This is a genomic window from Pseudomonas fluorescens, from assembly GCF_000730425.1.
GTDB classification, from domain to species: Bacteria; Pseudomonadota; Gammaproteobacteria; order Pseudomonadales; family Pseudomonadaceae; genus Aquipseudomonas; species Aquipseudomonas fluorescens_X.
Map to the genome: position 1 here is coordinate 1946032 of NZ_CP008896.1, position 55462 is coordinate 2001493.

The 55462-nt window shown below is 60.1% G+C and carries 56 protein-coding genes and 1 pseudogene (2 of these 57 running past the window's edge); 21 read left to right on the forward strand and 36 right to left on the reverse strand.

Going from position 1 to position 55462, the window contains the following annotated elements:
- Positions 1-945, reverse strand: the 5' portion of a protein-coding gene (gene ppsA / locus HZ99_RS08350) for a phosphoenolpyruvate synthase (protein WP_038442318.1). The gene continues 1431 nt to the left of window position 1, outside the view; only the first 945 of its 2376 coding nucleotides appear in the window; its start codon is at positions 943-945; the stop codon falls past the left edge of the window.
- A 178-nt stretch (positions 946-1123) separates the two neighbouring features.
- On the opposite strand from ppsA, the gene HZ99_RS08355 reads away from it, so the two are divergent.
- Positions 1124-1942, forward strand: coding sequence for a pyruvate, water dikinase regulatory protein (locus HZ99_RS08355; RefSeq protein WP_038442320.1), 819 nt, complete (start codon positions 1124-1126; stop codon positions 1940-1942).
- A gap of 111 nt (positions 1943-2053) precedes the next feature.
- Here HZ99_RS08355 and HZ99_RS08360 read toward each other — a convergent pair whose 3' ends face one another.
- Complete coding sequence (locus HZ99_RS08360; RefSeq protein ID WP_038442322.1) at positions 2054-3478, reverse strand: PLP-dependent aminotransferase family protein; 1425 nt, start codon at positions 3476-3478, stop codon at positions 2054-2056.
- A 160-nt stretch (positions 3479-3638) separates the two neighbouring features.
- Between HZ99_RS08360 and HZ99_RS08365 the strand changes: the two genes are divergently transcribed.
- The 5 genes from HZ99_RS08365 to HZ99_RS08385 are packed head-to-tail and all read left to right on the forward strand — an operon-like array spanning position 3639 to position 9109.
- Positions 3639-4532, forward strand: a complete 894-nt coding sequence (locus HZ99_RS08365; RefSeq protein ID WP_162473196.1) for a DMT family transporter — start codon at positions 3639-3641, stop codon at positions 4530-4532.
- 26 nt (positions 4533-4558) lie between these two features.
- Positions 4559-6421 carry a molybdopterin-synthase adenylyltransferase MoeB gene (gene moeB, locus HZ99_RS08370; protein ID WP_038442324.1) on the forward strand — a complete coding sequence of 621 codons (1863 nt, stop codon included), beginning with the start codon at positions 4559-4561 and terminating at the stop codon, positions 6419-6421.
- A 26-nt stretch (positions 6422-6447) separates the two neighbouring features.
- Positions 6448-7362 (forward strand): PLP-dependent cysteine synthase family protein, encoded by a 915-nt coding sequence (locus HZ99_RS08375; RefSeq protein ID WP_038442326.1) that lies wholly within the window; start codon positions 6448-6450, stop codon positions 7360-7362.
- A gap of 23 nt (positions 7363-7385) precedes the next feature.
- Complete coding sequence (locus HZ99_RS08380; protein WP_038442328.1) at positions 7386-8378, forward strand: serine O-acetyltransferase; 993 nt, start codon at positions 7386-7388, stop codon at positions 8376-8378.
- Between the two features lie 2 nt (positions 8379-8380).
- On the forward strand, positions 8381-9109 hold the full coding sequence (locus HZ99_RS08385) for an alanyl-tRNA editing protein (RefSeq protein WP_038442330.1): 729 nt from the start codon (positions 8381-8383) through the stop codon (positions 9107-9109).
- A gap of 39 nt (positions 9110-9148) precedes the next feature.
- On the opposite strand, the gene HZ99_RS08390 is transcribed toward HZ99_RS08385, so the two are convergent.
- From HZ99_RS08390 to HZ99_RS08420, 7 genes are all read right to left on the reverse strand, one after another.
- Positions 9149-9904 (reverse strand): hypothetical protein, encoded by a 756-nt coding sequence (locus HZ99_RS08390; RefSeq protein WP_038442331.1) that lies wholly within the window; start codon positions 9902-9904, stop codon positions 9149-9151.
- 299 nt (positions 9905-10203) lie between these two features.
- A complete protein-coding gene (gene prpD / locus HZ99_RS08395; RefSeq protein WP_038442332.1) occupies positions 10204-11688 on the reverse strand; it encodes a 2-methylcitrate dehydratase in 1485 nt (494 codons plus the stop codon).
- Between the two features lie 239 nt (positions 11689-11927).
- A complete protein-coding gene (gene prpF / locus HZ99_RS08400; protein ID WP_038442334.1) occupies positions 11928-13118 on the reverse strand; it encodes a 2-methylaconitate cis-trans isomerase PrpF in 1191 nt (396 codons plus the stop codon).
- Between the two features lie 11 nt (positions 13119-13129).
- On the reverse strand, positions 13130-15724 hold the full coding sequence (gene acnD / locus HZ99_RS08405) for a Fe/S-dependent 2-methylisocitrate dehydratase AcnD (RefSeq protein ID WP_038442336.1): 2595 nt from the start codon (positions 15722-15724) through the stop codon (positions 13130-13132).
- 203 nt (positions 15725-15927) lie between these two features.
- Positions 15928-17055 carry a bifunctional 2-methylcitrate synthase/citrate synthase gene (gene prpC / locus HZ99_RS08410; RefSeq protein ID WP_038442337.1) on the reverse strand — a complete coding sequence of 376 codons (1128 nt, stop codon included), beginning with the start codon at positions 17053-17055 and terminating at the stop codon, positions 15928-15930.
- 95 nt (positions 17056-17150) lie between these two features.
- Entirely contained in the window at positions 17151-18044 is an 894-nt protein-coding gene (gene prpB / locus HZ99_RS08415; protein WP_029298299.1) for a methylisocitrate lyase, read from the reverse strand.
- Positions 18041-18751, reverse strand: a complete 711-nt coding sequence (locus HZ99_RS08420) for a GntR family transcriptional regulator (protein ID WP_038442339.1) — start codon at positions 18749-18751, stop codon at positions 18041-18043. Before HZ99_RS08420 ends, prpB begins: the two co-directional genes overlap by 4 nt.
- A 272-nt stretch (positions 18752-19023) precedes the next feature.
- Here HZ99_RS08420 and HZ99_RS08425 point away from each other — a divergent pair, with 272 nt between their 5' ends.
- The 4 genes from HZ99_RS08425 (at position 19024) to pabB (ending at position 23574) form a co-directional block, all read left to right on the forward strand.
- A complete protein-coding gene (locus HZ99_RS08425) occupies positions 19024-19560 on the forward strand; it encodes an ATP-dependent zinc protease (protein ID WP_038442340.1) in 537 nt (178 codons plus the stop codon).
- Between the two features lie 5 nt (positions 19561-19565).
- On the forward strand, positions 19566-21098 hold the full coding sequence (locus tag HZ99_RS08430) for an inactive transglutaminase family protein (protein ID WP_038442341.1): 1533 nt from the start codon (positions 19566-19568) through the stop codon (positions 21096-21098).
- On the forward strand, positions 21098-22084 hold the full coding sequence (locus HZ99_RS08435) for an alpha-L-glutamate ligase-like protein (RefSeq protein WP_038442342.1): 987 nt from the start codon (positions 21098-21100) through the stop codon (positions 22082-22084). Before HZ99_RS08430 ends, HZ99_RS08435 begins: the two co-directional genes overlap by 1 nt.
- Positions 22085-22230: 146 nt before the next feature.
- Positions 22231-23574: an aminodeoxychorismate synthase component I gene (pabB, locus tag HZ99_RS08440; RefSeq protein WP_038442344.1), complete on the forward strand. Its 1344-nt coding sequence runs from the start codon at positions 22231-22233 to the stop codon at positions 23572-23574.
- 61 nt (positions 23575-23635) lie between these two features.
- Here the strand turns inward: pabB and thrH are convergent, their stop codons facing one another.
- Positions 23636-24253, reverse strand: coding sequence for a bifunctional phosphoserine phosphatase/homoserine phosphotransferase ThrH (gene thrH / locus HZ99_RS08445; protein ID WP_038442346.1), 618 nt, complete (start codon positions 24251-24253; stop codon positions 23636-23638).
- 153 nt (positions 24254-24406) lie between these two features.
- Between thrH and HZ99_RS08450 the strand changes: the two genes are divergently transcribed.
- From HZ99_RS08450 to HZ99_RS08460, 3 genes are all read left to right on the forward strand, one after another.
- Positions 24407-25141, forward strand: coding sequence for a phosphoadenylyl-sulfate reductase (locus tag HZ99_RS08450; RefSeq protein WP_038442348.1), 735 nt, complete (start codon positions 24407-24409; stop codon positions 25139-25141).
- Positions 25142-25582: 441 nt separating this feature from the next.
- On the forward strand, positions 25583-27112 hold the full coding sequence (locus HZ99_RS08455; RefSeq protein ID WP_038442349.1) for an NCS1 family nucleobase:cation symporter-1: 1530 nt from the start codon (positions 25583-25585) through the stop codon (positions 27110-27112).
- A gap of 14 nt (positions 27113-27126) precedes the next feature.
- Positions 27127-27855, forward strand: a complete 729-nt coding sequence (locus HZ99_RS08460) for an aspartate/glutamate racemase family protein (RefSeq protein WP_038442351.1) — start codon at positions 27127-27129, stop codon at positions 27853-27855.
- Positions 27856-27875: 20 nt separating this feature from the next.
- On the opposite strand, the gene HZ99_RS08465 is transcribed toward HZ99_RS08460, so the two are convergent.
- Positions 27876-28799 (reverse strand): LysR family transcriptional regulator, encoded by a 924-nt coding sequence (locus HZ99_RS08465; RefSeq protein WP_038442353.1) that lies wholly within the window; start codon positions 28797-28799, stop codon positions 27876-27878.
- Between the two features lie 127 nt (positions 28800-28926).
- On the opposite strand from HZ99_RS08465, the gene HZ99_RS08470 reads away from it, so the two are divergent.
- Complete coding sequence (locus HZ99_RS08470) at positions 28927-29673, forward strand: 3-oxoacyl-ACP reductase family protein (RefSeq protein WP_038448007.1); 747 nt, start codon at positions 28927-28929, stop codon at positions 29671-29673.
- A gap of 69 nt (positions 29674-29742) precedes the next feature.
- Here the strand turns inward: HZ99_RS08470 and HZ99_RS08475 are convergent, their stop codons facing one another.
- Positions 29743-30432, reverse strand: a complete 690-nt coding sequence (locus HZ99_RS08475; RefSeq protein WP_038442354.1) for an HAD-IA family hydrolase — start codon at positions 30430-30432, stop codon at positions 29743-29745.
- Positions 30433-30547: 115 nt separating this feature from the next.
- Between HZ99_RS08475 and HZ99_RS08480 the strand changes: the two genes are divergently transcribed.
- The 4 genes and pseudogenes from HZ99_RS08480 to HZ99_RS08490 all read left to right on the forward strand — a co-directional run bounded on the left by HZ99_RS08480 (position 30548) and on the right by HZ99_RS08490 (position 33956).
- Entirely contained in the window at positions 30548-30904 is a 357-nt protein-coding gene (locus HZ99_RS08480; protein ID WP_038442355.1) for a DUF2784 domain-containing protein, read from the forward strand.
- Positions 30905-30999: 95 nt separating this feature from the next.
- Positions 31000-31215 (forward strand): annotated as a pseudogene (locus HZ99_RS08485) ((Fe-S)-binding protein); the annotation flags it as partial.
- A gap of 970 nt (positions 31216-32185) precedes the next feature.
- Entirely contained in the window at positions 32186-33079 is an 894-nt protein-coding gene (locus HZ99_RS27695) for a DUF4238 domain-containing protein (protein WP_080727690.1), read from the forward strand.
- A gap of 22 nt (positions 33080-33101) precedes the next feature.
- Positions 33102-33956 (forward strand): DUF2971 domain-containing protein, encoded by an 855-nt coding sequence (locus HZ99_RS08490; RefSeq protein WP_080727691.1) that lies wholly within the window; start codon positions 33102-33104, stop codon positions 33954-33956.
- A gap of 52 nt (positions 33957-34008) precedes the next feature.
- Here HZ99_RS08490 and HZ99_RS08495 read toward each other — a convergent pair whose 3' ends face one another.
- The 24 genes from HZ99_RS08495 to HZ99_RS08610 all read right to left on the reverse strand — a co-directional run bounded on the left by HZ99_RS08495 (position 34009) and on the right by HZ99_RS08610 (position 52241).
- Positions 34009-34980 carry a hypothetical protein gene (locus HZ99_RS08495; protein ID WP_038442360.1) on the reverse strand — a complete coding sequence of 324 codons (972 nt, stop codon included), beginning with the start codon at positions 34978-34980 and terminating at the stop codon, positions 34009-34011.
- Complete coding sequence (locus tag HZ99_RS08500) at positions 34953-35657, reverse strand: hypothetical protein (protein WP_038442361.1); 705 nt, start codon at positions 35655-35657, stop codon at positions 34953-34955. Before HZ99_RS08500 ends, HZ99_RS08495 begins: the two co-directional genes overlap by 28 nt.
- Complete coding sequence (locus HZ99_RS08505; RefSeq protein WP_038442363.1) at positions 35654-36205, reverse strand: hypothetical protein; 552 nt, start codon at positions 36203-36205, stop codon at positions 35654-35656. Before HZ99_RS08505 ends, HZ99_RS08500 begins: the two co-directional genes overlap by 4 nt.
- On the reverse strand, positions 36202-37125 hold the full coding sequence (locus HZ99_RS08510; RefSeq protein WP_038442364.1) for a hypothetical protein: 924 nt from the start codon (positions 37123-37125) through the stop codon (positions 36202-36204). The genes HZ99_RS08505 and HZ99_RS08510 overlap by 4 nt, the downstream gene beginning before the upstream one ends.
- Entirely contained in the window at positions 37122-37700 is a 579-nt protein-coding gene (locus HZ99_RS27385; protein WP_051903127.1) for a hypothetical protein, read from the reverse strand. Before HZ99_RS27385 ends, HZ99_RS08510 begins: the two co-directional genes overlap by 4 nt.
- An 11-nt stretch (positions 37701-37711) precedes the next feature.
- A complete protein-coding gene (locus HZ99_RS29190; RefSeq protein ID WP_051903129.1) occupies positions 37712-40060 on the reverse strand; it encodes a phage tail protein in 2349 nt (782 codons plus the stop codon).
- Between the two features lie 8 nt (positions 40061-40068).
- On the reverse strand, positions 40069-40593 hold the full coding sequence (locus HZ99_RS08525) for a phage tail protein (protein WP_038442366.1): 525 nt from the start codon (positions 40591-40593) through the stop codon (positions 40069-40071).
- Positions 40590-41762: a baseplate J/gp47 family protein gene (locus HZ99_RS08530; protein ID WP_038442367.1), complete on the reverse strand. Its 1173-nt coding sequence runs from the start codon at positions 41760-41762 to the stop codon at positions 40590-40592. The genes HZ99_RS08525 and HZ99_RS08530 overlap by 4 nt, the downstream gene beginning before the upstream one ends.
- On the reverse strand, positions 41759-42076 hold the full coding sequence (locus HZ99_RS08535; RefSeq protein WP_032863002.1) for a DUF2590 family protein: 318 nt from the start codon (positions 42074-42076) through the stop codon (positions 41759-41761). Before HZ99_RS08535 ends, HZ99_RS08530 begins: the two co-directional genes overlap by 4 nt.
- Complete coding sequence (locus HZ99_RS08540) at positions 42073-44304, reverse strand: phage tail tape measure protein (protein ID WP_038442370.1); 2232 nt, start codon at positions 44302-44304, stop codon at positions 42073-42075. The genes HZ99_RS08535 and HZ99_RS08540 overlap by 4 nt, the downstream gene beginning before the upstream one ends.
- A gap of 7 nt (positions 44305-44311) precedes the next feature.
- Entirely contained in the window at positions 44312-44455 is a 144-nt protein-coding gene (locus tag HZ99_RS29535) for a DUF6890 family protein (protein WP_032862709.1), read from the reverse strand.
- Between the two features lie 20 nt (positions 44456-44475).
- Positions 44476-44763 carry a putative phage tail assembly chaperone gene (locus tag HZ99_RS08550; RefSeq protein ID WP_038442372.1) on the reverse strand — a complete coding sequence of 96 codons (288 nt, stop codon included), beginning with the start codon at positions 44761-44763 and terminating at the stop codon, positions 44476-44478.
- Between the two features lie 33 nt (positions 44764-44796).
- On the reverse strand, positions 44797-45252 hold the full coding sequence (locus tag HZ99_RS08555) for a lysis system i-spanin subunit Rz (RefSeq protein ID WP_038442374.1): 456 nt from the start codon (positions 45250-45252) through the stop codon (positions 44797-44799).
- Positions 45252-45785 carry a lysozyme gene (locus tag HZ99_RS08560; protein ID WP_038442375.1) on the reverse strand — a complete coding sequence of 178 codons (534 nt, stop codon included), beginning with the start codon at positions 45783-45785 and terminating at the stop codon, positions 45252-45254. The genes HZ99_RS08555 and HZ99_RS08560 overlap by 1 nt, the downstream gene beginning before the upstream one ends.
- Positions 45782-46111, reverse strand: coding sequence for a hypothetical protein (locus HZ99_RS08565; RefSeq protein ID WP_235205576.1), 330 nt, complete (start codon positions 46109-46111; stop codon positions 45782-45784). The genes HZ99_RS08560 and HZ99_RS08565 overlap by 4 nt, the downstream gene beginning before the upstream one ends.
- Complete coding sequence (locus tag HZ99_RS08570) at positions 46108-46320, reverse strand: TraR/DksA C4-type zinc finger protein (protein WP_038442377.1); 213 nt, start codon at positions 46318-46320, stop codon at positions 46108-46110. Before HZ99_RS08570 ends, HZ99_RS08565 begins: the two co-directional genes overlap by 4 nt.
- Positions 46320-46769: a phage protein gene (locus HZ99_RS08575; RefSeq protein ID WP_038442379.1), complete on the reverse strand. Its 450-nt coding sequence runs from the start codon at positions 46767-46769 to the stop codon at positions 46320-46322. The genes HZ99_RS08570 and HZ99_RS08575 overlap by 1 nt, the downstream gene beginning before the upstream one ends.
- Positions 46770-46775: 6 nt before the next feature.
- A complete protein-coding gene (locus HZ99_RS08580; protein ID WP_038442380.1) occupies positions 46776-47891 on the reverse strand; it encodes a DUF2586 domain-containing protein in 1116 nt (371 codons plus the stop codon).
- Positions 47892-47902: 11 nt separating this feature from the next.
- Positions 47903-48583 carry a phage virion morphogenesis protein gene (locus tag HZ99_RS08585; protein WP_038442381.1) on the reverse strand — a complete coding sequence of 227 codons (681 nt, stop codon included), beginning with the start codon at positions 48581-48583 and terminating at the stop codon, positions 47903-47905.
- On the reverse strand, positions 48573-49019 hold the full coding sequence (locus HZ99_RS08590) for a phage tail protein (RefSeq protein WP_032862629.1): 447 nt from the start codon (positions 49017-49019) through the stop codon (positions 48573-48575). The genes HZ99_RS08585 and HZ99_RS08590 overlap by 11 nt, the downstream gene beginning before the upstream one ends.
- The gene (locus HZ99_RS08595; RefSeq protein WP_038442383.1) at positions 49016-49477 is read right to left on the reverse strand and encodes a head completion/stabilization protein; all 462 of its coding nucleotides are present in this window, start codon (positions 49475-49477) and stop codon (positions 49016-49018) included. Before HZ99_RS08595 ends, HZ99_RS08590 begins: the two co-directional genes overlap by 4 nt.
- Positions 49478-49574: 97 nt before the next feature.
- Positions 49575-50303: a phage terminase small subunit gene (gene gpM / locus HZ99_RS08600; RefSeq protein ID WP_038442385.1), complete on the reverse strand. Its 729-nt coding sequence runs from the start codon at positions 50301-50303 to the stop codon at positions 49575-49577.
- The gene (locus HZ99_RS08605) at positions 50300-51322 is read right to left on the reverse strand and encodes a phage major capsid protein, P2 family (RefSeq protein WP_038442392.1); all 1023 of its coding nucleotides are present in this window, start codon (positions 51320-51322) and stop codon (positions 50300-50302) included. Before HZ99_RS08605 ends, gpM begins: the two co-directional genes overlap by 4 nt.
- A 1-nt stretch (position 51323) precedes the next feature.
- On the reverse strand, positions 51324-52241 hold the full coding sequence (locus HZ99_RS08610; RefSeq protein ID WP_038442394.1) for a GPO family capsid scaffolding protein: 918 nt from the start codon (positions 52239-52241) through the stop codon (positions 51324-51326).
- A gap of 162 nt (positions 52242-52403) precedes the next feature.
- Between HZ99_RS08610 and HZ99_RS08615 the strand changes: the two genes are divergently transcribed.
- The 3 genes from HZ99_RS08615 to HZ99_RS27700 form a co-directional block, all read left to right on the forward strand.
- Entirely contained in the window at positions 52404-54455 is a 2052-nt protein-coding gene (locus HZ99_RS08615; RefSeq protein WP_038442396.1) for a terminase large subunit domain-containing protein, read from the forward strand.
- Complete coding sequence (locus HZ99_RS08620) at positions 54382-55245, forward strand: phage portal protein (RefSeq protein ID WP_235205577.1); 864 nt, start codon at positions 54382-54384, stop codon at positions 55243-55245. The genes HZ99_RS08615 and HZ99_RS08620 overlap by 74 nt, the downstream gene beginning before the upstream one ends.
- Before the next feature lie 65 nt (positions 55246-55310).
- A protein-coding gene (locus HZ99_RS27700; protein WP_080727692.1) for an ogr/Delta-like zinc finger family protein crosses the window boundary here: on the forward strand, positions 55311-55462 show its 5' portion. It continues 97 nt past the right edge of the window; the window shows 152 of its 249 coding nt (coding positions 1-152); its start codon is at positions 55311-55313; its stop codon lies off the right edge, out of view.

Genomic DNA, 55462 nt, shown 5'->3' on the forward strand with positions numbered 1-55462 from the left:
CTCGATGTCCATCGGGCACTTGTAGTGCTTCTCGATGATCATCGCCTGCTTGGCCAATTCGCTGACTTCAGCATCGCTGAGGCAGAAACGCGCACGTTCAGCCTTGTCTACATCAACGGTTTTCACCGAGCGACCAGCCTTGGCCTCATCGCCGTAGATCATCTTGATGGCCTTGCTGCCCAGGTTACGGCGCAGGATTGCCGGACGACCGGCTTCAAGGGTGTGCTTGTGTACGTAGAACTCGTCGGGGTTGACCGCGCCTTGTACGACGGTTTCACCCAGGCCGTAGGCGCCGGTGATAAACACCACGTCACGAAAGCCCGATTCAGTATCCAGGGTGAACATCACACCCGCAGTGCCAGTTTCCGAACGCACCATGCGCTGTACACCGGCAGACAGGGCCACCAGTTTGTGGTCAAAACCCTGGTGCACACGGTAGGAAATGGCGCGGTCGTTGAATAGCGAGGCGAATACTTCCTTGGCTGCACGGATGACATTCTCCACGCCACGGATGTTCAGGAAGGTTTCCTGCTGGCCGGCGAAGGAGGCGTCGGGCAGGTCTTCGGCCGTTGCCGAGGAGCGCACGGCGACCGCCATGTCCGGGTTGCCGGCCGACAGGGTGGCGAAGGCCGTGCGGATTTCTGCGTTGAGCTTCTCGGGGAACTCGGCTTCCATGATCCATTGACGGATCTGTGCGCCGGTCTTGGCCAGGGCGTTGACATCATCGACGTCCAGCACGTCCAGGGCAGCGTGGATCTGATCGTTGAGACCGCTCAGCTCGAGGAAATCGCGGTATGCCTGGGCCGTGGTGGCGAAACCACCGGGCACCGAGACACCTGCGCCCGCAAGATTACTGATCATCTCGCCGAGGGATGCGTTCTTGCCCCCCACATGCTCTACATCATGGACGCCGAGCTTATCGAGGGAAACTACGTACTCTACCAAGGTGATCTCTCCACTAACTGTGTTGGAAAAGCTCAGGGCGCCGGTGGCTCAGTAGGAGCAATTACCGGCGTTTGTGGCCTGGACCTGGAAAATAAGTGAGAATGCGGCCCACTGTGGGACGGCAAAATCGCGCCTATCATATCCAAGATTCGTCATCAGCTTAAGGCCCAAGGCTCAAATGAAACGATCTGCTTTCTTTATCTCCGATGGCACCGGCATTACCGCCGAAACCCTGGGTCAGAGCCTGCTGGCGCAGTTCGAAAGCATTACCTTCGCCAAATTCACCCGGCCTTACATCGATAACGTGGATAAAGCGCGGGCCATGGTACAACAAATCAATCTGGCCGCCGAAAAAGACGGGATGCGCCCGATCATTTTCGACACCATCGTCAATCAAGACATCCGTGAGATCCTCGCGACCTCCAATGGTTTCATGATCGACATCTTCTCGACCTTCCTTGCCCCCCTGGAACAAGAGCTGAGCGAACATTCCTCGTACTCCGTGGGCAAGTCCCATTCCATTGGCCATAACTCCAACTATATGGAGCGCATCGAGGCGGTGAACTTCGCCCTGGACAACGACGACGGTGCCCGTACCCACTACTACGACAAGGCCGACCTGATCCTGGTCGGCGTATCGCGCTGCGGCAAGACCCCGACCTGTCTGTACATGGCCATGCAGTTCGGCATCCGCGCGGCCAACTACCCGCTGACCGAGGACGACATGGAGCGCCTGCAACTGCCGGCGGTACTGCGCCCCCATCAGCACAAGCTGTTTGGCCTGACCATCGACCCGGATCGGCTGACGGCCATCCGCAACGAGCGCAAGCCCAACAGCCGCTATTCGAGCTATGCCCAGTGCGAGTTCGAGGTGCGGGAAGTGGAAAATCTATTCCGCCGGGAAAACATTGCGCATATCAATTCCACGCATTTTTCGGTGGAAGAGATTTCGGCGAAGATCCTGGTGGAAAAGGGGGTGGAGCGGCGCTTCAAGTAATCTCTGTTGCCTGGACTGACGCTATCGCAGGCAAGCCAGCGCCCACAGGGGAATGCAGTCCAAGTGTGGGCGCTGGCTTGCCTGCGAAGAACGATAACGCAGTAAGCCTGCTTACAACTGAAACCTCCCCCCACCCTGCCCCAGCGCCGTGGCCAGCGCATCAAACCCCGCCCGCAATAACAGGTCATCCCCAGATGTATTGCAGATGCTCGCCCGGATAAACTGCGGCACCGCCGTCTGCCCTACGGCAAAGGCTTCTGCCGTGGCGATCAGGTAATTGTTTTGCTTGAGCTCAGCCTCGATTTCCGACGCCCGCCAAGGCTCCGGGACTTCAATCCAGAAGTGCGGGCTGTTGGGGTGCGTACGGTATTGCAGGCCGGCCAGCAGGTCTGCGACCAACGCCTTGCGCCGGCTGATTTCATTGATCTGCTGATGCAACAGGTACTCTGCCGTGCCGTTTTCAATCCACTGCGTGGCCAGTTCCAGGGTCACCGGCGTGGCCATCCAGCAAGTTGAGCGCAGGGCCGCAGAAATACGGCTGACCAGCGCCGGTGGCGCATGCACATACCCCACCCGCAAGCCCGCCGACACGGCCTTGCTCAGGCTGCTGATCAGAATCGTGCGCTCCGGGGCAAAATGGCTCAGGGGCGGCGGACGATCTTCCACCAGCACCCCGTGAGCCTCGTCTTCCAGAATCAGTAGGTTGTGCTCGCGGCACACCTTCACCAGCGCCTCGCGGCGGGCCACCGACAACACGGCAGTCGTCGGATTCTGGATGGTTGGCGTGCAATACAAGGCCGACACCCGGTGATTACGACAGACCTCCTCCAAGGCCGTCGGCACCACGCCTTCCTCATCCATCTCCAGGCCGATCAGACGGATGCCGAGCATCCGTGCGGCGGTGATCAGCCCTGGATAGGTCAACTGCTCGGTGACCACCGTGTCGCCCGCACGCACCAACGCCATCAACGCGCACAGCAACCCATGCTGGCCGCCATTGACACAGATGACCTGCTCGGGAATCGGATGAAAGTCGCGTTGAACCAGCCATTGCGCGCCCGCCGCGCGGTAGCGGGGCAAGCCGGCATCCGGAGTATAGGCACTGATGTCCTGGAGAAACTTGGCGTTGGTCGACAGGGTTTGGAAGCTCTGGGCCAGGAAGGCCGTTTCCTGACCGGGGATATGCATATTGCGGCTCATATCGAAATATTGGCGCGGCTCCTCGCTGAAGTTGCGAAAGCCTTCGTCGCGCTGACGCTCCATCCCACGCTTGCGCACGAATGTACCGTCCCCTACCCGCGCCACTACCAATCCCAGGCGTTCCAGTTCACCGTAGGCACGACTGATGGTGCCAATGGTCACCCCCAGATTGTCGGAAAGTACCCGGTGAGGTGGCAGCTTGCGCCCCGGCTCGATCAAGCCTTCGAGAATGCCCCGCTCCATGACGTCGGACAGGCGCTTGTACTTCACGCCCTGCCCATTGGACAGGCCCTCCCGCATAATTGACACCATGTCAATATTTGTTTTGACAGCCATCTTTCGCCCTAATAGTGTGCTTTTACGGGTTCAATCACCGGGTTAAACCTCTAATTACAAGTCCAATATAGAGTTCAATTCCGGCTCAGGGAAGCAATAAACGATGCCAATGTCCGCCATTCTCGAAAATACCGAAAAAACCAAATCCCCCAAACAATGGTTGGCTGGCCTGATCACCAGTGTGATGTTCCTGATTGTCTGCCTGAGCTGGGGCACTACCTGGCTGGGGATCAAGATCGCAGTGGAAAGCGTGCCGCCACTGACGTCAGCGGGCCTGCGCTTTTTGATCGCCTTCCCACTGTTCCTGTGTTTTGCCTTCCTGCGTCGCGAGCCAATCCTGTTCCCCCGGGAAAGCCGTTGGTTCTTTGTGTTCGTGACCCTTTGCTATTTCAGCGTGCCCTACTACCTGCTCAACTACGGCGAGATGCACGTCTCGTCCGGGCTCACCGCCCTGCTGTTCAGTTGCATGCCCGTATTTATCCTGATCTTCTCCGCGCTGTTCCTGCGCGAGCGCATCTACTTTTCCCAGGTCGTCGGGATCGGCATCGGTTTCGGCAGCCTGTACATGATTATCCGCAGCCAGGGGCTGCACCTTGACCATGCCGAGTTCTTCGGCGTACTGGCCATTCTGACCGCCGCGATCATGCATGCCTTGTGCTATGTCATTACCAAGCAAAAAGGCAGCGCCATCAGCGTGATCACCTACAACACCCTGCCCATCGGAATTGCCGGGTTGATGCTGTTCGTCGCCGGCCTCTGGTTTGAATCGCCGACCTTCGGCGCCATTACCCTGCGTTCCTGGAGCGCCCTGTTCTACCTGGGCCTGGTCGCCTCGGTCGGTGGTTTTATCGTGTATTTCATGCTGCTCAAGCGCCTGAGCCCGATCATCCTGTCGTTCGTCTTCATTATCTTCCCGGTGTTCGCCGTGATCATCGGCGCCTGGTACGAGGGCCTGGAACTGTCCCGGGACTTGATGCTGTATTCGGCGATCCTGCTGGCCGGCTTTGCCATCACCAAGCTGCCGATCGAAAAACTGCTGGCGAAAGCCAATTGACCCTTTCCCAACCACGCGAGAGAAACATGGACGTCCTCCGCCAAACCACCCTGGAACAGATCTACGCCCACGCCAGCAGCACCTACCCCGAAGAGTGCTGCGGCTTCGTCTTCGCAGACGCCAGCGTGTACCTGGGCAGCAATATCCAGAACGAGTTGCATCGCAAGAACCCCGAGGCCTACCCCCGCAGCGCGGCCAACGGCTACACCTTCTCGGTGACCGACACGCTGCTGATGAACAAGGCCTTTGGCACGGATAACCCGGTAGTGGTGATCTACCACTCCCACCCGGATGTCGGTGCCTACTTCAGCGACGAGGATCAGGACAAGGCCCTCTACATGGGCGAGCCGATCTACCCCGTCAGCTACCTGGTAGTGGATGTCCGCCAGGGCAAGGCCCTTGGGTCGAAGCTGTTTGCCTGGGATGGCACGCACTTCGCCCCCAACCCCTTCAACGACCTGCAAACGGAGTTGTACATGAACGCTGTCTCTTTCCCCGACATCCTGGTCCGCGTGGCCAAGTTGCCAGAATCGACCCTTGAGGGGGCCGGATCGACATTGCGCGAAGTCATTGAAGATACCTGCACCCGCTACCCCCAACTGCGGGCGCACCTGTTCCACGAAAACAACGGCCAGCTCAAGGAACACTTCCTGTTCACCGCAGGAGAAGAGCTGGTCGGCCCCGACGATCCACTCCCCGAAAAGGCAAAAATCGAAGTGCTGCTGGCCACCTCCGGCGGCATGGACATCGAGTCCTTGAGCAACGAAGAAGTACAACGGTATGTACGCCACATCACCCTGCCCGGTGTTGGTCGCGAAGGGCAACGGAACCTGAAGAAAGCCAAGGTGCTGATCATCGGTACCGGTGGCCTGGGCTCGCCCATCAGCCTGTACCTGGCCGCTGCGGGCATCGGCACCCTGGGGCTGGTGGACTTCGATGTGGTGGAAAGCAGCAACCTGCAACGCCAGGTCGTGCACGGCAACAGCACCCTGGGCCTGCCCAAGGTCGAATCCGCCAGGCGCCGACTGCAGGACCTCAACGCCCATATCCGGATCAACACCTACGACACCGCGCTGAACGCCGATAATGCCCTGGAACTGGTCGGCGCCTACGACCTGGTGATCGATGGCACTGACAACTTCGAGACCCGCTATCGGGTCAACGATGCCTGCGTACAGTTGGGCAAGCCGCTGGTGTACGGCGCAATCTACCGTTTCGACGGCCAGATCAGCGTGTTCAATTATCAAGGTGGGCCTTGCTACCGCTGCCTTTACCCCTACGCGCCACCTGCGGAACTGGCACCCAATTGCAGCGCCGGCGGAGTCATCGGCGTACTGCCCGGCGTGGTCGGGATGATCCAGGCCACCGAGGCAATCAAGCTGTTGATCGGCCTGGGCGAATCCCTGTCCGGCCGGTTGATGCGCTTTGATGCCCTGGCCATGAAATTCAGTGAGATCCGCTTCAAGCGCCGTGCTGACTGCCCGTGCTGCTCCGAATTGCGTGAAGCGCACCAACCCGCAGCATTCGTGTGCGCCGATACTGTCCGCAGCACCCCAGGCCTGGCCGAAGAACACTACATAAAGCCCCAGGTGCTCAAGCGACTGCTGGAGCAGCGCAGCAGCACCGATATCCTGCTGGATGTACGCGATGCCAGCGAGCTGGAGGTATGCCAACTGCCCGGCGTGGTGCATATCCCCCTGGCTCAGCTCGACGATCATCTCGATACCCTCAGCCGCGACAACACCCATTACCTGATCTGCTACGCCGGCATCCGCGCCGAGCAAGCCGCCAGCACCTTGCTGGCCGCAGGCTTTGCCAACACCCGGGTGCTGGTAGGCGGCATGAAACGCTGGGTGCACGACGTCGAACCCGACATGCCTTTGTACTGATCACAGGCCTTGGGGGTACTTATCTGATGTTGCATAACTCTATACTCGACGCCATTGGCCACACGCCCATCGTGCGCCTGGAACAATTCTCCGAAGACCTGGGCATCGAGGTCTTCGCCAAGCTTGAATCCCTGAACCCGGGCGGCAGCCATAAGGCGCGGATCGCGCTGGGCATGATCCTCGACGCCGAGCGTCGCGGTATCCTGATTCGCGATTCGGGGCAAACCATCATCGAGCCCAGTGGCGGCAATACGGGCATCGGCCTGGTCATGGCCGGCAACGTGCTGGGCTACAAAGTAGTGCTGGTGATTCCCGACAACTACAGCCCCGAAAAGCAAAAGCTGCTGCGACTGTATGGGGCCAAGGTGGTGCTCTCGGACAGCCGCCTGGGCAACAATTCCCATGGCGAGAAGTGCATGGAACTGCAGTTGGAAAATCCCAGCTTCGTCATGCTCAACCAACAACGCAATGGCGCCAACCCTCAGACCCATCGCGACACCACCGCCCCGGAAATCATCCGAGCCTTTGGCGAACGCCAGGTCGACTATTTCGTCAGTGGCATCGGCACAGGGGGCCATATCACCGGTATCGGTGAAACCCTCAAGGCCACCTGGCCGCAAATCCGCGTGATGGGTGTGGAACCCGAGGAATGCGACCTGCTCAGCGACCGCCATGCGCCGCACCATATCCAGGGCCTGTCCATCGGCCTGATCCCGAGCATTCTCAACCTGAAAGTGCTGGACGGCATGCTCAAGGTTTCGCGCCTTGAATGCCTGGAAATGATGAAGCGCATCATGCGTACCGATGCCATCAGCCTGGGGCTGTCCTCAGCCGCCAATATGGTGGCCATCGCCAGGCTCGCCCCGGAACTGCCCACCGACACCGTCGTCCTGACCATGGTGTATGACAGCGCCGACAGTTATCTGCCCTGTTTCGAATAACGACCATTACGGGGGTGCCTTCCATGGGAGGCTTTATCGACATGCAACAGTTGCACGATGAGTTGCTGACCCACCTCATCAAGGCCCTGTCGCCGGCGCAGATGGCACAGTTGCAGCCACATCTGGCGGCGTTGATCCAGCCAGCGGCGCAGGAGGTGGCCGAGGACCTGATCGCCTATGCCTGGCGCGATCCGGCGTCCAGGGGCCGGGGCGAGTTGATCCTGGAGTCCTACGCCTCGTTCAAGGCCGTGCTGTTTTACCGGCTGGCGCACCGGGTATGGAATCTTCCCGACCAGCCCCACGGCCAGTCCTGCGCCATCGCGCTGACCTTGAGCAACCAGGGCAAGATCCTGTCCGGGGCCGAAATCCACCCGGCCGCCCAGATTGGCCGGCGTTTTGTCCTGGATCATGGCTTTGGCACGGTGATCGGCGAAACCTGCGAAATCGGCAATGACTGCTACATCCTGTGTGGCGTGACCCTGGGCGCCCGGGGCATCGCCAACAACCCGGACGGCAAGCGCCACCCACGCCTGGGCAACAATGTGGAAGTCGGCTCGGGCGCCAGGGTGCTCGGGTATGTGCTGATTGGCGACAACGTATTTATCAGCCCCTCCTGTGTGATTACCCAGGACGTACCCGCGGGCACCAAGGTCAAGGTGGTCAACCAGATCCAGTTGCAGAAAAACGACGAATCAGACGCCAGCACCTACCTCGGGGCGTTTGCCCTCGACGAGCGCCTGCATGTGGTCGGCGAAGTCAACACCAGCCACCGGGTCACGGTGCTGGATGCTGACTTCCATCCGCTGCCCGGCCTGGTGCTGGAACCCACGGTCAAGGAACGCCATCACCTGCAATTTCGCCTGCGCACGCTGCAGGCACCCACCCATCCACCGCGCCTGCCCCTGAACCTGAAGGTATGCGGGCCGAAGTTCGAGGTCACCCTGCTTTCCCCACCCGGGTTGAGCGCAATGGTGCGGCGTCTGCTGCAAACCAGCCCACTGATCGTTGGAGGTTGAACATGTCCGTGCACACAATGGAAACCCTGGCGCTGTTCGACAGCGCGCCTTACCAGAACGCCTTCAGCGCCCGTGTGATCGCCGTCAGTGAACAGGGCGTCGCCCTGGAACACACGCTGTTCTATCCCACAGGGGGTGGGCAACCAGGAGACACCGGTTATTTCACGCTGCCGGACGGCAGCCAGGTCAACGTGACCGGGACCGTGCGCGACCCAGTGCTGCGCTCGATCATCTGGCATCAAGTGGAACACAGCCCCGAATCATTGCGTGCTGGCGTGCAGGTCGACGCAGGCCTGGACTGGGAGCGGCGCTACCAGCACATGAAGATGCACACCTGCCTGCATCTGCTGTGCTCGATCATCGACGCACCGGTGACCGGTTGCAGCATCAGCGCCGACAAGGGCCGCCTGGATTTCGACCTGCCGGAAATGACCCTGGACAAAGAAAGCATCACCCGCGACCTGAATGCCTTGATCGAACAGGCCCATGAGGTCAAGTCGCTGTCGATGCCGGCGTCTGAGTATTCCACCCTGCTGCAGATCACCCGCACCCAAGCCGTCGCGCCACCGGTGATCCAGGGCGCGGTCCGGGTGATAGAGATTGCCGGCATCGATATCCAGCCGTGTGGCGGCACCCATGTGGTCAACACCGAGGAGATCGGTCGGGTGTTCTGCGAAAAAATCGAGAAAAAAAGCAAACACAACCGGCGGGTGATCCTGCGGTTCGAGTGAAGTCGCAGGCCGCCAATTGGGGGGGAGCTCAGCCTCCCCTTACTTCGCCTGGGCTTTGATCTGGGAGCTCAATTGCGCTATTTGCTGCTGCAGTTGGGCAATCGCTTGAGTGAATTCAGTCATCATTTGATCGATGCTCGCACGCAACTGCTCGTTCTCGTGTATGAGCTGGTCAACGCTGCGAGTCGCCGGAGCCGATGGGGTGTTGCCCTGGGTACTGGTCGCTTGCCCCGTCGGCGCGGTGTCCGACGGAACATTGCTATTGGCCTTCGGGTCCGAGGTGGCAGCAGGCGCCTGGTTCTCGGGGGCCGGCGCACTACCCACCTTCTGACTCAACGCCTGGATCTGCTCTTGCAGTTGGGTCACCACCCTCGTGAACTGGGTTTTCAGGCGCTCGATCGCATCGCGCAACTCATCGTTTTCAGCAGTCAATTGCCCAAGATTTCGCGGCGCTTCGCCTCCCGAAACCGTTGTATCTCCCACACGAACAGGTGTTTCAGGTGGGGTATTGTCCTGCTGCACCGCAGGGCTGTTACTCGCGCCCGGATTCGATGGGGACTCCGCTTTCCCCGGGCGTTGCATCGTATTGACTTGCTGAGCCAGGTCAGCCACTTGCCGTTGAAGCTCCATGATTATCGGCGTGAACTGAGCAACCAGCTGGTTAAGCTTGTCGCGCAGTTGATTGTTCTCCTGGGAAAGCTGTGCAAGCCGGGCCGGGTCAATATTTGTCGCAGATGACGGTGAATTGACCAGCCCCTTATGTGCAGAAAACTGCCCGCGCTGTTGAGCAGTCATTGGCGGTCGGGGTGACGCTGAGTCTGACGGGACTTGCCTGGGACTGTGTGTTGGACCTCTGTTTTCGCTCCCCCCAGACACTGGCTTGGGGTGTGTTTCATAAACGTAATTGGGTGCGTACTGCTGAGGACTAACGCTAGTCATGGAGGACCTCTCAGATTCATGTATTGGACTCATGAGACGGCCCGCGTAAACAGGCCATCTGGCTACCTGATTGGTGGTTATCTGAATATGGTTCCTACGATGCAGGGCGTACTAATAGCAAATGTGTCCACTTCACAAACGTTCGTCCGACGCTCTTACATCACCCACAGGTCCACAAACCGGCTCACGGACGTCGCTTCGAGCCGTGCCTGATCCTTGCACAAGGCAAAAATCTCGGCACTGCGCTGCGCGGTAAACCGGGTGGACAGGTTGGCCTTGAACTTATCTTCGAGCAACGGAATCCCATCGGCCCGGCGACGGCGATGGCCAATCGGATACTCCACTGCCACCTGCTCGGTGCTGGAGCCATCCTTGAAGAACACCTGCACCGCGTTGGCAATGGAACGCTTGTCCGCTTCCAGGTACTCGCGGCTGTAGCGCGGGTCTTCGACAATGACCATCTTCTCGCGCAATTGATCGAGGATCGGGTGCGCGGCATGGAACTCATCTTCGTACTGTTCGGCCACCAGGTTGCCGAACGCCAGGGGCACAGCCGTCATGTATTGCAGGCAGTGGTCGCGGTCGGCGGCATTGGCCAGTTGGCCGACCTTGGAAATGATGCGAATCGCCGACTCATGGGTGGTAATGACGATTCTGTCGATTTCATGCAACCGGTGCTTGACCTGCGGATGCAAACTCACCGCCGCTTCGCAGGCAGTTTGTGCGTGGAACTCGGCAGGGAAACTGATCTTGAACAGCACGTTTTCCATCACGTAGGTGCCATAGGGCTGGGGCAGGCTGAATGCACGCTTGTCTTCGGGCTTGAGGGCCAGGTCCTTGTTGGTATGGCTGAACAGCACGTCATAGAAGCCCCATTGCGGTGCGCTCAGCACGCCGGGAATCCCCATCTCGCCACGCATGGCGATGTCGGCCAGGCGCACGCCACGGCTTGACGCATCCCCCGCCGCCCAGGACTTGCGTGATCCGGCGTTCGGCGCGTGGCGATAAGTACGCAGGGCCTGCCCATCGACAAACGCCTGGGACAGCGCCGCCAGCAGTTGCTCGCGCTGGGCGCCCATCAACTTGGCGCACACTGCCGTGGAGGCGATTTTGACCAGCAGCACATGGTCAAGGCCGACGCGGTTGAAGGCGTTTTCCAGGGCAATCACACCCTGGATTTCGTGGGCCATGATCATCGCTTCCAACACCGCGCGCATGGTCAACTGCGCCTCGCCATTGGCCACGCGCTTTTGCGACAGGTGATCGGCAACGGCCAGGATGCCACCGAGGTTATCCGAAGGATGGCCCCATTCGGCGGCGAGCCAGGTGTCGTTGTAGTCAAGCCAACGTACGATGCAACCGATATCCCACGCGGCCTTGACCGGGTCCAGGCGATAGGACGTACCCGGCACCCGCGCACCGAACGGCACCACCGTACCCTCGACGATCGGCCCCAGGTGCTTGGTGCACTCAGGAAAACGCAGGGCCAGCAGGCCACAACCGAGGGTGTCCATCAGGCAATTGCGGGCGGTGTCCAGGGCATCCCGCGAATCGATACGGTAGTTGAGGACGTAATCGGCGATGTCCTGCAAAACCTGGTCGTAGTCGGGGCGGTTGTTCTGGTCGACGTTGGCGCTCATGGCAGTACTCCAAAATGGGTTGGGTGTGTTCCGTCCTCAGGCTCAGGGTTGGGTGTTTGTGGCAGGTCTGAGTGCCTGCTCTCGTACATAAATTCAGAAGCTACCGATAATCCCCAGTGGAAGCGGGTTTGTGTGGGAGCGGGCTTGCTCGCGAAAGCGGTGGATCAGTCAATACAAGTGCTGACTCAAATACCGCTTTCGCGAGCAAGCCCGCTCCCACATTGGGGCCGGTGCAAGGTTTAGAACGCGTCGCCGGGGACCCGCACGAAGCCTTCCATCAACACCCGCGCACTGCGGCTCATGATGGCTTTCTTCACCACCCATTCGCCGTTGACCTGGCTGGCTTCGGCGCCCACACGCAAGGTGCCCGACGGATGCCCAAACCGCACGGCATTGCGTTCCACGCCGCCCGCCGCGAGGTTGACCAGGGTCCCGGAAATCGCCGCTGCCGTGCCAATCGCCACCGCCGCCGTCCCCATCATCGCGTGGTGCAGCTTGCCCATGGACAGCGCCCGCACCAGCAGATCCACATCGCCTGCCTTGATCGCCTTGCCGCTGGAGGCCAGGTAATCCGCAGGCTTGGCCACAAACGCCAGCTTCGGCGTGTGCTGGCGCCGGGCGGCTTCGTCCAGGTGCTTGATCAAGCCCATGCGCAACGCGCCATGGGCCCGTACTGTCTCGAACATGGCCAAGGCTTTCGGGTCGCTATTGATCGCGCCTTGCAGCTCGGTGCCGGTGTAGCCGAGGTCTTGGGCATTGATAAAAATCGTCGGGATCCCTGCGTTGATCAGCGTCGCCTTGAAGGTGCCGACCCCAGGTACCTCCAGGTCGTCGATCAGGTTGCCGGTGGGGAACATCGAACCGCCGCCGCCCTCTTCTTCCGCTGCCGGGTCGAGGAACTCCAACTGCACTTCGGCCGCCGGGAAGGTCACGCCATCGAGCTCGAAGTCGCCGGTTTCCTGCACCGCACCGTTGGTGATGGGCACATGGGCGATGATGGTCTTGCCGATATTCGCCTGCCAGACCCGCACCACGGCTACGCCGTTATGAGGCACGCGGCCTGGGTCAACCAACCCGGTACTGATGGCGAACGAACCGACCGCCGCCGACAGGTTGCCGCAGTTGCCACTCCAGTCGACAAAGGGCTTGTCGATGGACACCTGCCCAAACAGGTAGTCCACGTCATGCCCGGCGCGGGTGCTCTTGGCCAGAATCACCGTCTTGCTGGTGCTGGACGTGGCGCCACCCATGCCATCGATCTGTTTGTCATAGGGGTCGGGGCTGCCGATCACCCGCAGCAGCAAGGCATCCCGCGCCGCCCCCGGGACCTGGGCCGATTCGGGCAGGTCCTTGAGGTTGAAAAACACGCCCTTGCTGGTGCCGCCACGCATGTAGGTGGCGGCGATCTTGATTTGCGCTACGTGTGTCATGGGTATCCTCTTCAGGCGGTCGCTGCCGATTCCAGGAAGTCCTGGGCAAAGCGTTGCAATACACCGCCCGCCTCGTAGATCGACACTTCTTCGGCGGTGTCCAGGCGGCAGGTCACCGGCACTTCGACACGCTCGCCATCCTTGCGGTTGATCACCAGGGTCAACTGCGCACGCGGGGTGCGCTGGCCGATCACGTCATAGGTTTCACTGCCATCGATCTGCAGGGTCTTGCGGTCGGTGCCCGGCAAGAACTCCAGGGGCAACACACCCATGCCCACCAGGTTGGTACGGTGGATACGCTCGAAGCCTTCGGCGGCGATCGCTTCCACACCGGCCAGACGCACACCCTTGGCTGCCCAGTCGCGGGACGAGCCCTGGCCGTAGTCGGCGCCGGCAATGATGATCAGCGGCTGCTTGCGTTCCATGTAGGTTTCGATGGCTTCCCACATGCGCGTGACCTTACCTTCAGGCTCGATCCGCGCCAGGGAACCCTGCTTGACCTTGCCGTTCTCCTGGACCATTTCATTGAACAGTTTCGGGTTGGCAAAGGTTGCACGCTGGGCGGTCAAGTGGTCGCCGCGGTGTGTGGCGTAGGAGTTGAAGTCGACCTCCGGCAAGCCCATTTTCGCCAGGTATTCACCGGCGGCGCTGTCGAGCATGATCGCGTTGGACGGCGACAGGTGATCGGTGGTGATGTTGTCCGGCAACACCGCCAGCGGGCGCATGCCCTTGAGCGGGCGCGCGCCGGCCAGGGCACCTTCCCAGTACGGCGGGCGACGGATGTAGGTGCTTTGCGGGCGCCAGTCGTACAGCGGCGCGACTTTCGGGCCGGTGTCTTCATGGATGGCAAACATCGGGATGTAGACCTGGCGGAACTGCTCCGGCTTGACCGAAGCCTTGACCACCGCGTCGATTTCTTCATCGCTCGGCCAGATGTCCTTCAGGCGGATTGCCTTGCCGCTCGCGTCCAGGCCCAGCACATCTTTTTCGATATCGAAACGGATGGTGCCGGCAATCGCATAGGCCACCACCAACGGTGGCGACGCCAGGAACGCTTGCTTGGCATACGGGTGGATGCGCCCGTCGAAGTTGCGGTTGCCCGAGAGCACGGCGGTGGCGTACAGGTCGCGGTCGATGATCTCTTGCTGGATCACCGGGTCGAGTGCACCGGACATACCGTTGCAGGTGGTGCAGGCGAAGGCGACGACGCCAAAGCCCAACTGCTCCAACTCACTGGTCAGCCCAGCTTCGTCGAGGTACATGGCCACCGTTTTCGAGCCCGGTGCCAGGGACGACTTGACCCACGGTTTGCGGGCCAGCCCGAGCTGGTTGGCATTGCGCGCCAGCAGGCCGGCGGCGATCACATTGCGCGGGTTGCTGGTGTTGGTGCAACTGGTGATGGCCGCGATGATCACTGCGCCATCGGGCATTTGCCCCGGTACATCGTCCCATTGCCCGGAGATGCCCTTGGCGGCCAGGTCGCGGGTAGCCACGCGGGCGTGCGGGTTGCTGGGGCCGGCCATATTGCGCACGACGCTGGACAGGTCAAAGCTCAGGCCACGCTCATAGTGCGCGCCCTTGAGGTCATCGGCCCACAGGCCGGTATGCCGGGCATACTGCTCGACCAGCGCGACCTGCTCATCTTCACGCCCGGTGAGCTTGAGGTAGGCAATGGTTTGCGCGTCGATGTAGAACATCGCCGCCGTGGCACCGTATTCCGGGGCCATGTTGGAGATGGTCGCGCGGTCGCCCAGGGTCAGGGCCGAGGCGCCCTCGCCGAAGAACTCCAGCCAGGCACCAACGACTTTCTGCTGGCGCAGGAATTCGGTCAGTGCCAGCACCATGTCGGTGGCGGTGATGCCCGGTTGCAGCTTGCCCGTCAGCTCGACACCAACGCTTTCCGGCAGGCGCATCCATGAGGCGCGGCCGAGCATCACGCTCTCGGCCTCCAGGCCGCCGACGCCAATGGCTATCACGCCCAGGGCATCCACGTGCGGGGTATGGCTGTCGGTGCCGACGCAGGTATCCGGGAAGGCCACGCCGTCACGCACCTGGATCACCGGGGACATTTTCTCCAGGTTGATCTGGTGCATGATGCCGTTGCCTGGCGGGATCACGTCGACATTCTTGAAGGCCTTCTTGGTCCACTCGATAAAGTGGAAGCGGTCTTCATTGCGGCGGTCTTCAATGGCGCGGTTTTTCTCGAAGGCGTCCGGGTCAAAACCACCGGCCTCGACAGCCAGGGAGTGGTCGACGATCAGTTGGGTCGGCACCACCGGGTTGACCTGGGCCGGGTCGCCGCCTTGCAGGGCGATGGCATCACGCAGGCCGGCGAGGTCCACCAGGGCGGTCTGGCCGAGGATGTCATGGCACACCACACGGGCCGGGAACCAGGGGAAGTCAAGGTCGCGCTTGCGCTCGATCAGTTGGCCCAGGGACGCGTTGAGGGTCGCCGGGTCGCAACGGCGCACCAGGTTCTCGGCGAGCACGCGGGAGGTGTAGGGCAAGGTGGCGTAGGCGCCAGGGGTGATTGCCTCGACAGCCCCACGGGCGTCGAAGTAGTCCAGGCGACTGCCGGGGAGCGGTTTGCGAAATTCAGTGTTCATCGTCAGGACTCGGTCACGGTAGTTACAAAAGGAAGATCTGCGCCGCCCCAGAATTGGAATGAGGTCAAAAATGTGGGAGTGGGCTTGCTCGCGAATGCGGTGTGTCATTCAACACATTCAGTGACAGTGATCCCGCGTTCGCGAGCAAGCCCGCTCCCACACTTTTGATTCGGTTACCCATTCGGGATTGTCGGTCTCCTCACTCAGCGACGTTCGATTGGCACGAACTTGCGCTGTTCGACGCCGATGTACTCGGCACTTGGACGGATGATGCGGTTGTTGGCACGCTGCTCAAACACATGCGCAGCCCAGCCGGTCAGGCGCGAACACACGAAGATCGGGGTGAACAGCTTGGTCGGGATCCCCATGAAGTGATACGCCGAGGCATGGTAGAAGTCGGCATTGGGGAACAGTTTTTTCTGTTCCCACATGGTCTTGTCGATGGCCTCGGAGACCGGGAACAACACCTTGTCGCCCACTTCATCGGCGAGTTTTTTCGACCAGCCCTTGATCACTTCATTGCGCGGGTCGTTGTCTTTGTAGATCGCATGGCCAAAGCCCATGATCTTGTCCTTGCGCTCCAGCATGCCGAGGGTGCCCTTCACGGCTTCTTCGGCCGAAGAGAAACGCTCGATCATTTCCATCGCCGCCTCATTGGCGCCGCCATGCAACGGGCCGCGCAGCGAGCCAATGGCCGCAGTGACGCAGGAATACAGGTCGGACAGGGTCGAGGCACACACCCGAGCGGTGAAGGTCGAGGCGTTGAATTCGTGCTCGGCATAAAGGATCAACGACACGTTCATGACTTTTTCATGCAGCTCGCTCGGCTTCTGGCCGTGCAGCAGGTGCAGGAAATGCCCGCCGATGCTCGGCTCGTCGGTCACGCAGTCGATACGCTTGCCGTCGTGGCTGAAGCGGTACCAGTAGCACATGATCGCCGGGAAGGCGGCCAGCAGACGGTCGGTGACATCGCGCTGCACGCTGAAGTCTTTTTCCGGCTCGATATTGCCGAGGAACGAGCAACCGGTGCGCATCACGTCCATCGGGTGGGCGTCGGCGGGGATGCGCTCCAGCACTTCTTTCAGCGCTTGCGGCAGATCGCGCAGCGTAGCCAGCCTGGCGGTATAGGCGGCCAGTTCAGCCTTGCTTGGCAGCTCGCCGTACAGCAACAGGTAGGCGACTTCTTCAAATTGCGCGTCGGCGGCCAGTTCGCGCACGTCGTAGCCGCGATAGGTCAGGCCGGCACCGGCCTGGCCCACGGTGGACAGTGCGGTCTGCCCGGCCACTTGGCCACGCAGGCCGGCGCCACTCAGTACTTTTGCTTCAGCCATGGTTCTTCTCCAATCTTGTATTTATAAGGAGGCCTTCGGTAATCGCGGCCCCGCAGGAGCCGGCTTGCCGGCTCCTGCGGTTGTTCGTAAGGCGTTTATTTCTTGGCAGCAAACAATGCGTCGAGCTTCTGCTCGAAGGTGTGATAGTCAATGCGATCGTAAAGCTCCATGCGGGTCTGCATGGTGTCGATCACATTCTGTTGGGTACCGTCGCGACGGATCGCGGTGTAGACGTTCTCGGCGGCCTTGTTCATGGCACGGAAAGCCGACAGCGGGTACAGGACGATGGAAACATCGGCAGATTTCAACTGTTCGGTGGTGTACAGCGGCGTCGCACCGAATTCAGTGATATTGGCCAGGATCGGGGCTTTCACACGCGAAGCGAACAGTTTGTACATCTCAAGCTCGGTAATGGCTTCCGGGAACACCATGTCGGCGCCGGCCTCTATGCACGCGGCGGCGCGCTCCAGGGCAGACTCCAGGCCTTCAACGGCCAGGGCGTCGGTGCGGGCCATGATCACAAAGCTGTCGTCGGTTCGGGCATCCACGGCGGCTTTGATGCGGTCGACCATTTCCTGCTGGGACACGATCTCTTTGTTCGGGCGATGGCCGCAGCGCTTGGCGCCCACCTGGTCCTCGATATGGATCGCGGCGGCGCCGAACTTGATCATCGACTTGACAGTGCGCGCCACGTTGAACGCCGAGGAACCAAACCCGGTGTCCACATCCACCAGCAGCGGCAGGTCGCATACGTCAGTGATGCGGCGCACATCGGTCAGCACGTCATCCAGGCCGGTGATGCCCAGGTCCGGCACACCCAGGGAGCCTGCGGCAACACCGCCACCGGACAGGTAGATGGCCTTGAAGCCGGCGCGTTTGGCCAGCAGAGCGTGGTTGGCGTTGATTGCGCCGACCACTTGCAGGGGGTGTTCGCTGGCGACTGCGTCACGGAAACGCTGGCCGGGGGTGCTGTTTTTATAGGAACTCATGACTCACCTCTCGAGGGGGCGCCGTCGGGGAAGTGACGGGCGATATTGCGTTTGGAGGCGCCGATATGGCGGCGCATCAACAGCTCGGCCAGCTCACCGTCGCGATCGGCAATCGCGTCAAGAATGCGGTGATGCTCGGCAAATGCCTGGCGTGGACGGTTGGGGGTGGCGGAGAACTGGATACGGTACATGCGCACCAACTGATACAGCTCGCCGCACAACATTTGGGTCAAGGTGCGATTGCGCGCGCCCTGAATGATCCGGTAGTGAAAGTCGAAGTCACCTTCCTGCTGGTAGTAGCCAACACCGGCCTGGAATGCGGCATCGCGCTCGTGGGTGTGCAGGACCTGGCGCAGTTCCTCGATTTCCTCGTCGGTCATGCGTTCGGCGGCCAGGCGGCAGGCCATGCCTTCGAGGGACTCGCGGATTTCGTAGAGTTCCACCAGTTCAGCCTGGCTCAGGGATACCACCCGCGCGCCGACATGGGGCACGCGTACCAGCAGGCGCTGGCCTTCCAGGCGGTGGATCGCCTCGCGCAGCGGGCCACGGCTGATACCGTAGGTGCGCGCCAGTTCCGGCTCCGAGATCTTGCTGCCGGGGGCTATCTCGCCCTTGACGATGGCGGCCTGGATACGGCGGAAGACATTCTCGGACATCGTCTGGGAGTCGTCCTGCCCTACTACCGGCATTTCCAGCTGATCCAGCATGATTGTCGACACCTTTAAAAGCAATGCCGCAAAAACTAGCCAATCAGCCCCTGATAGTCAAAGAATAAATACACATTGTCGACAATCGTCTAATAAGCCTTCTTGCACGCTGTCAGGCATGGCCGGCTGCCAGCGCTGGCGCCAGAAAACCTTCATGTTAGAATGCCCGCCGCATTTGCCTGACATCTATCGATGAAAAGGCGCACGAGGGAGCTTGCGCAGCAATGCCAGTCGCCTTGAATCAAACATCGCACTGCACCGCCTCAGGATCTATGAGACTCAAGCCCTTCCCCTTATTGTTCTGCCTATTGATGTTTCCGGGCCTTGGCATTGCTGCCGAGAAGACCGTTTATGGCCTCAATGAATACGCCAAGCTGGCGGGCATTGACCTGGAAGTTGCCGCCAAGCTCGACACCGGCGCCAAGACTGCATCCTTGAGTGCCCGGGATATCAAGCGCTTCAAGCGCAATGGTGAGTCCTGGGTGCGCTTCTACCTGGCCATCGATACCGCCCACTCGCACCCCATCGAGCGCCCCCTGGCCCGCGTCAGCAAGATCAAGCGCCGCGCCGGTGACTACGACCCCGATGAGGACAAGAACTACACCGCCCGTCCGGTGATTGCCCTGGACATCTGCATGGGCACCGCTTTACGCAGCATCGAAGTGAACTTGACTGACCGCAGCGCCTTCCAATACCCGCTGCTGATCGGCTCCGAAGCCTTGAAACGCTTTGATGCGCTGGTCGACCCCAGTCTTAAATATGCAGCGGGCAAACCTGCCTGCGCCACCGACGCTCATACCGCCGAGTAATTCCAATGCGCTCTCTTACTATGCACCTGAAGATTCTGATCGCCGTCCTGGTGGTACTGGGCATTTCGGTCACGGCCTATCAGATCCTGGTCCTCGGCATCCCGGTGACCGAAGACGCCACTGACGACCTGTGGAACATCGACGCCAAGGTCGAGTTCGTCGCCAATGCGAAGGACCCGGTAAAGGTCCAGATGTTCGTGCCGCCCCTGAGTCGCGACTTCGTCAGCCTCAATGAGAGCTTCATCTCCAATAACTACGGGGTGAGCGTCAACCGCATCGACGGCAACCGCAAGGTGACCTGGTCGGCCCGACGCGCCAAGGGCAACCAGACCCTCTACTACCGCCTGGTGCTGACCAAACGCTACAGCGGTGAAAAGGTCAAGGTCAAGGGCCCGACCTTCCGCGACAGCATCGCCGTGGAAGGCCCGGAAAAAATCGCCGCCGAGGCCCTGCTGGCGCCGATCCGCCAGCACTCGGCCGACGTCGAGACCTTTATCAGCGAAGCCATCAAGCGCACCAACAACCTCAACGACGACAACGTCAAACTGCTGCTGGCAGGCGATCCGTCGACGCCGCACAAGGCCAAGATCGTCGAGTTGCTGCTGTCCATCGCCCATGTGCCGGTGGAAAAGGTCCACACCATCCGCCTGGTGGCCGACCAGCCACAAACCCCGGAACTGTGGCTGCGCAGCTTCAATGGCAACGACTGGCTGTACTTCAACCCGGAAACCGGTGAGCAGGGCCTGCCCTCCGACCGCCTGCTGTGGTGGACCGGCGATGAAAACCTGATCACCGTCGATGGCGGCAAGAAAGCTGCCGTGACCTTCAGCCTGAACAACAGCGAAATGAACGCCATTCGCCTGGCCAAGCTGACGGACGAGAACACCGACGCCAACTTCCTCGAATACTCGCTCTATGGCCTGCCGCTGCAAACCCAGCAGACCTTCATGATCATGGTGATGATCCCGATTGGCGTGCTGGTGATCCTGATCCTGCGCAACCTGATCGGCCTGCAGACATTGGGTACGTTCACCCCGGTGCTGATCGCCCTGGCGTTCCGCGAGACACAGCTGGGCTTTGGCATCGTGTTGTTTACCGTGATTACCGCGCTCGGGCTGTCCCTGCGCTCGTACCTGGAGCACTTGAAGCTGCAGATGCTGCCGCGGTTGTCGGTGGTGCTGACCTTCGTCGTGGTGCTGATTGCGGCCATCAGCCTGTTCAGCCATAAGCTGGGCCTGGAGCGCGGCCTGTCGGTGGCGTTGTTCCCGATGGTGATCCTGACCATGACCATCGAACGCCTGTCCATTACCTGGGAAGAGCGCGGCGGCGGCCATGCGATGAAAGTCGCAATTGGCACCCTGTTCGCCGCGTCCCTGGCCCACCTCATCATGAGCGTGCCAGAGCTGATCTACTTCGTGTTCACCTTCCCGGCGATCCTGTTGATCCTGGTGGGTTTCATGCTGGCCATGGGGCGCTATCGCGGCTACCGCCTGACCGAGCTGGTGCGTTTCAAGGCTTTCCTCAAGGCTGACTCGTAATGTTCGGGTTCTGGAAGACCTGGAAGGCCCTGGAAGCGCGGGGCATCATGGGCATCAACCGGCGCAATGCCGACTACGTGCTCAAGTACAACAAGCGCAGCCTGTACCCGATCGTCGATGACAAGATCATCACCAAGGAGCGGGCGATCCAGGCCGGTATCCATGTGCCAGAGATGTACGGGATCATTTCCACCGAGAAAGAAATCGACAAGCTCGACGAAATCATCGGTGGCCGTAGCGACTTCGTGATCAAGCCGGCCCAGGGCGCCGGCGGCGACGGCATCCTGGTGATCGCCGACCGCTTTGAAGGGCGCTATCGCACGGTGTCCGGCAAGATCATCAGCCATGAGGAGATCGAGCATCAGATTTCCAGCATCCTCACCGGCCTGTACTCCCTGGGCGGCCACCGTGACCGTGCGCTGATCGAATACCGGGTGGTGCCCGACCAGATCTTCAAGAGCATCAGCTACGAAGGCGTGCCGGATATCCGCATCATCGTGTTGATGGGCTACCCGGTAATGGCCATGCTGCGCTTGCCGACCCGTCAATCCGGCGGCAAGGCCAACCTGCACCAGGGCGCGATTGGCGTGGGTGTGGACCTGGCCACCGGCCTGACCCTGCGGGGCACCTGGCTGAACAACATCATCACCAAACACCCCGACACCACCAACGCGGTGGACGGCGTGCAACTGCCCAACTGGGACGGTTTCATGAAACTTGCCGCCGGCTGCTACGAGCTGTGCGGGCTGGGTTACATCGGGGTCGACATGGTGCTGGACCAGGAAAAAGGCCCGCTGATCCTGGAACTCAATGCCCGGCCAGGGCTGAACATCCAGATCGCCAACGACTGCGGCCTGACCTTGCGCACCCATGCCGTAGAGGCGCGCCTCGAAGAGCTGAAAGCGGCCGGGGTAGCGGAAACGGCGGAAGAACGCGTGAAATTCGCCCAGGAAATGTTCGGACACATTCCCCCCGTGCAAGGCTGATCGCTTGGTAGGAGCCGGCTTGCCGGCGATAGCGCCCTAACAGACAACACCGCCCCCCACCCAACAATCCCCGACATCCCCTCTAGGAGCAAATCCTACAGGGGACTACAATCCCCTCCCCACGCCCATGGCTGATACACCCCCGCATGTCGACCTGCTCCGTACACCCGCTGCCCTACCATGCCAACCCCGCCGAGTATTTTGCGGCGATCCGCCATGCCCCCGGCGCCGTGCTGCTGGACAGTGGCCGACCGGCCGCCGAGCGTGGTCGCTATGACCTGCTCAGCGCTTGGCCGGAAGCAACCCTGGCGGTGTGGCCGGACGAAAGCGGTAGCGATTTCCTGCAACGACTTAGGGAAAACCTGACGCTGCTGGGTGATGCCAGCCTGCCCGCGCCTTATGAGCTGCCATTTGTCGGCGGCTTGATCGGCTACCTGAGCTACGACTTTGGTCGCCACCTGGAACAACTCCCGCGTCAGGCAATCGACGACATCGGCCTTCCCGATGCACGTTTTGGTCTTTATTCCTGGGCCTTGATCAGCGACCACCAGGCACACACCAGCCAATTGGTGTTCCACCCAAAACTGCTGGAAAGCGAACGGCAACGGCTGCTGGCCCTGTTCAGCCAACCTGTCGCCCATCCCCCGGCCAGCTTCAAGCTGCACACCCGGATGACGGCGGACTTGAGCGCCGAAACCTATAAGCAGGCCCTGGCCCGTATCCAGGACTATATCCAGGCGGGTGACTGCTATCAGGTCAACTTCGCCCAACGCTTTCGTGCGGCGTGCAACGGTGATCCCTGGGTCGCCTATTGCGCCCTGCGCGCAGCGTGCCCGACGCCGTTCTCGGGCTTTCAGAGCCTGCCGGATGACGGCGCAGTCGTGAGCCTGTCACCGGAACGTTTCGTGCGGATCAGCCAGCGCCAGGTGGAAACCCGCCCGATCAAGGGCACCCGCCCGCGAGGGCTGACCCCGCAAGAAGATGCAGCCAACGCCGCCGAACTCCTGGCCAGCCCCAAGGATCGCGCAGAGAACCTGATGATCGTCGATCTGCTGCGCAATGACCTGGGCCGCACCTGCCGCATCGGCTCGGTCAAGGTGCCGGAACTGTTCAGCCTGGAAAGCTACCCGAATGTGCATCACCTGGTCAGCAGCGTGACCGGTGAACTGGCCGCCGACAAGGACGCCCTGGACCTGATCGCCGGCAGCTTCCCCGGCGGCTCGATCACCGGCGCACCGAAAATCCGCGCCATGCAGATCATCGACGAACTGGAACCGACCCGGCGCGGGCTGTACTGCGGCTCGTTGCTGTACCTGGATGTGCGCGGCGAAATGGACAGCTCCATCGCCATTCGCAGCCTGCTGGTCAAGGATGGCCAGGTCTGTTGCTGGGGCGGTGGTGGGATCGTTGCCGATTCCCAGTGGCAAGAGGAGTATCAGGAATCGATGACCAAGGTGCGGGTGCTGCTGGAAACACTTGAGGATTTGTAGCGCCTTTGCCGGCCCCATCGCGAGCAAGCCCGCGATGAGGCAACCCGCCTCGCTAGATCACTTACAGGCTCAACGAACGATTCGACGCCTTGATGAACGCTTTCTTCAAGTCCTCAAAGGTATGCACCGCGGGGAATTGCGGGAACTCGCGAATCACGTTTTGCGGCGCATGGAACAGAATCCCGCAATCCGCTTCCCCCAGCATGGTGGTGTCGTTGTAGGAATCACCTGCTGCGATTACCCGGTAGTACAGAGTCTTGAAGGCCAGCACCGATTGGCGCTTGGGGTCTTTCTGACGCAGTTGATAGCTCACCACCCGGTCATTTTCATCGGTGATCAAGCGATGGCAAAGCAGGGTCGGGAAGCCCAGCTGACGCATCAACGGCTGGGAAAACTCATAGAAAGTGTCCGACAGGATCACCACCTGGAAGCGCTCACGCAACCAATCGACGAACTCGACGGCGCCCTCCAGCGGCGTGAGGGTGGCGATCACTTCCTGGATATCCGACAACTTCAAGCCGTGTTCGTCGAGAATCCGCAGGCGCTGCTTCATCAGCACGTCATAGTCGGGAATGTCCCGGGTGGTGGCCCGCAAGGATTCAATACCGGTTTTTTCAGCGAAGGCGATCCAGATTTCCGGAACCAGTACCCCTTCCAGGTCGAGACAGGCAATTTCCACAAGACACTCCCATTTGGATTTTTTTCAGTTGAGCGAGCAAAAGGACTGCCGAACTCTAGCGATTCACGCAGGCCACCGCAACGCAGTGCAGATTTTGTTAACATCCCCCTCGTATAGAGCGCCCAGCGCCATTGACCTGTAGGAACCGTCCTGATGAACCAAGCCTTCGATGTCGCTGAACTCGCCGCGACCTATGCCAACAAGTCCGCCCAGGACATCCTCAAGCTGGCATTCAGCCAGTTCGGCGATGACCTGTGGATTTCCTTCAGTGGTGCCGAGGACGTGGTACTGGTGGATATGGCCTGGAAGCTCAACAAGAACGTCAAAGTCTTCAGCCTCGACACCGGCCGCCTGCATCCGCAGACCTACCGGTTTATCGAGCAGGTGCGCGATTTCTACAAGATTGATATCGAGTTGATCTCCCCGGACCAGAGCAAGCTGGAGCCCTTCGTCAAGGAAAAGGGCCTGTTCAGCTTCTACAAGGACGGCCATGGCGAATGCTGCGGCGTGCGCAAGATCGAACCACTGCGCCGCAAGCTCTCCGGCGTCAGCGCCTGGGCCACCGGCCAGCGTCGCGACCAGAGCCCCGGCACCCGTAGCCAGGTGGCGGCCCTGGAAGTCGACAGCGCGTTCTCTACGCCCGAGCGCACGCTCTACAAGTTCAACCCGCTGGCACAAATGACCAGTGAAGAGATCTGGGGTTACATCCGCATGCTGGAGTTGCCGTACAACAGCCTGCACGAACGCGGTTTTATCAGCATCGGTTGTGAGCCTTGCACCCGCCCGGTGCTGCCAAACCAGCATGAACGCGAAGGCCGGTGGTGGTGGGAAGAGGCAACCCAGAAGGAATGCGGGTTACATGCGGGCAATATCATCAGCAAGGCCTGATCTGGCAACACATGAAAAATGTGGTGTGGGCTTGTGTGGGAGCGAGCAAGCCCGCTCCCATATTTGCTTACGGCGCATCATCATTGTGTACACATAAACGTAACCAACAGTGCCATTTTTGTGTGCACTTTAATAGTTACGCACCGAAAAGTTACACCCCTTTACAGCCAACTTCCTACATCTCCTATTCGCACATCCCTGCATAAAAATAAATACCTGTTCAAACGGTCAACTTATAGCTGTTTAAATTCAGCTATTTATTAATCAGACATGCAAAAACGAAATAAACAAAACTTTTGATAGATAAAAACCTGGCACACAAGTGGCTAAGGGAGTTGAAGTCTTTGTATACAACTTCAACAACAACCCTCATACACTTTGTGTCCGCATGCCAGGCGCGCCGAACCACGCGCCCGCTGCAGACGCCAGGAGCCTGCCGGAATGCGTACAAGTCTCTCCAACAACCTCGCACTGGATCTGCCCTCCTCTACGTCCCCCCCCACGACCGCCAACCCCGGCCCGCTGGTGCTCAGCCCGCGCCTGCACAACAAGGATCTGGCACCCACCAAGGTCGAAGGCCGGCGCTGGGGCGGCTATAGCATCTTTGCCCTGTGGACCAACGATGTGCACAACATCGCCAACTACTCCTTTGCCATCGGCTTGTACGCCCTGGGCCTGGGTGGCTGGCAGATTCTGTTGTCCCTGGGGATCGGCGCGGCGCTCGTGTATTTCTTTATGAACTTGTCGGGCTATATGGGCCAGAAAACCGGTGTGCCGTTTCCGGTGATCAGCCGGATAAGTTTCGGCATATATGGCGCACAAATTCCCGCGCTTATCAGGGCCGTGATTGCAATCGCCTGGTTCGGGATTCAAACCTACCTGGCATCAGTCGTGTTCCGCGTGCTGTTGGTGGCGATTCATCCAGGACTCTCCGACTACGACCACAACTCGATCCTCGGCCTCTCAACCTTGGGCTGGGCCTGCTTTGTGATGATCTGGTTTGTACAACTGGTGATTCTGGCGTACGGCATGGAAATGGTCCGACGCTACGAAGGCTTTGCCGGCCCGGTGATTCTGCTGACCGTTGCGGCACTGGCCGGCTGGATGTACTTCCAGGCCAGCGGCAACATCGCCTGGTCAATCCGCGAGCCCCTGAGCGGTGGCGAGATGTGGCGCAATATCTTTGCCGGCGGCGCCTTGTGGCTGGCGATCTACGGCACCCTGATCCTCAACTTCTGCGACTTCGCCCGTTCATCGCCCTGCCGCAAGACCATCCAGGTCGGTAACTTCTGGGGCCTGCCGGTGAACATCCTGCTGTTCGCAATCATCACCATACTGCTGTGCGGCGGGCAGTTCCAACTCAATGGCCAGGTGATCGAAAGCCCCACCCAGATCATCGCGGCCATTCCCAATACCTTCTTCCTGGTACTGGGATGCCTGGCCTTTCTGATCGTCACCGTGGCGGTGAACATCATGGCCAACTTCGTTGCCCCGGCCTTTGTATTGAGCAACCTGGCGCCCAAGTACCTGAACTTCCGCAGCGCCGGGCTGATCAGTGCGTTCCTCGCCGTGCTCATCCTGCCCTGGAACCTCTACAACAGCCCGCTGGTGATTGTGTACTTCCTCTCCGGCCTCGGTGCCCTGCTGGGCCCACTGTATGGCGTGATCATGGTGGACTACTGGCTGATCCGTAAGGGCCAGATCAACGTGCCGCAGCTGTACAGCGAAGACCCTGACGGCGCGTATTACTACAGCCGCGGGGTCAACCTGCGGGCGGTGGCTGCGTTTGTCCCGGCGGCGATGATTGCCATTGCCCTGGCGCTGTTGCCGGGCTTTGCCAGCGTCTCGCCGTTCTCCTGGCTGTTTGGGGCCGGCATTGCCGGGGTGCTGTACCGGCTGATCGCCAAGCGCCAACCGTTCTATGCCGATATCAGCGGCGAGAGCATCGCTGTCGACAACGCCAGCCATTGAACAGGGAGCCTTCCATGCGCATTCTCGTCGTCAACGTCAACACCACCGAATCCATCACCGAGGCCATCGCCCAGCAGGCCCGCAGCGTTGCGGCGCCAGGCACCGAAGTTGTCGGGCTGACCCCGTTTTTCGGCGCCGAATCGGTAGAAGGCAACTTCGAAAGCTACCTGGCAGCCATCGCCGTGATGGACCGGGTGCTGGCCTACGACCAGCCATTCGATGCCGTAATCCAGGCCGGTTATGGCGAACATGGCCGCGAAGGCCTGCAGGAACTGTTGAACGTGCCGGTGGTGGATATCACCGATGCCGCCGCCAGCACCGCGATGTTCCTCGGCCATGCTTACTCTGTGGTCACCACCCTGGACCGCACGGTGCCGCTGATCGAAGACCGGCTCAAGCTTTCCGGGCTGTATGAGCGCTGCGCCTCGGTGCGGGCCAGTGGCATGGCGGTGCTGGAGTTGGAAGAGCACCCGCAGCAGGCCATGGAAGCGATTGTGCGCCAGGCCGAGTTGGCCATCAGCGAAGACAAGGCCGAGGTGATCTGCCTGGGTTGCGGTGGCATGGCCGGGCTCGATGAGCAGATCCGCCAGCGCACCGGCGTACCGGTGGTAGATGGCGTGACCGCTGCCGTGACCCTGGCCGAATCCCTGGTGAGGCTGGGGCTGTCGACCTCGAAGGTGAGGACCTATGCGACACCCCGCCCCAAGAAAGTCATCGGTTGGCCGGGGCGATTCGCACAGTAGGCCATCACCGACAAACCGGCTCAGACGGCACTGAACCGCTGCGCCAACTGCTGCTTTGCAAACTGCTCGATGATGAAGTCGACAAACACCCGGGTCTTGCCCGGCAGCAGCTTGTGTTCTGCGTAATACAGCGAGATGTTGCCGTCATCGACGTACCAGTCGGGCAGCACCCGCACCACCGCGCCACTGTCGAGGAACGGCACGGCCATGGGCATGCTGACCAGGGCAATGCCCAGGCCTTGGGTGCAGGCGCAACACGCAGCTTCGGAGTCGCCCATGGTCATGCGCGGCTTGAGCATCAACGGGCGCTGTTCGCGGGCGCGGTTGGTCAGTTGCCAGGTACGCACGCGGCCGGTTTGCGGCGAACGAATCAGGATGCCATTGCACAGCGCCAGGTCTTCAGGAACCTGCACGGGCAGGCGTTGCGCCAGGTAATCGGCCGAAGCCACCAGAATCCGGTGGGCCGGGGCCAACTTGCGCGCGACCACGCCTTGCGGCAGCTCGAACCCGCCACCGATGGCCGCGTCAAAACCCTGGCCGATCAGGTCGACCTGGCGATTATCAAAGTGCCAGTCAGGGCTGAGATCGGGAAAGCGCTGCAGAAACTCCGCCAACAGCGGTACCACATAACGGTTGCCGAATACCGTGCCCATACTCACTTTGAGCGTGCCCACAGGCCGGCCTTCGGCACTGGCCAGGTTGGCCACGGCATTCTGGATGGTCGTGAGACTGGCGCTGACCTGCTCAAGAAACAACTTGCCGGCTTCGGTCATTGTCAGGCGCCGGGTGCTGCGCTGAAATAGCCGCACACCCAGGCGCGCCTCCAGCTTGGCCACACTCTTGCCGACGGCGGCCGGCGTCAGGCTCAGGTGCCGGGCCGCCTCGGCAAAGCTGCCGCCTTCGGCGCTGCGCACAAAGCATTCGATACTGCCGAAGCTCTCCATATCACCCCACTCTAAACTTTTGGTTTACACAGACTATAGCAATCACGGTCTACCGAGGGGCACCCGTGGGGTCGATACTCGACGCCAACAACAAGGCACCCCTGCCTTGCATGACTGGGAGATCGACATGACCACGCAAAACCTCAGCGGCAAAGTTGCCTTGATCCAGGGCGGTTCCCGCGGCATCGGCGCTGCCATCGTCAAGCGCCTGGCGGCGCAAGGTGCAGCCGTTGCCTTCACCTACGTCAACTCTGCTGCCAAGGCCGAGGCCCTGCAGGACAGTGTCGTCAGCAATGGCGGCCAAGCCCTGGCGATTCATGCCGACAGCGCCGATGCCGAGGCTATTCGCAAGGCGGTCAACACGACTGTCGAGGTGTTCGGGCGCCTGGATATCCTGGTGAACAACGCCGCGGTACTGGCGGCAGGCCCATTGGAAGAGTTCAAACTGGAGGACTTTGACCAGACCCTGGCCATCAACGTACGCAGCGTGTTTATCGCCACCCAGGCAGCAGCCCGGCACATGGGTGAAGGTGGGCGGATCATCAATATCGGTAGCACCAACGCCGAGCGCATGCCCTTCGCCGGCGGCGGCCCGTACGCCATGAGCAAGTCAGCGCTGGTGGGCTTGACCAAGGGCCTGGCGCGCGACCTGGGGCCACGGGGGATTACCATCAACAATGTGCAACCGGGCCCGGTGGACACCGACATGAACCCGGCCAACAGTGAGTTTGCCGAAAGCCTGCTGGGGCTCATGGCAATCGGTCGATATGGACAAGTGGAAGAGATTGCCAGTTTTGTGGCTTACCTAGTTGGACCCGAGGCTGGCTACATCACGGGGGCAAGCCTGTCCATCGATGGTGGCTTCAGCGCATAACCTTGTAGGAGCCGGCTGGCCGGCGATGGCGCCCTCAAGGCCGCTATCGCCGGCCAGCCGCGCGTTGATTCAGCGCATCGGCGGCAGGCCGTAGGCGGCCAGGTCGAAGTCCGCGAGTTTGCGGATGATCTGGTCGGCATGCGCGTACTTGCTGTCGGCCATGGCTTCATCGGGCACCGCGATGGCGGTCATGTTCGCCGCCTTGGCGGCAGTCACGCCAAACGGTGAGTCTTCAAACACCAGGCAATCCTCCGGCGCAACGCCCAGGCGCCTGGCGGCGGTCAGGAAGATGTCTGGCGCAGGTTTGGCAGCGCCGACTTGCGGATCGTCGGCCGTGACGATTGTGCCGAACAGGCCAAACCATTCACGGTGCAGGGTGGTCTTGTGGCCAAACGAATGGCGCGACGAACTGGTGCCCACGGCGATCGGAATATTGTGCGCACTTAAATGCCGCACCAATGCCTCGGCACCTGGCATGCCCAGCGCCTTGGGAAAGCGCTCGCTCATCAACGGCTCACGGATACGCAGGAACTCTTCGGGCGTGATCGGCAAGTCCAGCGCCTTGACCACATACTCGGCCAGGTCCTGGGCGCCACGACCGATGATGTGCTGCTTGATGCCCCAGTCGTAAGTGCGGCCATAGCGCTCGGCGATGATCTGCGTGACTTCGGTGTAGATGCCTTCAGTGTCCAGCAGCAACCCGTCCATATCGAAAATCACGGCCTTGATCGGGCCGACAGCAGTACGCGATGCACTCATCACAAAAGATCCGTGGCAAAGGACTAAAAGGATTCAGCACAATAACGGCCCTGCCGGCCTGCAAGCAACTCATTATCCCTTAGACTGGCGGCCTGCCCGTTCAAGCGAACCCGATATGCTTTTGCGCATTGCTGCCGACAGCCTGGTGCTGTTTCACCTGTGTTTTATCCTGTTTGTGCTGTTCGGTGGCCTGCTCGCCCTGCGCTGGCGCCGGGTCATCTGGCTGCACTTGCCCGCCGCAGCCTGGGGCATGGCCGTCGAGTTCTTCCACCTGCCCTGCCCCCTGACCCGCTGGGAAAACCTGCTGCGCCACCTCGCAGGGCAAGAGGGTTATGGCGCAGGCTTTATCGAGCACTACATCATTGCCCTGATCTATCCGGCGGGGCTGACACCGCAGATCCAAATCGGCCTGGGCGCCCTGGTCCTGTTGATCAATATTGCGGTGTATGCGCGCCTTTTCAGGCGCGCGTAGCCGGGTTCGTTGCACACGCGGGTATCCCAATCACAATTCTTCGCTATATAGTAAAAAATACAGCGATTAGCCCAATAAAAACCGAGGACACCCCGTTGAACGCACCTTCGAAGGAAGCCGTGGGCGCCGCCTACAGCATCGATTCCATGCGCCACGCCCAAGCCATGACTTGGCGTGCCATTGAGCAATTGTCCCAGCAGATCCGCCCCGGCATGCTCGAATCCGAGGCCCGCGAGCTGGGCAAGCAGGTGCTGGCCCAATTGGACATGCAGCGCATCTGGCATCCGCTGCTGGTGCGATTTGGCGCCAACAACTACCCGTTCGCGGTTTTCGAAACCAAGGCCCCCGGTTTATAAGGGCTGCAGCCCGGTGGTGCGCACAGGATCTGTCCCATGGCAGTCCCATGGCTAAAATGCACCAGGTTGCAGAAAACGGTCACAACAGGCGCTTTGAACGATTTATGTTGAGCCATGGGAAAAAGGTAATTTTGGTAATTATCTGTCAAAAACCTTATAAACCTCAATAAAATCAGGTAGTTGGTAAAGTTTATAGAGGTAATAATAAGGTAAGTAAGTGGTTAGGAAATTACTTTCAGAGACAGTAATGCCAGTGAGCTGCCAAACCCAGTAAAATGCGGGGCTGAACAAAACATTACCTCTCTCGTTACCTTATATTACCCTCCGAGGTAATAGCTGAAAGCCACGTTCTATAAGGGCTCCAGCCAATTCTGACCTACCAATTACTAAAATTACCCTTTTCCCACCCCTCGCCTGGAAAATGGTCATGCGCCCATCGTTTCGGCGTTGTTTTTCCACACGCTCTGGATTGGTACTGACAGCCTGAACTTGATGGTGATGCTGTGCAATGCCGCAGAATGCTGGAAACCCCGACAGGCTGGGCCTCACAGTCGTTTTTGCGTAGGGTCCGACAGCGACTGGTTGAGCCCTGATATGAACGGTTCCGAAAACGAAAACACCGCCTGCAGTAAGTTTTCACAGCCATAGCCCCCGTAAACCGGGCACCTCGTCTGCGTGACCACTCCCCTACCGCCTCGTGGCGTATGTGCAAGGCCACTGCACTTTTTTGCAAAGCCTTGCACTCTGTGCAATTGCGAAACCTCCCCCAGAGCCCGCAGCGGGCTTGAGCTGGGGCACCGTTTGCACCCCACTACCCGTTTGCACAAAAAAGGGACACAAAGCCCGTCGGCGGGAGGGGGATAAGTGCTTTTTGAATGACTTTTTTTATGGATGAGCTACTATTTTCTGCAGGTGAACGCTCAAAATGGACTTGAGATATTTTATGGCGACTATTCGACAACACTTTGTACCTCAGGGGTACTTGAGGGGTTTTACAGAAAGCCCCGAGTCTGCATATGTATGGGTTTATGATAAAAGAGACGGACGACTACCCGCGAGAAAATCGGTCAGGTCAATTGCTTGGGCTCCCTCCTACTATGCACAAGAGCATGAAGACGGTAGCGAAGACATAGACTCGGTGGAAAAAAAACTCGCTCTAACAATTGACAGTGAAATACCTAAAATTATAAAAAGTCTTAATTCCAAACCGGGCGAACTAGTAAATATCAGCGAAGAGGACCAGGGCAAGCTGGCGTTTTTTATTGGTATTTCGCTGACCAGAGTCCCGAGCTTTCGGGATGGAATTAACGATATGTACTCTAGTGTCGCCAGCTTTGCCTTAAATCAAGTAGCGCTGGAAAATGAAGCTCTTGCTAAAGTTATAGATGAGACCGGACTAATAGCAGAAGCTAAACCATGGGTTTCACTTCGCCCAATGGTCGACATGGCAAACGAAATTGCGCTAAGCGCGCTAAGTAAGAACTGGCAGTTCTTTTTGCCTTCACATGACATACCTTTTTTGACTTCTGACAACCCAGTACTATTTTCAGGAGGCTCGGTAGGTCTTAAACATTTAGGACCTGCGCATCCAGGAGCAGAATTAGTCATCAATCTCACGAAAAGTCTGTCCCTTGTTTGCACACCAAAAAAAGGACTTCCATCCCTATCTACATTCCAATTATCGCCAAACGACACAAGAAAATTCAACAAAGGTATTGTCCGAGCGGCCCGACATCGGGTTTTCTCCAATCACAAATCAGAAAAAATTGAAAGACTGGTAAAAAACTCTGCAGGGCTGGAGCAAAGAATAATTGTATAACTCAAAACTTTAAGGATATCTTATGCGCTTATACAAATACCTCTCTCCAGAACTAACTTCTGTTTTAGAAAATCAAATGGTCCGCTTTTCACAGCCATCAAGCTTAAACGACCCATATGAGCTAAAACCGCATATATCATCTTTAATGTCCGACGAAGAAATGCTGACCCATTTCTCTCAACACCTACCCAGCATGATTGATGATGAATATCTCAAACTCGACCCACATATAAAATCGGTATTTCCGTATGGCCAATTCAAAAAGGCAATGACAAAAATCTTAAAAAACAGTGAACCATTAATGCTAAACACAATCACAACACACACTCCACTCTTCTCAGAGAAACTGTTCGAAACCATGGATAAGTTCCTTGGGATTTTTTGCTTGTCGGAGATACCAGATAACGAACTTATGTGGTCACACTATGCTGATGCCCATCAAGGCTTTCTCTTGGAATTCGATTCTGAATCACTATTTTTCAATCAAAAAAGGTCAAGCGTCGATGAACTTAGATACTTAAGACAAATACAGTACTCAGCACAAAGGCCTTCAATAACGTTAAACAAAATTAAGGACTTTACACCTTTTTTAACAAAGGGAACTCAATGGAGCTATGAACGAGAGTGGCGAATGATGCTCCCCTTAGCCGAAGCTTCTCAAGTAATTGAAAAAGAAAACACAAAGATACATCTCTTTCAATTTCCACATGACGCAATAAAAACCATAACACTAGGACACCGAATGACCACCGCTAGAAAAGCTTACATAAAGGATGTTATAAACTCCACAAATCAATTCGACCACGTAAAACTATATGAAGCTAAAATAGGCACTACTGACTACAGCATCTTCGCTGAGGAGTGCTCAAGGACATGACGAAAACCATGACTGGCAGCATCAATCCTTATTAAAATATATTACTTCCCACTCAAACAGTAATATCTTTCAAACTTAAGGCATGAGACTTTGCAACAACCGACGCTGCTATGAATAGCCCAGCATTGTCAGGAGGTGGGCTCGATGCATGGACATGGGCCGCAACCTCAACATTCATTAACTCCACCAAGTCGAGCAGGTCACACAGCACTTTAAAAATGTTCACACTCTCAGACCCGATATGGTTCTTCGGTGCCACCAACCGCTGACTGACTGCCGCCACGCTCTCGCGCAACCCTTCAATCCTTTCCTCCATATCCCCACCCACCGTGGCGTTATGCTTCTGCCCCACCACTAGGTTCAAGTCCCGCCCGGTCGCCTGGTGCAGATCATCCATCGCCGCCAGACTGGTCGACCCGCCCGACAACAGCTTGAGCGCGCCAAGGGCCTCCAACGTCTTGATGCCACCCACCGACTCAGTGGAATGGTCATCCACCGTCCTGGTGTGGCTCTGGTAGCGCTCCGTGTTGCCCAGGGCCTCCACTTCCCGCTCTATTGCCTTGTCGTGGATCTTGCCGTCAGTCTGGCGCAGCCAGTTGCCGTCGGCATCGACACGCTGCTGACAGGCTTCGCTGTGCTGCCACACCTGGTCACCCTTTGGCACGCTGGGCATGCTCAGGCCGTGGGGTAGGATCGTCTGGATATAGGGCTTGTGCGGCAGGCCATAGGCAAAGCACACCACCACCTGGGTGCCTTCCTCGGGAAAGGCATAGATGCCCATTTCCTCGCCACCAGTGGGTAGCGGCAACGGCACGCTGGCAAGGATGGGCAGTTTGCTATCTGGCTCGCCATCCGGCCCCAGGACCTCGATATCAACCGCATAGCGCGGCCGGAAGTCGTCACAGATACCGGCGCCGGCCGGTGCGTCGGCTACGGCGACAACCCGTGCAAAGCGTGGCAGGTGGTAACCGCCTGTGAGTTCGGGGAATTGTCGTTCTACGCTGCGCTTGATTGCGTCGTCCATCGGATGGCCATCTGATTATCGACGAGGGCCACACTGGTGATGCGCTCGCCGTGGTTGATCGTTGCACCTGGTCGTAGCCCGGGAAGGGCTGCAATCATTGCGCTTTGGTTGCCCTGGTAGTCGTCGAACAATTCCGCCGGCAACTGCAGCGGCGGGCGAACGCCAAAGAAGCTGTCAGCCCAACTACCCACGAACACCTCCCCATCACCCTGCTGCTGCCAGATAAAGTCGGGGATGTTGAACACCCGGGCCAGGCTGTCCATCGCTTGGTAACCGGCGGCCAGGCTGTAGAAGAACGGCGCCTTAACCCCGGCGTAGGGCTTGTCCGGCACGCGAAAACGTAGGCCGGTGTGCTGGCTGATCTCGACCAGGACGGCGCGCAGATCAACGTGGCGCAGGTTCAGCGGCAGCGGGTTGGCCAGGATCGCCGCCAGCTCACGGCAGAACAGCACCTGCTGGGTGCTGCTGGCCGTGGTGGAGCGTTCGACGTAACCAATGAAGTGACGCTGCAGCGTGCTGTCGTTGTAGCCGATATCGAGTGTCACCAGGCCTTTGACCGGGGCGGTGGCCTGGATGGTGAAGGTCGCCCGGCCGGGGCTCTTGGCGTCCAGTCGCACTTCGTTTTTGACCAGGACATAAGGCACGCCACCGATGGCCAACACCTTGTGCAGCTTCATGGGGTGTTACTCCCGCCCAGCCAGCCATCCACCTTTTTCAGCGTGGCTTCAAAGCCTGTCAGTTCCTCGGGGCCTTCGCTGGAGCCTCCACCGTCGCCGGTACCGCCCACCGCCCCGCCGGGGCCAGACTGGGCTGTCACCTTGTTACCTGGGCGCCGGCCTTCGACTCTCTCAGGGTTGGACAGTTTTTCGGTCAGAGTGAACTGGATTAACCAGCCGCGCAGGTTGTCGTCTTCCCGGGCGCTCACGCCTTCGGTGAACGTCACCTGGCGCATGCCGAACGCGGCCGCCGTGTCGTTGACGATGCGGTACGTCTTGAGCTGGCCACCTCCGGCGGTTGCTTCCACCAGGCGCATCAGGTCGCGCAGTTGCACCTGGTCAACAAATGGGATCATCAGCGTTACTGTCAGGGTCTTGGGCTTGAAGCCCTTGTGCCCCTTGTCGGTGTTGCTGGTCTGGCCTGACAGATCGTCGCTCTCAATGCGCAGATTGCCAGTGACCTTGAGGTTCTTCCCGCGTACCTCTTGCCCGTCGAGTAATAGCGTCATAGGCCCACCAGCTCGCGAACAAAGCTCAGGCCCTGCTCAGATCCCACCAGCAGCGCGCCGGCACACAACACCCACTCATGCCCCGGGGCCTCGCCTTGCAACAGCGCCTGGCGAAGCTCGGTGGCGTTGCCGGGGCCGATCAGGCGCGCGCGCATGCTGCTGTCGGGATTGCCGTTGGCCAGCAGCGCTTTCAGGTCATCCAGCTGTTTGTCGCGGCTCTGTTGCTGGGCAGCCTTGCGCGTGGACAGGGCCGAAAGATCCGCCATGGGCGAGCTGTCGGCGGCGTAGCTCTCCAGGACAGAAAGCTGGCCGGCCATGGATTGCTGGGCAGCCTTGACCACCGTGCAGCGCTCCAGGGGCAGTGTCTGCCAACGGGGCAACGCGCCAGCGGTGGGGATCTCCCACTTTTCCGTTTCCAGCTTCGACAAGTGCCGCGCTCGGCGTTCGGCTCGCACCAGGTCAGGCATCGGCAACAACGCATTGAAGCGCGCCAGGCTCTCGGCCAACTGATCAAAGCGCGTGGCCAGGAACATCAGACACAGGGCGAACTGGGGGCCATCGGGCCGGCCGGTGTCGCTCACGTCCACCAGTTTGCCGGCGAGCTGCTGCAGCAAGTTCGGCGCTGACAGGAAACGCTGATATCCGCGGCCCTGGCCAACGCCGCTTTGAAACGGCGTCACCACCAGGCACGCGGGCGCCTCGCCCATCTGTGTGGCGAGCGCGTCACGGCCTGCAATGATCGCGCCCTGGGCGGCCTCGCCTACCGGCCCCGGGTTGGTGCTGGTCTTGCCGCCCAGGTCTGCCAGGCGCTTGGCCGTGCTGACCTGCTCGGTGCTGGCCAGATCCTTGGCCGCTGACAACTGGCCCATCCATTGCGTGGCCTGTTCTGGCCAGCGCATGGTCACCGGTGCCCAGGTCATGGTTGCAGGCTCTCCCAGGTCACCACCTCCATAGCGTTCAAGTCTCCATCGGCCAGGGCCTGGTCCAATCGCTGTTTAAGCACATTGGCCCGCTGCAGCAGCTCCATTTTGAAGGTGGTGAAGTCTTCGCTGACCTGGCGCAGCTGCTTGGCCGTGTGCTGGCGCAGCTCTTTGACGCCCGCCTCGTCGCGGCAGCCGTAGGGGCTGTCAAAGCCCTGCAAAATCACGCTGGTCAAGTTCAGTTGATCATCCAGTTTGCTGGGGTACTGGTGAGGCGCGCCCAACGCCGGCGACCAGAAGCCGCCGGTGATCGCGGTTTCACACGCGGTATTGATCTCGCTGTTCTTCTGCCGGTACAGGCTCTGCAGCTGCTCGGGCTTGCTGGTCCCGGGCGCCAGGCGCGCCACGGGCTGTTTGGTTTCGCTGTCGAACACGATCTGCAAGCCTTCGGACTGCTTGGCCAGCAAATAGGAGTAATCCTGGTAGCTGATCGGCACGCTGTCGCGTGGGCGTTTTGGGTGAATGCCATCCACCAGAAAGGTGTGAAGTGATGGGCTGTAAAAATACTTGCTCATAGGGGATTCCCTTAGTGACCTATCGCGATATAGCCGTAGGTGGATACCGCTGTGGCGTTGGCGATAAAACCGGTACGAGTGCGGGAGCCGGCCACAATGTTCATCACCTCGGCCTGGCCGGATGTGTCCTCGCCCGTGCCCATGTTGAGTACAAAACATTTGTTGGGGAACCCGATCGGGAACAGGAACTGGCTGCCGTTGTTTGCGATGTAGGCATTGCCCCACTGGATGATCAGCCCGCCCAACCAGCGCGGAAACGCGATATAGCCGTTGTCGGCCAGGCTGATCGAAAAGCCCCAACGCAGGGTGCGCGGCGTCACGATGCTGGTTTCATCGGCCCCGGCGTCCAGTTGTTCCAGGCTGGCGATCGGCGCGATGCCGGGCACACCAGGAAGGGCCTTTTTGCTGCTGTCGATCACCTCGGACGATCCCGTAAACACAATAGGATTTGGTCCAGGTGCGACTCGCTGCACACGCATAGCGCCGCCGCCGGCAATCAGCACGACCGCTGAGCGGGATTCATCGTGGCGCATCCAGTGGGCGCCGTTCCAATAACAGTTTTGCGCCAAGTGGGTTTCTTCCAGCGCCGTCAAAAAGCCGAAGGAACCAGCGTGAATATCCAGACTGTTCCCAGGCAGTGGGTTCAAATTCGGGATGGCGTCATCGATCCCGTAATGGGCCAGCTTGGTGCCCTTGTCGGCTTTCTTCTTCAGTTCAGCATCGATCTGGATCAACCACTGGTGATGCTGGTTCAACGACTGACGCAGTTGATCCAAAAAGCTATTGATGCTCGTTTTATCGTAGGTGTCGCCACTGTCCCGTAGCTTCTCGCTGTAGCTCCAGTTGATCGGGTTCAGGCCTGCTTCGGCTTTACGCACATATACGTTACCGGCGTTGGCAAACACCGTAACGCACGGTTTTGATTCGTCATGGCGCACCCAGTAGTGGCCGTCCCAGTAACAATTTTGGGCCAGGTTGGTCTCAACCGCCGAGGTGAGAAAAGCATAGGTTCCACCGTGAATATCCAGACTGTTGCCGGGCAGCGGGTTCACGTTCGGAATGGCATCATTGATCCCGTAATCATCGAGTTTTGTACCTTTGTTCGCCTTCTTGGCGATCGCCTCGTCAATGGCCTTAATCAACTGATCGATCTTGTCGGAGGTGTAGGTGTTGCCACTGTCGCGCACGTCGAACACTGACGCCCAGACGATCGGGTTTTTGCCTGGGCCAACCCGCTGCACTCGAACTGTGCCAGAGCCAGCAATCAATGACACCGCTGCCCGTTTTTCGTCATGACGTACCCAGTCGGCGCCGTTCCAGTAGCAGTTCTGGCACAGGTGCGTTTCATTGAGCGCGGTCAAAAAGCCATAGGAGCCGCCGTGAATATCCAGGCTGTCACCCAGTGGATTGCGATTGGGAATGGCGTCATCGATCTTGTAATCAGCGAGTTTCGTGCCCTTGTTGGCCTTCTTGTCCAGCTCGCCTTCAACCCACTTTTCCCCCGCAAAATGCTTCACCAGGGAATCACTGATCGGCTCGGCCTGGCGCAGATCGGCCACGCTGTTGGAGTCGGGTAGATCCGCCAGCGGCACGCAGAAATGGCGCACGCCGGCGCTGTCGGTGAAGTCGGCCAGAGCGGCGCCGAAACGCACTTCCCAACGGGCCACCACGTCGCTCAACTGGCGCTCCAGGCTCACATCCAGCCAGGCTTTGGCAGGAAAGCCCGGCGGTGCCACGGCGACGGCAGCCGCCGCCAACACCCGCACGCCCTCGATATAGGCCGTCCCGGGTTGCACCTGGTAACTGTTGCCGACCTTGGCCAGCTTCAGCCCGTCGCTGAAAAAGCAGGCCCGGCCGAAGGTGTCGCGGTTGCTCAGGCGCTCGCGCTCGTCGATGCCATGCAGGCGCACGGTGAAGTCGTGCTGCCAGGTCTTGGCGTCGATGGTGATCCCTGTCAGGGCCTGGGCGCCGTCGAACACCACCAGGAAGTTGCGGGTAACGTTGTTGCCCAGCTGCAGCGGCGGGATGTTCTTGCGCTTCTGCTGCAGCGGCACATAGGCCACGGCCAGCAACACGCCTTCGGCGGTTTCCAGGCCGATCCAGTTCCAATTAAAATCCCCGATATCGCTGCCCAGCATCAGGCTGTAAACAATCTGGTTGGGGTTCACAAAGCCTTTTTGCGTGACGTCATAGCTCGCCACCAGGTGCGCGGCCGGCTTCGGTGCTGCTCGATCTACCTGGCCGTTCGGGTCCAGCCCAGGCACGTTGGCCAGGACAAACCGGGAAACGATCAGGGGTTGTTGTGCGCCTTGTTTTTGCGCGATCAGGCTTTCACCTGCAAGGGTAATGCTGGCTCCCATGGGGGCTCCTACAGGCTGGCGACCAGCGTTTGCTGATCGTCGTTGAAGTCCACCGCGACGATGCGCAGTGACACGGGGGTGATGGTCACGAAGTCATAACGCCGGCAGGTGCGGCCGTACTGCTGGATCAGCACCCGCAACAGCTCGGGGTTCTGCGACAGTTGGGAGTCGGAAAGACGCAACAGCACCACGTCCCAGTCCCGATCGGGCATGCGCTCGTCGATCTCGACGTACCCCACGCCGAGGCGCTGCAGGATGCGTTTAAGCCCGGCCGTGCTGCCCGCATCGACCGCGTTGATGAAGGCGAATTTGACCCGCAGGCGGTACAGGCTTTCGGGTTCGTCCTTGAAGCGGCTGATATCCCGCTGCCAGGCCAGCAGATCGAGGACGGTCAAATGGCAGGTGTCGGCATCCATCTGCAGCAGCGGCCATTGCAACCAGCCCTCGACCGTTTCCCACCACTTTTGGCTGGCGGCTTTGAGCTTGGTCAGTTGCGGGCCATCCAACCAGAACGGCAAATTGAGCTTGATCATGCGAACACCACCTGCAGGCTGCTGATCCGGGGAATCGTCAGCTCTGACACGATGTCGGCGTTATCGAAGCGCAACGACTCAATGCCGGCGAACTGCTGGTGGAGTTCTTCGCCCAGGCGGCTAAAGGAGAACCGCGACTGCGGATAGGTCAGCGTCGGCTGGTAGTCGCCGGTGCCGCTCTCGCGAAAGGCTGCACGGATGAATAGATCGACTTCGGCCTGCAGCTTTGTGCGCTGCTCGACGGTCAGCAGGCTACGTGGCCACAGGGTCAACTTCAGCGCGTGCTGGGTCTCAGGCATCACCATGACCAGCAGATCGTCACCATGACCATGGTTGCCCTGGTCGCGGATATGGGCGTTGATTTGCTCCAGGTACGTCGCCGCCGGCACGTCCGCGTCGAACAGCACATAGGCATTGGCACTGCCTGGGCCCCGTGGGGCGCCATGCAGAAAATACACGCCATCGGGCCGCACGCCCGGGAAGCCGGCGATCATCGCCCGGTATACCGCGTCGGTGTGCCACTGGTTGACCGCCGAGAACTGGTTGCGCACCCGCAAACGCAGCTGCTCATCAGGCTCAGGATCTGCACCAGGTGCAATCAACCAGCCGTCAGCATTGACCACCTGGGCGATGCCGGCGATCGGCACCGGCAGGATGGCGTAGTAACCCGGGGCCAGGTTGTAGCCGCTGCCCACGTCCTGGGCCTCCACCGGCACTTCCAGCTGCATCAGCCCATCGGCAAAGGTCGCCGCCTGGGTGGTCACCAACTGGTAGATATGGCCATTGATCGCGGCCGACTGCACCAGGATGCCGGCGGGCAACTCCAGGGCGCCGCCGGCAACGTCGCGGGTAAACAGCAGCACGCCTTTGGCCTTGGTCGCACCTTTGCGCTCGACGTTGACCGCCCAGGCCAACATGTCCAGCCACTTACGGACGGCGGTTTTGACAAAGAAGTTAGGCAGCACGGTGTCGCTGACGAAGGTGATCAGCCACATGACCGGTTTGGTCACCAGGGCCGTGATCAACCGCCAGAACGGGGAATAGGCGCTGGTGTTGCTCAACTTGCTGCCCTGGGCCTCAACTTCCTTTTCCCAGGCTTTGCGCAAACCTTCCTCGGTTACCGGAATGCCGGACTCTGCCAGCGCCTGTTTAAAATCAACGTCGCTCACAGGGTCACCTCGATGTCGCCAAATTTCAGGGTTTTAGCCGTGACCAGGTACTGCCCGGTTTGCACCTGGTTAATCAGCGCGGTCCCGGGCACCAGGCGCTGGTCGGCCTCCACCAGCAGCTCCAATTGCTGGATGCAGTCGCGCTGACGCAGCTTGCTGCGCTCGGCCACCAGCGTTACCAGCAGGCCGCTTTCGCGGATCATGTGCGCAATGTCCTGGGCGATGCTGGCCCGGTCATCGATCAGCAGCGGCTGACGGGACGGATCCAGCGCCAAGTCGTTGTCGATGATCAGCAGGTCGATGTATTCGCTCATCCCCCCACCGCCATAGCCAACATGCCTTCCAGCTCCAGCGGGTTCATTTGTTTGCCGGTGTGAATGTTCACGTTCTCCACATGGGTGCCCTTGTTCTGGGTTTGGTTGTTGTTCTGGATGCTTGCCAGCAGACCGCCCCGGGGCACAGCGTCTGGCCGCTTCGGTGACAGGCTGGCCACAGAGCCGTTGATACGCTGCTGACTTTGCTCGGCCTGCTGCATAGGTGGCGGCGCCAGTACCAGGGCCGGCGGTTGACGCGGCGGCTCCAGGGCAGCTAGTGGCTGCGCGATCGGCGCCGGGCCTTTCGGTACCGGGGCCAGGACCAAAGCCGGTGCTTGTGCCTGGGGCTGCAGGGCGTTGAGCATCGGCGCAGGTTGTGCCGGCATCTTCGACGTGGCCGCCATCACCAGGGGCGGCGCCTGGATTGGCTGCTGGGCGGCGCCCACCAGCTGGGGCAGCAACGGCGCCTCGACCTGGGGCGCACTGATACCCGGCATTTGCGGCGGTGCCGGCATATCCCCGAACGCGGCGTCGATCTGCACGCCCGGGATCTTGTTCAGCATCTCGATCAAGCCATTGATGGCCTGTTTAAAGATGTTGACGATGCCGTCCCATGCGGCGCTGGCCATGCCCGCCCAGCCGCCCATAGAGCCAAACCAGTCAGACAGCGCGGTCAGTTGCCCGCTGACCCACTGGAACGCCTCGCTGTTGAGTAACGCACTGGTCCATTGGTCCCAGTAGATGATTGCCGCCGCCACGGCCGCGACCAGGGCAACGATGCCGATTACGATCCACGCCACCGGGTTGGCCAGCAACGCGGTGTTGACCAGCCAGATCGCCCCTTGCCACAGCAGCATGGCGCCCTTGACCAGGCCCATCCACGCCACCATCAGCACCAGGCCGGCGACAAACGCGACCGCCATCACGGTGTGGTAGAGGAACATGGCGATGCTGCGCAGGCCCACCATGGTGAGGACTTTCCAGACCGTGACCAGGCCCAGCCAGACCATCTTCGACATGCCAACGGTCAGCGTGAGTAACGACAACGCGGCGATGATGCCGAACACCACCAACACGGCGATGCTGATCACCCGGGTGATGTTGGGGAACAGTTGCGACCAGCGTGTCAGGGTGGTGGCCACGCCCGTCAGCCTGGCCATAAGCGGCTCCAGGATCGGCATCAGCGATTGGCCAAAGGCAATGCGCAACGCCTGCACGGCAGCGGCGAACTGCTGCCACGGGTCTACCATGTCCTTGGCCATGCGCTCGGCATTCTCCAGGCCGCGCACGTTGCCCAGCTGTTCCATGCCGTTTTTCAGCCGGCCGGTGTCGCCCATCAGGCTGGTGATCAGGCGTGCCGCTTCGCCGCCGAAGGCATCGCGTAGCTTCTTGCCGTTGGCCTCGATCGACAGGTCCCCGAACTTGCCCTTGAGCTTGTCCAGGATGTCCATCATCGGCAGCAACTTGCCCTGCTGGTCCACAAAGGACATACCGAGCTTTTCCGAGGCGCCGCTGACGTTCTCGAAAAACGCCTTGTACAGGCCGCCCGCCTCGCCGCCTTCCATGCTGCTGCCCAGGGTGCCCAGGACTGCCATCTGTTCCGCCAGGCTCACGCCGGCGGTGCTGGCCAGCCCGCCGGCAGCCTTGAACGCCTCGCCAATCTGCGCGCCGCTGGTGCGGAACAGCTTTACCGCTGTCGCCGTCTGGCCTGCCAGGGTTTCAACCCATTCGCTTTTGCCCATGGCATCGGCCTGGCCTTTGAACAGGCTATACATGGTGCCGACGTACTGGCCCATGGTGTCCGCGTCGGATTTGGTGGCCTTGGCCAGCACGTTGCTGGCATTGGTCACCATCGCCAGCTGGCTGCCCGTTAACCCCTTCATCGCGCCGTCGATGCTGTACGCCGAGGCCACAAAGTCCCGGGCGTTCTCGCCGTAGGCCACCGAAAACTCCAGCGACTTGCGGTTCAGCGCGTTCAACGCATCTTCGGCCACCCCGAGCGATCGAACCTCGCCCAGGGCGCGGTTCATCTCCAGGGCCGGTTGCAACGACTGATTGATGGCCGCGCCCGCGCCCAGCAGACCCGCCAGGCCAAAGCCCATGGTCTTGATGTTCTTTTCGCTCTGTTCGGCCAGGTCAGAAAAGCCCATTTTCACCTTGCCCAGGGGCGCGGTGACCTTATCGGTCAGGCTCAGAATGAAGGCCAGGCGGGCGCTTTGGTCAGCCATCTAGGGGTTATCCGTTCAGTGCGTAGGCGATGCCGTTAGCGATGGCGATTTCCATCCGGCGCCAGTGTTCGTCTTCCAGCCATTTGGCCGTGCCCATCACCTCGGCGGTGGGCTCGGCACCAGGTAGCCAGCGGCTGGCCAGGGCTACCAGTTGGCCCAGGCCGTTTTCGGTCAGGCGCTCAGCGTGGTCGAGAGCTTTTTTACGGTGATTTCAACGTCTGGGCCGTACTCCTCCAGGAGCGTGCCGGCCAGTTGCATGACAAACACCGGATTGCCCAGCATCCCCTTGAGGGTGGCGCGCTGTTCCTGCTTGACGGTGGTCACCAGCAAGTTGTTGGCGGGTGAAACCTTGTTGTTTTGGTTCAGCGAGTTGAAGTATTTGGTGACGTCCTGGGGAGTCAGCTCAAAGGTGAATTCCTGGTCGCCAATTTCCAGGGTGATTTCGCGTCTGTCAGTCATGGGTGTTGCTCCGTTCAGGGGTAAAAGTAAGGTTCAGCGCAGGCAGATCCGGCGCACGTGGTCTTGCAGGCCCAGGATCATTTGCCGACTAAGGGCGAGCTGATCTCTGAGGGTGAAATAATCTTGTCGAGCGTCTGCAGTGAGTTCGGCGGCTCCTGCATCAGCCAGGCCGCCGGCGCCGGTTTTGCCGGCGGTTGGGGCGGTACAGGTAGCCTTGACTGGCAACCGCTTACGGCCAGTGCCAACATCAAGGCGCAAAGCATCGTTTTCAGCGCGTTCATGGTTCAGTTCCTGGGTTCGTTGAAGGTCGATGGCGTCACGGTCGGCCAGCATCTCGCCGCTGATCCGTGCGGCTTCGCGCAGCCCGACCACCTCGGACAAGGCGCTGTCACGCTCTCGGCGGGCGTCGTCGCGCTGACTTTCCAGCAGACCAAAACCGAACCAGGCCACCAGGCACAGCGCTAACGGGAAAAGGGCTTCGCGCAGCATCACAAGCCCGCCTTGCACAGCTTGACCTCGGCCAGGCGGCGCGCGTGCAGGCCCGGGACAAACACCTTTTTGCCCTCGGCGGTGGTGATGAATGCCCAGACCGGTGTTTTGCCGTCAGGCGCCCAGGCCAGGGCCTCACAGCCGTCCTCGATGCGGCCGGCATTGATCAGGCCCACGGCGCGACTGGCGCAGGTGCTGGGTGTGCCGAAGTTGTGACCATGGCTGCTCAGGGCGTCGAAAGTGTCCTGGCCCACGTCCTGGTTGGTGATGCAGTCGGCCAGCAGCAGTTGGCCTTTGCTGATCACCAGTTGCTCCACCTCATCGCACCGGGCGTCTGACCAGTAGTCACCGACCACCACCGGGTAAGGGCTGGTGTGACGAGTGATCCCCTTGCACACGGTCGGCAGGCCACGGGCCAGCTTGTCCGCATATACGGTGTTCTGGCCGTTGCCTTCCCAGGTGCCCAGGAACACCACCAGCGTGGAGCTGGACAGAGCAAGGACGCCGGCGGCGATCTTGCCGCGCAGGCTCATGGGAACAGAACCCGCAACAGGACTGGTCCGAACATCTGCAGGATGGCCCACAGCGTGCTGGCCACCGCCAGAGCCCAGGTAATTTTGGTGCCGATGCCGGATACCACGCTGGTCAGCTTCTGCTGGCCAACGTTGAGTTCCGACAGCTGGCCAGACATGTGTTCAAACTGCTGTTCCAGCTTGCTGACACGGATGGGCACTGATTCATGCCGGGTTTCCATGTAGGTCAGGCGGTGTTCCATGATTGCCATATTTTGCTCCAGGCCGGCCAAACGGCCGGGCTCTGAAAGTGCCTCGTTGAGGCTTGGCCGCAGACTGTTGGTCATCGGCGGTTTCCCTTCTCGAAAGTGGTCTGGCATGGCGTACAGCGGGTGACCCCGCCCAGAGCCTGGCGCTCGGCCGGGATCTGTTCGTCACAGTCCAGGCAGTGGCTACGGCTCGGCCCCGAGGGGCGCGGGCGGGCGAGCTGGGCCTGAATGGACCGCTCGCGCTCCAGCTCCTCGATCGCCTTGGCGTGGTCGAGCCAATCACCCATCAGCTCAAGCCCTCGATCTCGGTGGCATCCAGGTACGGCACGCCGTTGATGCGGATAAAGTCCGGGCTGGTGACCTCAAAGGGCACCTTGTGCTTGGTCTTCTCGCCGCCCTTCGGATCAATGCTCAACAGACTGGAAACCTTCAACTTGCAGCCGAACGCCTCGATGCGCAGTTCGTCGTCGCCGGCCTTGGCAAAAAACACCGAGTCGAACGCGCCCAACTTGCGAAAACTGCCGGCAGTACGGGCCGCGTCGATCAGCAAACCGAAGTTGGTCGAGTCCAGCTCAAGCTCGCCAGCGGCCGACACGTCGCCATCGACGTAGCCGTCAGGCACGCCCCGGGTTTGCGCGGTCTTGCTGTTGTCGGTGATATCCAGGGTGCAGCTTTCGACGTGGACCAGGAGGTCGCCCAGGTTCACGTCAAAGTTCTTGCCGCCAATACGTGACATGGGGGGTTACTCCGAATCGTCGGTGGAAAGGTCCAGGGCGATGTTCGCCGTGAGGTCTTTCGGGCAGTTGTGGGGCTTGAGCTTGATAAACGCCTCGACGGCGGTTTTGCTCTTCCAGACCAGCACGATGTCGCCGTCCTTCGGCGATTCGATCTCGCCCGGGAACACCTGGCCGGCGAACTTGACCGACTTGGCCATCTGGCGCAGGGGCGCCATCAGCGCGTTGACGTTTACCGCCATGCTGTTGGCCGTGTTGTTCAGGCGCCGATCGGCCACGCGGCGGATCAACAGCGGACGCACCAGGCGCGCCGCCTTGTCGGCCAGGCGCAGATATTCGATCACCTGGTAGTCGCTGGCCGGGGTGTCCAACATGTTGCCGTCGCCCCAGTACACGCCCGGGTAGTCGGGATAGGTCTGTGAGACGGAAAAGCGGGCTTTGTCCAGCTCGGCGCGGATGGCAGACGGCAGCGGTTTGCCCTCGCTGTCGATCGGCACCGGCCCCAGGCCCAGTACTGCGCCGGTGGCCACACGCATGGGGCTGTCGGCAATGCTGACAGCGGCATTCGCCAGGCGACCGGCCAGCACGCCCTGGTCATTACCGTGGAGCTGCGGAACCACCAGCACACGCGGCGCGGCTACGCCGGCAGTGATTGCCTTTTGCTCGATCAGGTATTGCGACCAGGTGAGTTTTTCCGCGATGCCGGCAGTCGCGGCCATGAAGAAGACGCGGCGCCCGTAGACGTTACTCACGCCAATGGCCGCATCGTGCATGGCTGACAGTTCGTCGCCCTTCAACACGGGTTTGGTGATCACCACGGCCTCAACGGAAAAACCCTGTTGCTGCGCGATATCCAGGGCCACTTTCCAGTCGCCTTCAGGGGCGATCGGCGCCGCCAGGCACGCCCAACGGTCGCCGCCGTTCAAGCGTGCTGCGGTGATCTGGGTTTTCAGATCGCTTGCCGGAATGCCCAGCTCGTTGTCCAGATCGCTGTCGGTGTTGAGGGCGAGCAATTTGCCGGTGTTTTTCGGGCCGGCCCCGATGAACAGAAAATAGCGCTCGATCTCAGTCACGGCGCCTTGGCCCAGATTGAGATTGTTAACGCTGACTTTGCCAAGTGCCATGCTGTGCCTCGTTAGCGGGGTGAATTTAGGATTTGCTGCAGCACCTGGTTAACCAGCACGCTGGTGTCACGTTCGCTGCTCGCGCCGAGGAACTGGCGCTTGGGCAAGGTGATATCCCAGCTCTGCGCGCCGGTAGATTCGGTTCGTTCGTCGTTCAAAATGCGGATCAACAGGCCGGCCTTGGCGTAATTCACATGTTCTTGAATCCACGCCACTGACGGCCGGGTCAGGCTCTTTTTGCCCTTCTGCCGGGTACGAAAGCCCAGGCGGCGCAGGCGCTTAGCCTGCTTGTCGGTGCAGGCGGTGCCGGGGGGAACCTTGTTCCAGCGGCGCATCTGCGCGGCCGTGCGTCGCTCTGACACGCCGTTGTGTTGCTGGGCGGCGACCCACCGGGTCAGCGCGTTACGCCAGCCCAGTTCGGCCTCGTCGGCACTCACGCGGGTGACCTGCAGCAGCTTGGCCAGGCCGGCTTCCATCTTCTTTTTGCCCTTACTCGATCCCTTGCGGGCCTCGAAAGGCGAGCCGTCCAGGTTCTGCTGATCGCGCACGCGCTTACGGCTCATGGTCCGCACGCGCTTGGTCACGTTGTTCAGCAAACGCCGGCGCAACTGCGGCGGCAGACTCAGCAGCGCCAGTTGCTCGCGCACGCCCAGGTAGCCCCGGGCGTCCAGCTCCAAGGTGCTACGCGCCATGATCGACCTCGCCCTGTTCGGCGGTCCAAAGATCGAACGGGATAAACGCCCAGGTCTTGCCGAACGCCTCGATCTCGCCGGTGGGATCTTCGGCCAGGTATTGTGGCTCGATGAATTCCAGGGACAGCTCCACGTCGAAGGTGTCCGCGTCCAGGGGCTCAACGGCGAACAGCGGCGCCGGCAGATCGTGGCGGTGCCGATCGGGGTCGTGGGTCTCCAGCCAACTGGCGACCAGGGCCATCAGCCTTGCCGGATGGTCGGTGAAACGCTCCAGGGCGAACACGGCGCGATAGCGCATATCGGACATGTGCAGGCCGTCGCGGTCGGGCTTCCAGATCAGTTCCAGGCTGACCTGTTCGGTCCAGCTGTCGAACTGCTCAGGCTCCACCAGCCGGCGTTCCATCAGGTAGGCGGTCAACGCCTTGAGCTGGATCACAGCAGAGCCGCCGTGATGCGGCCACGGCCCTGCAGGGCACGCACGGCCTGCTGGCTGAAAGCGAGAAAGGTTTCCGCCCGCTCCGGGGCTTCCTTGCCGGTGTTCTCGGCGCTTTCCCGGCGTGTGACGGTGGCGAACTGAGTTAACGCGCTAGCCTTTGCGCGGCAGTACACGGCGCGTTTGTACAGCTTGACCTGGAAAGTGCGTTCCGGCAGTACGGTGGAGTCCGCGGACTCAACACTGCGTACGCCTGCGCCCTTCCATCGTTCTTTACACCGCACCAGGTCGTAATTGACCTCGACCATGGCGGTGTAGATTGCATCGGCCAGCAGCTCTATCAGGTACTCCGCCGGCAGGCGTTGTTCTTTCTGGAACTCGGTAACAGAGAGGTCTGGCCAAAAGCCGTCGTTCTCTATTTTCTGCTCCACAAAGGTGGTGGGCTTCCCGGAAAAGCTCATTGCTGGCCGCTCAAATAGGGCGGAGAGCCTGTTTTTAGTGGGACGGTCCATAAATGGGCGGCTCACTTCCACAGGTCCCCGCTGGGGGGGTAGTCGGTTATTCGGTGGCCGGGGTAGTGGCCGCTTGTTTTTCCAAGGCCCTACGGGCCTTTTTGATGCGGGTGTCATTGCCAGCTTTCGGGTACAGCTCGGTGGAGCGCTCCAAATGCTTGAGCGCGGTTTCCCACTGCTCGGCCTCCATAGCGCGCATGCCAATCAACTTGTGGTACTTGCTCGGGATCTGCTCAGGCAGGTCCCATTCGCCGTCAACTCGGGGCAACAGGTCGGATAGGTAGGGCTCAGGGCTGCGGCCCGCGTTGTATTCGTCATAGGCCCACTCGGCTACCGCATCAGCAACAAAGGTCTGGATGTCGCGGCGCATGAAACGCTCCGGCATCTTCTGGCCCTGCTCCATCAGGAAGTCGGCCAGATCCAGCGCGTCTTCGAACTGGGCGGTATCGAACAGCCACACCATCACCTGCACAGCAACGCGATTCGGGAAATTCAGCTCCGACTCGCAGTAGCGCTGGACGTATTCCTGGTACTTGGGCAGCAGCTCGTCGCGCTTGAGCAACTGGCGTCCTGCCAAAGCTCCTTTCATCGCGCTTAGGCGCTCCAGATCCTGGTCCAATGCCGCTTCCTGCAACAGCAAGTGCTTGCGCGCATTGGCGGGACTGCTCAGGGCATCGCCAGGGGTGTAGGCCAAGCCTGCAGTAGCGGCGAGTGCCGCCACTGCAGTGCTGCCCATGGCCAGGGTTCGGCGCTTGTGCGCCAGGGCCAGACTCACGCGACCACCAGCTCGACGTTTTCAGTGAACGCGATCTTTTCCAGTTGCTCGATCACGTAGCCTTCGTTACGGCTGTTGTAGTCCTCGACGCGGGAGCGTTTCGGGTTCTCGATCGTCTGCTTACGCCAGCTGGTGTCCTGGTAGTAAATCGAAAGGTTGTCCCAGCTGGTGACCAGCACCGCGTTGACCGGGAAATTCGGCACGCTGAACGCTGGCAGACCACCATAGGTCGCAATGACCTGAGCGTTTTCGATGCGCTCTTTTTCGGTCGGGGTGTCGCCCTGCTTGGTGTACAGCTTGGCCTTGTCAGCAGCGAGCAAATCGGTGCCGATGATTGCAACCAGGTCGCCGTCTTCGCGCAGGATCTCGTCCACCATTTGCTTGGTGTCATGCACCAGGGCATCGAGGTTGGCGTAGTCACCACCGGCGCCAAGCGTGACCTTACCGGCGGTGGTTCCCTCTTTCAGCACCTGCTGCGGGGCCTGCTCGCGCAGTTGCTGCAGCCAGCCCTTGTTCACGTCCTGCAGCTTGGGAAACTTCTCCAAGTCGGTCTGAGTTGCAGCACTGGTGCCATGGAAGCCGATAACGATACGGTCCTGGGCGATGCGCTTTTGCACTGCAGCGGAATAACGCTCTTTGAAGTCGGGAAACTTCGCCCAGGCATCAATCTTGGCGTACGGCAGCCCCACGTCCGACTGGGTATCAGCCAGTTCATAGGTGGTGTTGTCCAACGCCGAAGCGTCCTTGGCTTCGCGGTCGGTGGTCTTGGTGTTGGTACGGCCGGTGACCGGGCCATTCACACCAATGAAGACTTTTTCGCCCTTGATCTCACTTACAGGGACGACGTTGATTCGCTCCAGGAAGTCAGCTTTCGCAGTGATAGCGTCGTTCAGCTCCTGGGCAATCGTCGGGTCCACGCTGAACATGCGGCTCGATCGCTCGACGCCGTACGCTTCGGCCATCGCTTCTTGCAGCTCGGCATATTGCTTGGCGCCACGGGCGCTTAACGGCTGGGCCATGTCAGAGCACCCGCTTTTTAACAGGGGCTACTGGGCCGGCATTGCGCGGCAGCTGGCGACCATTGGAGTTGTTCTGCAAAGCAGTGAACTGCTTTTGCAGCGCGACCATGCTCGCCAACAATGCCTTGTTGGTGGCACCACCTTTTCGGCTGAACTCGCGTTCATCTTCGGCAGTGGTGACAATATCGTCGACAGCTGCTGCTACGTCGTCGATTGGTGCCTGGTCGGGTTCTGGCGCATCTGCGGCGGCGGGCTCAATTACAGCCTGAATGCCGGCAGCGACGACAAGCAGCTGCTCCAGCAGGGCTTTGAGGGCCGTTGCGGTAGCTTCATCCATTGGGGGTTTGCTCTCGGTTGGGGTGGTGGGTTCGGAGGGCACGGCATCCGTGGAAAAGCGCTTGAACAAACCAGTGAGTAAGCCGACCAACTTACCGACCTCACTCTGCGGCTCAGTTTCAAAGGAGCCCAGTTCAACGGACGCGGCGTAGTACGTAGCTTTGTTGGTTTGGCGTGAGAAATAGAGCTCTTGAGTGCCGAGGCTCGACGGCTCGTCGGTGACAGCAAGACCGGTAAGGTAAGATTTGCCACTACCTGCGAAATTCGGCCAAATCTCAATGCTGGTGAACAGCTTCTGGCCCTGATCATTCAGGTACAGCAGGCGGTCGTTGGGCTTGAGCTGGGCCTCCAGGGCAATCTGCCCTTCCTCCAGGTCATCGGCATCTTCAACTAGGCGGACCGCGTAAACAGTGCCGAAAGAACCTTCCGCACGTTTGTGATCACACCAGATCACGGCCGTGTATTTTGAAGGTTTGTAGGTTTCAGCGATGTCGCGCAGCTCCTGGGGAAGGATCTCGCGACCATCGGCGGTGATGCCGCTGGTGGCGACACGTTTCCAGAATGAAACAAGGGAACGGGGCATGGGCGATAACTGCGCTCAATCGTCGAATGAGCCGCCACGATAGGGAGCTGCCAGGTCTCAAACAAACGGTTGGTTTGCGCGATCCTCCTATATTCGACATATAGGTGGATCGCGGAATTTAACCCCGCGTTTCCTGCGTTTTCGCCGCATAGACTGCGGCCCATGTACTACTCGACCGAAGTTAAAGAAGCCGCCAAACGCCTGTTTCTACGCCGCTGTAAGGCCAAGGAAATTCAGGCGCAGCTCAACCTGCCCAACATCCGCATCGTCTATTACTGGATCCGCCAAGGCGGGTGGGAAGATATGCTGTCGGACGAGGAACCGCTGACGGCCGTCGGCCGGCGGATCACCCTCCTCCTGGACAAAGCCAGCAGCCTGACCAAGGACGAACTGAACGAGCTGGACCGGCTGACCACCGTTCGCGAGCGGTTGTTGAAGCAAGCAGTGAAACCGGCGCCGACACCGGCCGGGGAATCTACCGGCGAGCCCCAGGAGCGCCGACAGGGCGCGCGTGGCGAACGTTCGGGCCGTGGCGATAGCGGAGGGAAGAAACGCGAGAAGAAAGCGAAGAACGACATCAGCGGGCTGACCGAAGTCGACTTCCTGGATAAGTTCATCAGCAAAATGTACCGCTATCAGCAGGAGCTGTTCGCGGCCAAGCAAAACCCGCTGACGTGCCGGATCCGCAACATCCTGAAAAGCCGCCAGGTGGGCCTGACCTACTACTTCGCCGGCGAAGCCTTCATGGATGCCGTGCTAACTGGCGACAACCAGGTGTTCCTGTCGGCCAGCCGCTCGCAGTCGGAGATTTTCCGCAGTTACATCATCCAGTTTGCTAAGCAGTGGTTTGACATTGAGCTGACCGGCAACCCGATCACACTCAGCAATGGCGCCGAACTGCGCTTCCTCAGTACCAACAGCAGCACCGCCCAGGGCTACCACGGCCACGTCTACGTCGACGAATACTTCTGGATCCGCGACTTCGACAAACTCAGCACCGTGGCCAGCGCCATGGGCACCCACAAGAAGTGGCGTAAAACCTATTTCTCGACGCCCAGCGCCGTGTCGCACCAGGCGTACCCGTTCTGGTCCGGTGAGGAATTCCGCAACAGCAAGCGCGGTAAGAAGATCGGCGGCACCTGGCCCACCGAGGCGTCCTACACCCAGGGCGCACTGTGCCCGGACGGGCAATGGCGCAAGACCATCACCCTCGACGATGCCATCGCCGGCGGCTGCGATCTGTTCGACCTGGAGCAGCTGCAGCTGGAGTACGACGAAGACAAATTCCAGCAGTTGTTCTACTGCAAGTTCATCGACAGCAGCCAGAGCGCGTTCGGGCTCAAGGATCTGGAGCGCTGCTATTCCGATCTGTCGCTATGGGAGGACTACGACCCGGAACTGGATCGGCCGTTCGGCAACAGCCCTGTCTGGCTGGGCTACGACCCAAGCCGGACCCGCGACGACGCCACCTGCGTGGTGGTGGCCCCGCCGCTGGAACCTGGGGCGAAATTCCGCATTCTGGAAAAGCACAGCTGGCGTGGGCATTCGTTCACCTACCAGGCCGCCCAGGTCAAAAAACTTACCGAGCGTTTCAACGTGCAACACATCGGTATCGATATCACCGGCGTGGGCTATGGCGTGTTCGACCTGGTGCGCGACTTCTACGCGAAGGCCACACCGATCCACTACAGCCTGGAGACCAAAAACACCTTGGTCCTCAAGGCCCAGGACACAATCCAGGGCAGTCGCATCGAGTGGGACGCCGGCTGGACCGATATCGCCCAGGCTTTCCTGACCATCAAGCGCGGCACCACCACCAGCGGCCAGGTCACCTACAGCGCTTCGCGCACCGACGCCACCGGCCACGCCGATATTGCCTGGGCCGTGATGCACGCCCTGGCCAATGAACCCCTGAACACCAACAAGCGGCGCCGTAGCCGCTACGTCACGAGCGGAAACCATGCCCAAGCAACGACGCAGAAAACCCCGAGCCAACCAGCAGGTGCAACAGCCACAGCCCATGCGGGCGTTCACCTTCGGGGAGCCGGAACAAGTGCTGTCCGGCAACATCGGCGAGTACCTGGGCGTATTTCCCAGCGACGACGGCGAGATCTACAAACCTCCGGTATCCCGGGCGGGCTTGGCCAAGCTGCTACGCGCCAACGCACACCACGGCGCAATCCCCAAGTTCAAGCGCAACTTGCTGTTGCGTGAGTTCATCCCGTCCGATGGCTGCAGCACGCAGACGATGGGCCGAGCGGGTCTGGATTATATGGTGTTCGGGGAAGCGTATTTCTACCGCGACAGCAACGCCTTCGGCCATGTTCTGGAGATGCAGCACCTGCCGGCGATCAACATGCGGGTGAAGGTAGATGGCGGTTTCAGGATGCTGCTACCCGACAACAAGTACATGGACTTCGACCAGGACGAAATCGAACACGTCCTGGACTACGACGTGGAACAGAACATCTACGGCGTGCCCGACTACCTGGGCGGCCTGCAGGCGCTGTTGCTCAACGAAGCCGCGACCCTGTTCCGCCGGCGCTACTACAGCAACGGCGCGCACGCGGGCTACATCTTCTACACCAACGACCCCGACTTGACCGAGGAAGACGAAGAGAACCTGCGCGCCCAGATCAGCGCCAGCAAGGGCGTGGGCAACTTCCGCTCAATGTTCGTCAACATCCCCAATGGTAAGGAAAACGCGATCCAGATTATCCCCGTGGGGGACTTCCAGGCCAAAGACGAGTTGGAGAAAGTGAAGAACATCACGCGCAATGACGTTATCGCTGCCTGGCGCATGAACCCCGCCCTGGCCGGAATCATCCCGGAAAACAGCGGGGGGTTTGGAGACATTGAGAAGATCGATCGCGTGTACACCAGCAACGAGATCCGGCCCATCTGTCAGTTGTTCAATCAGTTGAATGACACCCTGAGAAAAGACAGGAGTATTAGCTGGAGAAATGCCATTTCAACAGACAGTAACACTGCACAAGAAGGCTAAAGCAGCGATTACCACTAACATTTATGGCAACATAGTGGCTATTGGCTGCCCTGGGGAGGGACACAATGAGAGTTGTATGCAAATGCGGAAACAAGGGCCGGATTGCTTCCAGAGAAGAGCTATCGCAGGATTTTGCGAAGCTGTATTGCCAGTGCCTCGATGCAACGTGCGGGCACACTTGGGTAGCAAACTTGACGTTCTCACATACGCTAAGCCC

Bases quoted from the DNA above. Each gene is read 5' to 3' on its own strand.
- HZ99_RS08540 (WP_038442370.1), bottom strand. From the start codon at position 44,304: ATGGCTGACCAAAGCGCCCGCCTGGCCTTCATTCTGAGCCTGACCGAT.
- HZ99_RS08490 (WP_080727691.1), top strand. From the start codon at position 33,102: ATGCGCTTATACAAATACCTCTCTCCAGAACTAACTTCTGTTTTAGAA.
- HZ99_RS08585 (WP_038442381.1), bottom strand. From the start codon at position 48,583: ATGGCGCGTAGCACCTTGGAGCTGGACGCCCGGGGCTACCTGGGCGTG.
- HZ99_RS08425 (WP_038442340.1), top strand. From the start codon at position 19,024: ATGAGACTCAAGCCCTTCCCCTTATTGTTCTGCCTATTGATGTTTCCG.
- HZ99_RS08580 (WP_038442380.1), bottom strand. From the start codon at position 47,891: ATGGCACTTGGCAAAGTCAGCGTTAACAATCTCAATCTGGGCCAAGGC.
- HZ99_RS08535 (WP_032863002.1), bottom strand. From the start codon at position 42,076: ATGAGCGAATACATCGACCTGCTGATCATCGACAACGACTTGGCGCTG.
- HZ99_RS08475 (WP_038442354.1), bottom strand. From the start codon at position 30,432: ATGAGTGCATCGCGTACTGCTGTCGGCCCGATCAAGGCCGTGATTTTC.
- HZ99_RS08480 (WP_038442355.1), top strand. From the start codon at position 30,548: ATGCTTTTGCGCATTGCTGCCGACAGCCTGGTGCTGTTTCACCTGTGT.
- HZ99_RS08450 (WP_038442348.1), top strand. From the start codon at position 24,407: ATGAACCAAGCCTTCGATGTCGCTGAACTCGCCGCGACCTATGCCAAC.
- HZ99_RS08610 (WP_038442394.1), bottom strand. From the start codon at position 52,241: ATGCCCCGTTCCCTTGTTTCATTCTGGAAACGTGTCGCCACCAGCGGC.
- HZ99_RS08420 (WP_038442339.1), bottom strand. From the start codon at position 18,751: ATGCTGGATCAGCTGGAAATGCCGGTAGTAGGGCAGGACGACTCCCAG.
- HZ99_RS08510 (WP_038442364.1), bottom strand. From the start codon at position 37,125: ATGACCTGGGCACCGGTGACCATGCGCTGGCCAGAACAGGCCACGCAA.
- prpD (WP_038442332.1), bottom strand. From the start codon at position 11,688: ATGAGCGCCAACGTCGACCAGAACAACCGCCCCGACTACGACCAGGTT.
- HZ99_RS08360 (WP_038442322.1), bottom strand. From the start codon at position 3,478: ATGGCTGTCAAAACAAATATTGACATGGTGTCAATTATGCGGGAGGGC.
- HZ99_RS27695 (WP_080727690.1), top strand. From the start codon at position 32,186: ATGGACTTGAGATATTTTATGGCGACTATTCGACAACACTTTGTACCT.
- HZ99_RS08505 (WP_038442363.1), bottom strand. From the start codon at position 36,205: ATGACGCTATTACTCGACGGGCAAGAGGTACGCGGGAAGAACCTCAAG.
- HZ99_RS08615 (WP_038442396.1), top strand. From the start codon at position 52,404: ATGTACTACTCGACCGAAGTTAAAGAAGCCGCCAAACGCCTGTTTCTA.
- moeB (WP_038442324.1), top strand. From the start codon at position 4,559: ATGGACGTCCTCCGCCAAACCACCCTGGAACAGATCTACGCCCACGCC.
- HZ99_RS08495 (WP_038442360.1), bottom strand. From the start codon at position 34,980: ATGGACGACGCAATCAAGCGCAGCGTAGAACGACAATTCCCCGAACTC.
- HZ99_RS08560 (WP_038442375.1), bottom strand. From the start codon at position 45,785: ATGAGCCTGCGCGGCAAGATCGCCGCCGGCGTCCTTGCTCTGTCCAGC.
- HZ99_RS08455 (WP_038442349.1), top strand. From the start codon at position 25,583: ATGCGTACAAGTCTCTCCAACAACCTCGCACTGGATCTGCCCTCCTCT.
- HZ99_RS08465 (WP_038442353.1), bottom strand. From the start codon at position 28,799: ATGGAGAGCTTCGGCAGTATCGAATGCTTTGTGCGCAGCGCCGAAGGC.
- HZ99_RS08570 (WP_038442377.1), bottom strand. From the start codon at position 46,320: ATGGGTGATTGGCTCGACCACGCCAAGGCGATCGAGGAGCTGGAGCGC.
- HZ99_RS08565 (WP_235205576.1), bottom strand. From the start codon at position 46,111: ATGACCAACAGTCTGCGGCCAAGCCTCAACGAGGCACTTTCAGAGCCC.
- HZ99_RS08430 (WP_038442341.1), top strand. From the start codon at position 19,566: ATGCGCTCTCTTACTATGCACCTGAAGATTCTGATCGCCGTCCTGGTG.
- prpC (WP_038442337.1), bottom strand. From the start codon at position 17,055: ATGGCTGAAGCAAAAGTACTGAGTGGCGCCGGCCTGCGTGGCCAAGTG.
- prpB (WP_029298299.1), bottom strand. From the start codon at position 18,044: ATGAGTTCCTATAAAAACAGCACCCCCGGCCAGCGTTTCCGTGACGCA.
- HZ99_RS27385 (WP_051903127.1), bottom strand. From the start codon at position 37,700: ATGAGCAAGTATTTTTACAGCCCATCACTTCACACCTTTCTGGTGGAT.
- HZ99_RS08550 (WP_038442372.1), bottom strand. From the start codon at position 44,763: ATGACTGACAGACGCGAAATCACCCTGGAAATTGGCGACCAGGAATTC.
- HZ99_RS08605 (WP_038442392.1), bottom strand. From the start codon at position 51,322: ATGGCCCAGCCGTTAAGCGCCCGTGGCGCCAAGCAATATGCCGAGCTG.
- HZ99_RS29190 (WP_051903129.1), bottom strand. From the start codon at position 40,060: ATGGGAGCCAGCATTACCCTTGCAGGTGAAAGCCTGATCGCGCAAAAA.
- HZ99_RS08390 (WP_038442331.1), bottom strand. From the start codon at position 9,904: ATGACTGCTCAACAGCGCGGGCAGTTTTCTGCACATAAGGGGCTGGTC.
- HZ99_RS08385 (WP_038442330.1), top strand. From the start codon at position 8,381: ATGTCCGTGCACACAATGGAAACCCTGGCGCTGTTCGACAGCGCGCCT.
- HZ99_RS08470 (WP_038448007.1), top strand. From the start codon at position 28,927: ATGACCACGCAAAACCTCAGCGGCAAAGTTGCCTTGATCCAGGGCGGT.
- HZ99_RS08555 (WP_038442374.1), bottom strand. From the start codon at position 45,252: ATGCTGCGCGAAGCCCTTTTCCCGTTAGCGCTGTGCCTGGTGGCCTGG.
- HZ99_RS08595 (WP_038442383.1), bottom strand. From the start codon at position 49,477: ATGAGCTTTTCCGGGAAGCCCACCACCTTTGTGGAGCAGAAAATAGAG.
- HZ99_RS08525 (WP_038442366.1), bottom strand. From the start codon at position 40,593: ATGATCAAGCTCAATTTGCCGTTCTGGTTGGATGGCCCGCAACTGACC.
- prpF (WP_038442334.1), bottom strand. From the start codon at position 13,118: ATGACACACGTAGCGCAAATCAAGATCGCCGCCACCTACATGCGTGGC.
- HZ99_RS08575 (WP_038442379.1), bottom strand. From the start codon at position 46,769: ATGTCACGTATTGGCGGCAAGAACTTTGACGTGAACCTGGGCGACCTC.
- HZ99_RS08435 (WP_038442342.1), top strand. From the start codon at position 21,098: ATGTTCGGGTTCTGGAAGACCTGGAAGGCCCTGGAAGCGCGGGGCATC.
- HZ99_RS08500 (WP_038442361.1), bottom strand. From the start codon at position 35,657: ATGAAGCTGCACAAGGTGTTGGCCATCGGTGGCGTGCCTTATGTCCTG.
- HZ99_RS08460 (WP_038442351.1), top strand. From the start codon at position 27,127: ATGCGCATTCTCGTCGTCAACGTCAACACCACCGAATCCATCACCGAG.
- pabB (WP_038442344.1), top strand. From the start codon at position 22,231: ATGTCGACCTGCTCCGTACACCCGCTGCCCTACCATGCCAACCCCGCC.
- HZ99_RS08375 (WP_038442326.1), top strand. From the start codon at position 6,448: ATGTTGCATAACTCTATACTCGACGCCATTGGCCACACGCCCATCGTG.
- HZ99_RS08380 (WP_038442328.1), top strand. From the start codon at position 7,386: ATGGGAGGCTTTATCGACATGCAACAGTTGCACGATGAGTTGCTGACC.
- acnD (WP_038442336.1), bottom strand. From the start codon at position 15,724: ATGAACACTGAATTTCGCAAACCGCTCCCCGGCAGTCGCCTGGACTAC.
- HZ99_RS08355 (WP_038442320.1), top strand. From the start codon at position 1,124: ATGAAACGATCTGCTTTCTTTATCTCCGATGGCACCGGCATTACCGCC.